The organism is Halobacillus alkaliphilus (genome assembly GCF_900113125.1).
Classification (GTDB): Bacteria; Bacillota; Bacilli; order Bacillales; family Halobacillaceae; genus Halobacillus; species Halobacillus alkaliphilus.
Genome location: NZ_FOOG01000009.1, coordinates 1 through 57,671, shown reverse-complemented (window position 1 = coordinate 57,671; position 57,671 = coordinate 1). Strand labels below are relative to the sequence as shown.

The following is a 57,671-nucleotide window of genomic DNA, read 5'->3' as shown; positions in this document are numbered from 1 at the left end:
GAGTTAGGTTTAACAATCGTGGATTATTATGCTGAAATGTGGGATCGGGAATTGATTCAAGGTATTTTCCAATCATCTTTTTCTGCAGAAAAGAAAATGGAAAATATGTTGGAATGGGCGGTGAATTATCATGTGGGCACTCAAGGATTGAGTGGCTGTCCCTTTGGAAACCTTGCTATTGAAATGAGTGAACATGATGAAGAATTCCGTCTTAAAATCAATCATCTGATCGATCAATGGATTTATCATCTTGCTCACGTAATGGAAGATTTACGCGGGAAAGATCAAGCTTTACAGCAGGCCCGTGTTATTGTAGCTCAGATTGAAGGTGGAATCCTGTTAATGAAGAGTTATCAGGACATTTCAATTCTTAAAGATGTTATAGAGGCAATTCGATTAAATTATTTAAATGAAGGAGAATGATTGAAATGGCTAAAGTGAACCAAAAAATTTCTGCAGTATCTAAAGGAATGAAAACAGATAGTACAGCTCGTAAGCACCAGGTTGTTATTGATGAACCGGCAAATATGGGCGGAACTGACGAAGGTGCCAACCCTCTGGAAACCTTACTTGCTTCACTAGCGGGTTGTGAAAATGCCGTAGCCAACTTTGTGGCTAAAGAAATGGATTTCGATCTTCAAGGCATCGATTTTGAAATCAATGGTGAAATGGATTCCAGAGGGATGATGGGAGAAGAAGGTGTACGTCCTTACTTCCAGAAAGTTACGGTTAACGCTACAGTGCACACTAGTGAATCCGAAGAGCGCGTAAAAGAGTTACAGGAAACAGTAGATTCCCGCTGCCCGGTATATACGACACTTGAAGCGGCAGATGTTGAGCTTACACCGAATTGGGTTAAAGCATAATTGCAGTTAAATAAAGCTGGAGCAGAAAGAAATACCTTTCTGCTCCAGCTTTTTTAGTGTATCTAAGTTTTTTGACTTGCCAGAGTCCCACTCTGTTTCAAGTCGCATCGATTTGGTAGTCAATGGCTCCACTTATACAGCACAGCGGTTTGGACCAACTTCCATCTCGCGTTTTTCGTCTTGGTCTGGATCTTTTTTGCCCATATTAATTTGACGGATTTCTTCGTGACTATTGGGCTGTGGAGGAAGTCCATCCGTGACGAGATGCTTGAATTCCTCCTCGTCTTCTACGTTTAAACGGTCATTGTGCTCATACAGCTCGGCAAGCTTCGCCTGAACGGTACCGTTTTGATTAATTTCCTTCATAGCACCGAAGTGAGCTGGAAGCACCGTTAAGTCCTGAGAAAGAAGCTGATAGCGCTCATATAGTGTTTTGTGCAGATCATCTACCCAGTCATCTGCTTTTCCGGCCAGATCCGGACGGCCGATAGAGTCTAAGAACAGAATATCGCCTGTGAGCAAGTACTGATTATCTACAATAAAGCTTGTACTTCCGATGGTATGACCAGGTGAATAAAAGGCAGATATTTTAGCGGTATTGCCCACTGAGATCTCGGTTCCGTCCTCAAGCTTATTATATTTGAAAGTTAAACCTTCATCATCTTTAGGCGGGAAGTAATAATCGGCTTCTGTTTGATCAGCTAATGTTTTTCCGCCTGAAATATGGTCGGCATGAAGGTGAGTATCCAGTACATATTGAATCGATACACCTTTTTCATCCGCAAAATTCTTATAAGTGTCTGTCATACGGACGGCATCCACTACGGCAGCTTCACCATTGGAAATAACCATGTAGGATAGGCATCCTTTACCGAGACGAAGGAATTGATAAAGTTCTCCTCCTCCAGAAAGATCACCAATTTTCATAGGTTCTAAATGTTCGCTCCAAGACGTCATACCGCCTTCCACGTAGGTGACGTCCTTGACGCCAGCCTCTTCCAGCATTTCTACGCCTTTTTGAGAGGAAATTCCTTTTGCGCAAACTACGTAAATGGTCTGGTCTTCAGGAAGCTGCTCTTTTACAGACGATGGATCATTTTCCAGTTGTTTATAAGGAACATTGAGACTGCGTACATTATCTCCTTCAATGGACCAATCGTTAAAGTCTTCTTCTTTCCGAATATCAAGAATGAATACTTCTTTGTTTGAGAGAATTTTTTCAGCCAGTTGTTTAGTTGTTAACGGTTGTAATGCCATAGTTACCCCTCCAATTTAAAATCGTTAGAATAAAATATCTGACCATACTTTAATAGCTGTTCCTGCAATTAACGCTGCTAAGATCCATTGTAAAACTTTCGTGTTCGCGCGTTGTCCTGCCTTAGCTCCAAGCTGGGAAGTGAGGATACTTGCCACGGCAATGACTGCGGCAGGCAAGAATGGAACGTCTCCAGAAAAAAGCTTGCCTGTTACCGATCCTACTGAGGAGATGAACGTTATTGCCAAGGAAGAAGCAATCGTGATTCTTGTCGGTATTCGAAGCATAACGAGCATGATAGGGACAAGTAAGAATGCTCCGCCTGCTCCCACAATACCGGCGCCTATTCCGACAATAAAAGCTGAACCAGAGGCAATCCATTTATTGAATGAGATATTTTCCGGCTGCTCATTGCTGGCTTTGGCAGGGATGAACATCATAACGACAGCTATCAAAGCTAATATAGCATAGATCAAATTTATGATGTGTTCGGATAGATACTGTGCTCCAAAACCGCCGATCAGACTGCCGATCAAAACAGCAATTCCCATATATAAAATCAGCGGTTTATAGAGTTGGCCTCCTTTTCGATACCCGAGCGCTCCTCCAAAAGAAGCGGCTAATACTTGCACAGCTACGACTCCCGCCGCTGTATGGGGACCGAATCCGCTAAACCCAAGTAAGGGCGGGATATAGAGAAGCATCGGATAATTGACAATAGCGCCTCCTATACCAACAAGTCCAGATAGGAAGGATCCTGCCAAACCAATAATAAATACTGTGATTAAAAAAGCCGCACTCATAACCATCATCACCTCACCCAGCATAACTTACATTTGTTAATTTACTTATCCCCTCACATAATATGGGTACCACCGCAGGTATTTAGTTAAACGGAAAATTTAATGTAAAAACAGCAGGTCTTTAAACACTCCCTTTATTTTCCACCTCAGGTCATCCATTAAAAGGGATTTTTTGAAATGTACAATCTGGTAGTTATATTTATTCTTCACAGGTATCCTGTGAAGTAACCAAACTAACTATAGGGATGTTAAATAGTTAAAGGAGCAATTCTGCTTAGTCGAAAAATTGACTGTTATCTGTGCATGCCAATTGAACTAGAAGTATTCTATGGAAATAATGTAAAAACCGGTAAATCGATAATTTACAACTAATCTTCAACATCCTGGCTATTTAATAATCGCAATTCATTATTTAGCCCTTACTACTCGCCGAACACTGACCTGCCTTCTGAATAACATAAAGATGAACGTCTTTGCGCGTTTTTTTGAAAATTTATAAAAGGTGGGAAGATCCCTTGAAAAGAGATGCCTTTCACACAGCTCGAGCCTTTATTGATTCTTATTTTCCGGATTGCCAGAGCGCTGTACTTTCAGGAAGCGTGGTTCGCGGTGAGGAGACTCCTTCATCAGATCTTGATATCGTGGTTATTGATCGGGAACCTTTCCGACAATCGTATTATTATTGCAAATGGCCGGTAGAAGTGTTTGTGCATAATAAAGATTCCCTGGAAGATGCGCTTTTTATTGAAACCCAGCATGGGATTCCTTTGATGACCCGCTTGTGTGCAGAAGGGATGGTCATCAAAGGAGGCAGGGAAGCAGAAAAGATGATAGAAGAAGCTAAGAAAAGCTTAATAGAAGGTCCATGCGCTTTACCTCTGAATAAGCTGAATGAATTACGGTACGCGATTTCCGACAATCTGGATGATTTGGAAGGATCGGAAAGGCCGGAAGAAGATATCTATTCGGTAAGTTCGCTGACCGAAAGTCTTCACCAGTTTATTCTAAGATCCAATCAAAAGTGGGCAGGTGAGGGTAAATGGATGTACCGCTCATTGAGAGACTATGATGAAGCTTTGGCTGTCCGGTTAACAGAATGTCTGCAATCCTTTTATACACGGCAGGAAAAAGGCGAGTTAATCAGGTTTGTGGATGAAATTCTGGCGCCTCATGGGGGCAGGCTTTTTCATGATTATTATGCCAGGTTTTAAAACAAGTACGAATGGTGTAATTTTATAAGGCTTAGACAGCATAATTCTCTTCGCTGTTTAAGCTTTTTTAAACGGAAAATATTAATTTTACTTAAATAAAGATTGTGAGAAGGATTTACTGAAAATTTGGCAGTGGTGATCTTTTTACTCGCTTACTCTTTAAAAATAAATACTTTTAATTCGAAATAAGTTTGAAGTTGTATATGAATGGGGAAGTGTTTTGGAATTGGAAAATTTTCCAAGGGTTTATCTGTGAAATTGCCTGCCTGCTTTTGTACATAAAGGAGGGGTATTCCCTAAGTTAACTTATTAGCCATCCATAAGCTTGAGGTTCATTTTTGACTAAAAATGAAAGCGCTTTACGAAGGTTTTAAATATTAGAGGAGGCTGTAATAATGGGAACTAACAATCGTGCGGTAGCTTACGCAGGTAATGGTGGAGTAACGGTAAAGGATATCGATTTTCCGGAATTAGTTTTGAGGGACGGGCCGGGAGTTAACCCGCGAAATGTGGGAAGAAAGTGTGAACATGGGGTAATTTTGAAAATAGTATCTACTAATATATGTGGAAGTGATCAGCACATGGTGCGTGGAAGAACAACAGCGCCTGAAGGACTGGTCCTTGGGCATGAGATAACTGGGGAAGTTATTGAGACAGGGCGTGATGTGGAATTTGTAAATAAAGGCGACCTTGTTTCAGTTCCATTCAACATAGCTTGCGGACGTTGCAGAAATTGTATCGAAGGAGCTACTCATATATGTTTAAACGTAAACCCGGACCGTCCCGGTTCAGCATATGGATACGTGGATATGGGAGGATGGGTCGGCGGTCAGGCCGAATATGTGATGGTTCCGTACGCAGACTTCCAAGTTTTAAAATTTCCTGATAAGGATCAGGCCATGGAAAAGATGCTTGATTTAACTATGCTTTCAGATATTTTTCCTACTGGTTTTCACGGAGCATATACAGCAGGAGTAAAAATAGGGTCAACGGTCTATATCGCTGGTGCTGGTCCTGTCGGGCTTGCGGCGGCACACTCCGCCCAGCTACTTGGAGCTTCAGTAGTTATTGTTGGGGATCTTATCGAGGAAAGGTTAAAGCAGGCGGAAAGCTTTGGTTGTGAAACGATCAATATCAGTAAGCATGACAATATATCTGAGCAAATTGAACAGATTCTCGGTGTGCCTGAGGTTGACGCCGCAGTGGACTGCGTTGGTTTTGAAGCACATGGCCACAACCATCAGGAGGCCCCGGCCACAGTGCTCAATTCTATCATGGAGGCGACACGTGCTGGAGGGGGGTTAGGCATACCTGGTCTCTATGTAACAGAAGATCCAGGCGCTTCGGATGAAGATGCCAGACGAGGCGCCTTGAAGCTCGATTTCGGCTTGGGCTGGGCAAAAGCTCAAACCTTTGTAACAGGGCAGACACCTGTTATGCGTTACCATCGAGGTCTGATGCACTCGATATTAAAAGAAAAAGCTGATATAGCTAAAGCTGTAAATGCCACCGTGATTGGACTTGAGGATGCGCCGCGGGGATACGATGAATTTGACAGCGGAGTAGCTAAGAAGTTTGTGCTGGATCCTCATGGATTGTTGAAAACGTAAAGGAATAAGAAAACGCAGCCTGCTGGCTGCGTTTTTAATTTTTTTGAAAGTGTACATATCAGATTCTTTTCAATTTTAAAATTGTGCGGTAAGATTCACTATAAAATCTTTAGTAGTGTGATAGAATGATACTGCATCGAGTGAAAGTGGTAAAGTGAAAAAATGACTTATTTGGAGAGGAGTGGTGATATGAGCAGTGGAATGGGTTCTGGTTTATGGAAAGACTGGAGGCTTCATGCTCTCGTATTGATAACCGTATTAGCAACAGAAGCAATTGGCACTTACAGCTTTACTATTGGTCCGGGTGTTGTGTTGTTGCTGCCAATGCTGTATGCATTAATTATTGGTCTGATTTTATATTTTACTCCTATTGTTAAAGAAAGGCAGTCAAAAAACGCTGAACCGATTATTGTTCTCGGGGTAGCCCTTCTTCTGGCTAAGATTGGCGTTATCATTGGTCCATCTCTGCCTCAGCTGATTGAAGCGGGGCCTGCATTATTACTGCAGGAGTTAGGGAATCTGGGCACGATTCTTCTCGCTTTGCCGGTAGCTGTATGGCTCGGGTTAAAACGTGAAACGATTGGTATGACGCACTCGGTAGCCAGGGAACCAAACGTAGGACTGATCATGGACAAGTACGGGATCAGTTCAGCGGAAGGTCAGGGCGTGATGGCGGTTTACATTTTTGGAACCGTTTTTGGAGCCGTATTTATGGGGCTTATTTCTGGTTTTCTGGCTACAGTGACCCCTCTACATCCGCTTTCTTTTGCAATGGCATCTGGAATAGGGAGCGGCAGTATGATGGCAGCGGCAAGCGGCTCGCTGATTGAAGCTTTTCCTGACTTAGAAAACCAGATTGTAGCGTTCGCTGGTGCAAGTAATCTATTGTCTCTTTCAACAGGCCTTTACATTAGTATTTTTATAGGGCTGCCTTTAACAGAGAAGCTTTATGGCGTCATGACTCGAAACAAGAAAGGGTAAAGGAGGAAGAGGTTGCCATGTTAAAAAATATTCAGGAATGGTTATTATTATTAATTATCTTTGGCGTTACTTCACTGCTTGGCAATTGGATTGGATACGATATTATGCCATTGGCTGCGGCACCTGGAATGCTTGTTCTAGTGCTTGTCTGTCTAGCGGGATTTATCCTGCACCGGCTAATCCCTATTGAATTCCCCAGTGTCGCCTACATAGCGATTATTGGTGTTCTTATTTCCATGCCATGGATGCCTGGATCGGATTATATTGTAGCCTGGACCAACGAAGTTCAACTGCTGGCTCTGACCACTCCAATTCTAGCCTATGCCGGAATTGCGATCGGCCGTTCATGGACCGATTTTGTGCGACTGGGCTGGAGAACGATCGTAGTCGCCAGTCTTGTACTAATTGGGACTTTTCTTGGATCTGCATTGATTTCTGAGTTGATCTTAAGTCTTCAAGGTATTATTTAATAGGGAATAGTTAACTACCTTGGAGAACTGCATGATTCTAATCCCGACATTTCGCATATTAGAGAATAAAGATAGAATTGTAATGGTTATGAAAGAAGGTAAACTATATACAAATACAATGGAAAGCGAGGGATCATGTGAGTTCACAATGGGATTTACATCAAGAGCTGATCAAGGATTACGATAACCGTTATGATTATAATGGTGTAAACGGAGACCGCCTGGCCAGGCGGCTGCATCTTCTGTCTGAGATTGGATTAACAGAAGATAAAGGAAGCATGCGCATTGGCTTTTCTCAAGAAGAAAAGCAGGCTAAAGAGTTGGCCATCGAGTGGATGAAGGAAGCGGGGCTTTCGATATCTAAGGATGGGGCTGGGAATGTATTCGGTCGTTTAGAAGGTAAAGATCCTTCGAAACCCGCGGTTTTAAGTGGCTCTCACCTGGATAGTGTACCTAACGGCGGTCACTTTGATGGACCTCTCGGAGTTCTTTCAGCACTTGAGGTGGTAGAGGCGTGGAAAGCAAATGGTTATCAGCCTGATGTGCCATACGAAGTGGTTATCTTTTCCGATGAAGAAGGATCCCGCTTCAACAGTGGTCTTACAGGGAGCCGTGCTATGACAGGAACAGCTGATATTGAGCTTCAGGGAGAACTCACAGATCAGGAAGGGAAAAGCTTTGAGGAAGTCATGAATGGCATTGGGCTTTCTACTGAAACCTTTGCTGGTGCTGTGCGGAATTTGGATGAGATCGAGACGTTTGTGGAAGTTCACATTGAACAAGGAAAGAGACTGGAACAGAATAATCTGCCAGTTGGTATTGTCGAAGGAATTGCTGGACCGAGCTGGCTGGAATTTGATTTCATTGGAGCAGCTGGTCATGCCGGGAACACGCCTATGACGGAGCGTCAAGATGCGTTAGTGGCGGCTGGAGAGTTCATTCGAAATATTTATGATCTTCCAAAGGGATATAGTGAATCAGCCGTAGCAACCGTAGGAAAGCTGAATGTATATCCGAATGGAATTAACGTTATTCCTGGAAAAGTTGCTTTAAATGTCGATGTTCGTGATATCTTCGAAGAAACGAGAAATCAATTGATTGAACGGATTGAGAAAGAAGCGGCACGGATTTCTAAAGAGTTTGGGGTTAAATACCGCTTTCGTCAGACCTTGAAAGTAGATCCTGTACTGATTCCTGATGACTTAAAGGAAAAGCTGGGTCAGGCTTTAGAGCAGCACGGTATTGAGCCTATGGAATTACCAAGCGGAGCCGGGCACGATGCTTTGATTGTTGGTCATTATTTGCCTGTCGCTATGCTGTTTGTTAATAGTAAAGACGGGGTCAGTCATAATCCGGACGAATGGTCTTCGCTGAATGATTGTGTTCAGGGAGTACACGTATTGAAATCGTATATTGAATCATTAACTTAACCAATTACGGAAGTTCCCTTGAGGGGGACTTCTTTTTTTATAATCATGCCTAAATAAACTAAGGTCTCCGTTGGTTCCATCATGCACATTTATTTTTTAACAATCGGTAAATAAATATCAAAGTGCGGGTCATCCGGGTCATGATCAACGGGATAATGCTCATGTTTGATTGGCATATAAGGATCATAATAATTTACACCGTCTTCTCTAAGTGCGGTGAATTCACTATTAACCAGCCAACGTTGTAATTCCGTGTATGTCTTTTGTACATCTGTTCCTTTGTGATGGGTAGTGTTTACATACGTCCATTCAGGAACCCGTATTTCAATCATCCCATCAGGAATCTCCTGCTCCTCACTCACTTCGTATACAGCGTAATGGACAAACCCATTTTCGACTACATGATAAGATAGCCCTAACTGAACCATGGGGTTCTTCTTATACTCTAATTCATCTGCTCGCTCTTCACTTTGTTTAATGACGTTTTTTAAGTTTGGTATGATTTCAGAAAAAGTTCCCTCCCATTTTAATCCTACTGCCCTATAGGCTGGTAACGTTAAGATTTCATAACTCATCTTCTTCCCTCCCTAATCTATAAAATTTCATAGAGTACATAATTATAATTTTCGCTAACTATGGATGTTACTCCTTCTTTAAATATCTTTCTCTCATAGTGTTATCGTGACTTCATTTCTAAAATGATGATGTTCTCTGATAATTAAAACAAGAGAAATATTATTCTGTGTTTAACACGCTTGCGAGCTCAGCTGTTACAAGCAACGGGGAGATTTAACAGAAACAATAGTCAAAATATAATATCCATTCGAATCGAAAATAGGACAAAAATTCCAATTAGTAGGTTGTGATTCCTACGTTATCGTTAGAATTTTGATATAATATCTACTATTAAGATGGAATTTGTCCTATTTTGTCTAGAAGGAGGCGTCTATCGATGAAGTGGCTAAAGGTGATGATCTTTTCCCTTGCGTTCATAGGTCTGGCGGGCTGTTCTGAACAGCCGAGTCCGGAAGAAACATTCAAGGCCTATATGGCAGCGTGGGAAGATCAAGATTATGAAACAATGTACGGACTGCTGGGAGAGGATTCTAAAGCAAATACTAGCGAAGCAGAGTTTACAGAGAGGTACAATAAAATTTACAAAGATATTAATGTAAGTGACTTAGAAGTTACATATAGCCTGCCTGAAGAAGATCAGGAGTATGATCAGGAGGAAACTCAAACGTTTGCCTATGAAGCAAGCATGGATTCAATGGCCGGAGCGATTAATTTTTCGCATGAAGCTGAACTTGTATTTGAAGAAGATGATGATAATGTGCCGTGGGCAGTAAAATGGAATCCTTCCATGATCTTTGCAGGAATGGAAAAGGGAGATACCATTTATCCGGAAACCGTCTCTCCTGAACGTGGAGAGATCTTCGATCAGGATGGAGAAGGACTTGCTGTAAATGGTACTATTCAAGAAGTTGGACTTGTACCGTCTAGAATGGAAGGTAAGGAAGAGGAAGCGAAAGAAGGGCTGTCAGAGATTTTGAACATCTCTGTGGAAAGCATCGAACAAAAGCTAAACCAGTCCTGGGTGAAGGCTGATTCTTATGTACCTATAGGGTCGGTGGCTAATGATGATAAAGAGAGAATTGATGCCATTAAAGAATTAGCTGGGACCCAATTTAATGAGATTGATAATGCACGTGTTTATCCACTGGGCAAAGCCGCCGCTCATCTGACCGGTTATGTGGACGATATTACAGCTGAACAACTGAAGGAGCGGGAAGGTGAAGGCTATACTTCCAATGATCAGGTTGGACAGACTGGCCTTGAAAGAGTAATGGAGCAACAACTGAGAGGTACACCAGGTGGAAAGGTTTCGATCTTAGATGAAAATAACGAGGTGAAAGAGGTACTTGCCGAAAAACCTGCTTCAGATGGAAAGGATCTTACCCTTACGATCCAAAAGGATGTACAGAAAGCGGTGTATGACGAATTAAAAGGAGACTCCGGTTCTGCTACTGCCATCAACCCTTCTACTGGAGAGGTGAGTGCTCTAGTGAGCGCTCCGTCCTATAACCCTAACCAATTCGTTTTAGGGAAGAGTCAGGAACGAAAAAAAGAGCTGACAGAAAACCCTGATCGGCCGCTTGTGAATAAATTTACTAAAACCTATTCTCCCGGCTCGACCTTCAAACCGATTACAGCATCGATCGGTCTTGAGTCCGGAACAATCAATCCAGTAACAGAGATGTCGATCCCTGAGCGAACTTACAGCGAAGAAGGATGGGGCGGATATTCGGTGACGCGGGTTCCAGGAGCCAATGAAGAGAAACAGGTGAATCTGCGTGATGCGCTCATACGCTCAGATAATATTTATTTTGCGCGTTCCATTTTAGATATCGGCGGAGAAACCTTTTTAGAGCAGGCGAAGGATTTTGGTTTTGGAGAAGACATTCCGCTAGCCTATCCAATAAGTTCTTCACAGATTCTGAATGGAGATTCGTTTGGAAGCAACGAACCGCTGCTTGCCGATACAGGTTATGGTCAGGGAGAAGTCCAAATGAGTACATTGCACTTGGCCATGACTTATACCCCTTTTATTAATGAAGGTACGATGCTGAAGCCCGTACTAATGAAAAATGAAGAAAATGGGCAGGCCTGGCACGAAAATATCATGAGTCCGGAAACAGCTTCTACCGTACGCGAATCACTGCAAGCGGTAGTGGAAAATGAAAATGGCACTGGGTACGAGCCGCAGGTGGAAGGGCTTGAACTTGCCGGAAAAACCGGAACGGCCGAGTTAAAACAATCTCTTGATCAAGAAAATGCGCAGGAGAACGGATGGTTTATTGCGTGGGATACGGAAAATCCTGATTTGATGGTTTCTATGATGATCGAGGATGTTGAGGGCGGCAGTCACTACGTCGTTCCTAAAGTGAAAAATGTATTTAAGGAAATGCGCTGATTTTAGCTGTTTCTTACGTAAGATTCCCTCGTGCTGCATGGCGAGGGAATCTTTTTACTTTTGCTGCGGTCATCGATTAGTCATCGCCTCTACCAGAATTTCGGTCAATATCTATTTCCCCATCCATGTCGAATGATTCATCACTATCAGAAGACGGGTATTTAGCACTCGGTTATCCTAGAATCTGGTTTTAGCGGTGAATTATTAAACAATTTACGTTCATTTGCTAAAGTGAAGAGAAAAATATGGTAAATTTATAGTATAGATAGAAAAAGACACTACAGGTCTTTTTACCTTTTTATGAAATGATAAGGCCTTGAAGTGTACTTCACAATGGAGGGCTGGATATGTGGTTATCCAATACGGATAAAGAATTGCTTGAGGAAGAATGGAATACCACTCTTATGGAATTGGAAAATGACCAGTTTGTAGGCCGAGGTAGAGAACTGCAGTATTTTCGCGACTTTATTGAAAGTAGTAAGGACACCAAACGCATTTTACACGTTTATGGCATGGGAGGGATTGGTAAAACTTTCTTGATTCATGCGTTTCAACGCCTGGTAGAACGTCTGGATGGAATGGTTTTCCTAGGGTTGGATAGTGAAGATTTTGCACAGTCCCCTTCTATGTTTGCCGAGCAGTTATTATTTCAATTAGATTCCAAGTTGTCCCTGAAACTCTCCAAATCTCATGAAACCCCTCTTAATCAGTGCCTGGATGTGTTAAAAGAATCTTCTAAAAACCACCGAATTATTATAGCTGTAGATACTTATGAAAAGATAGGTTCAATGGACCGATGGTTCCGTGAAGTCTTTCTCAGATCCCTCCCTGAATCGATATCGATCATACTTGCCGGCCGCCACCCTCTGACAGCTGGCTGGATGGAGTCGCCAGCTTGGCGGTCCATCGTAACGCAAGTGAAATTAACAGCCTTTACCTATGACCAGACGCGATTGTATTTGAGTAAGGCAGGCGTAACGAAACATTCGGATATCCAGGACTATTGGCGCTTTACGAATGGGCATCCACTTACCTTGTCCCTATCGGCAATGGCTTACGGCAGTAAAGAAAATACAGATCATCACCCTCACGAAAAGCACGAGATTCTCACCTATCTCACCTCAAAGTGGCTGAGTGAAGTAAACGACCCGGAGCTTCAACGACTGTTAGAAGCTGCTGCAGTGCTGCGTCACTTTGACCAAGCTACCCTTAATTTCATTTTAGATGAAAGAACGACCACCACCGCTTTTACTAGACTCACCTCTCTTTCCTTTGTGAACCGCACCAATCATGGATGGGGCATCCATGAAATTATCAGATCAGCCATTGTATTAAATATACAGGAGCGTACACCTGAACACTATCAGTCTTTAAAGAGGCGGAGTGCTTCCTATTACCTTCAGCAAATTAATCGAAATCAGAGTTCTACCTGGGAGATTGCCGAATATTTTTACCACCTTGGTGAAGAAGTGATCCGATCTGCATTTTTTCAGGATAAAGACCAACAGAAAAAATATATTGAACCTGTCGGGGCTCATAACTTCAAAGAAGTAGAAGAATACTTTGAGAAAAGGAATCGCTATGATCAAGACAGTGTAGCTCATTACTATAACCGAGAGACAGACACAACTTACCGCTATTATGTATCCGCAGAACATAACCAAAAGGAAAATGACCTTATAGGAGCTGAGTATGTAAGAAAAATGGGATACAACGTGGGTAGGATTGTAAAAGATGAGGAAGGAGAAATGATTGGACTTTCCCTTATAGTGCCGATTAATAGGCAAACCATTGAACAATTAAAAAAAGAGCCGGTTTCCCGGGCTTACTTCAGGCAGTTATCCAGGGAAGAGGAAGAAGAATACCGTGTAGGTGAAGATTCTTATTCAGGGTGGTTTATTCGCATGCTGGATTGTTTAAATCCGGAAGATAGTCATACACGGTCTTTTCTCTTGTACAGTTTATTTCCACTTTTATTGTCCGGGGGCAGAATCATTACTTCTACCCCCATTCCTTTCTTTCAGCAATTAACTCAGGCTTTTGGATTCGAAAAGGTTCCGAATGCTACTCATTATGATTTTGGCCCAGATCAGCCTTCTCCAACATTTCTACTGGATGTGAGAGGGCCGCGTTTAATTCAGTATTTAAAACAATTTTCACAGACTGTTTCTCTTGAGAAAGATCATGTGCTTCATGTCGCAGAGCGTCATCAATTAACAAAACGCGAAAAAGAAATCCTGCTGAGTATTCACGGGGAACTTTCCAATAAAGCCATAGCTGAGCAACTGCATATTACTGAAATTACCGTAAAAAAACATGTGGGCAGCATTCTGAAAAAGTTTCAGGTCAAAAACCGAACCCAGCTTATGAAAAGAATTATGGAAATGTCCCCTTATCTTTAAAGATTCTCAAAGACCTTAATTAATGAGATTCCGGAGGCTTAATAATCGTATATTTTCCTATGATAGGTAGGGATTTCTCTTCCCCTTTGGAGGCATTGATAATTCCCATGATCAATAGAACTAAAATTAAAAGGTTTCCAATAGGAAGAATGATCAGCCAGCCGAGGATTGGGACCACGGTTCCCACTGTATTAACCGCTAAAAGCAATAGAAACAAAAGAAACCCCTGGTTTCCATGATACATGGCAAATCTTGAGTTTTTAGCGGCCAAGAGAGGGAGAAAAAATACAAGATAAGCTAAGATGGCAATGACCTTATTGTCTTCAATATCCTTTGCAACTCCGCTGTTATTTTTAACATTTTGTGAATCCATCATTTCGCCCGCCTTTCTGTTTAATGTAAATACTGTACTTTAAAAGTAATACGGATGTTTACCAAAAGAAATTATACCTAGGTATAATTTTTTCGGTGGATCCATAAAAACTATACTGGGGTATAATTTTTCTTCTCTTATGTGCTTGGTAAGCTTAATGAGAAAGAGACGGACTGGTAAAGGCAATTAAAAAGGAGGGCGTCTTAATGAGGCTGTCGATATTCATTCGTTTTATCTCAATCACCATGATGTTTATGTGGGTACTTTCTGGATGCGGTGGATCGGACAGTACGGATGAAAAGGAAAACAATGATCAAGCCGTAGAAGAAGCCAGTGGAGAGGAAATGGATGAAGAAAACAGTACGGAGGAAGTAAGTGAAGTGACAAATACTAATGCAAACAGCAGTGAGGGGGAAGGGAGCGAAAGTAAGGAAACCGAAGCGGAGTGGGATGTGAGTAAACTCCAGCAAATCAAAGGGTTTACGGATATTATGGATAAGTTCTCGCTTATCTCCTATTCTTTTAATTCCCCTGGAAGCAGTTTAAAGATTACGATGCAAAGAGTGGGCGAAGAAGAAGTGAATGGAGAGTTAACCAACCATATTAAAGTTAATATGGAAGAAGACGGAGGGTCAGGAGAGGCTATAGAGCTATGGGTAACCAGTGAAGGTGAAACGAAACGTATGGTTGCCGGAGGAGAGCGAATGGAAGGCGAAATGCTGCAAATGGCAGGACAGTCATATGTGATGATGCTCTTAATGCCTTTTAACATGACAGATCGCACGGAAGTGACGAATATTCTTAAAAACCAGACCGAATATCCGGGTGTGAAGGTATCAAAACTCAGTAAGGATCAGAAGACAATTGGAGACGTGAAAATGGATACTTACACATATGAAGTGACAAGTGAAGGAGAAAAATCAACCTGGGAAGTCGGGGATTTAGGAGACTATCAAGTTATGACCAGCTGGAAGGTACAACAGGAAGAGGGAGATGCCAGCTTTCAGATTTCAGATTTAGAACTTCGAAGGTAACGATAAAGGTTAAAGGTAGAGCCCATCTATAATAAAGCATGCTTCTATAGGATTTTACGGTGTGGTATTCAACGTTGTCTACGCTCAGTGAAGTAAATAGAAAATCTAATGGTATCGAAAAGAGACTTCCTTAATAAAACAGGAAGTCTCTTTTTTGTGAGAGCACAAAGACTTACAATCGTAAAGCTTTAGAAAATCCTATCCCACATGTTCACATTTCATATAGGAACACGGTAAAAAACGTCCCCGCACCTGTTTAAGGCCTTTTTATCAAATTTACCTAAAATAGTTCAAATGACCTAGAGACCATGCGTGCCAAGGGTTTTCCGAAGTGTTTTTTTAAAAAACAGAGGATAAGGACTTATGAGGCGCTTTGCTAAAGCAATAACACTAAAAATTACCATTAAGTACGTGTCATCGCCTCATTGTCCAACAAAACGCTATTGAGCGGCTTTGACTTATTTGTGCTCCTTTATTAGTGTCTAATTGTGCAGTTGCCAGAACTTTCAGAAAAAATAAGTTTTTGAGGTGATTTCAATTCCAACAACTACAAAGGAAGTAAAAAAATATCAATTTTGTGAACCAGAGAAATCAGATGGAGCAGAAGTGTATGAAATGATTGAAAATATCCCCATTCTTGACTTGAATTCCTCTTACAGCTACCTGCTGTGGTGTGAATTTTTCAGCGATACCTCGGTAGTCGTAAAGGATGAGGGGAACACGGTTGGGTTTATTTCAGGATTTATTCATCCGTCTTCACCAGATACCTTATTCATCTGGCAGGTGGCGGTAGCTGAAACGGAGCGAGGCCAAGGGCTTGCCACAAGGATGATTGATCATGTTGTGGAGCGTCATGAAGGTGTGGACTATATAGAAGCGACAGTATCCCCTTCAAACAAACCTTCTCAACAATTATTCAAGGGTTTTGCCAAGAAAAAAGAAGTGCCTTGTGATATCAGTGTGTGTTTTGAGGAAGACGATTTCCCTGGGGAGGACCACGAGCAAGAGAATACGTTCAAAATCGGACCACTAAAAAACTAGGAGGACCTACTTTTAATGACTAATTCTAACCAAAATACGGACATGAGTGTTTTTGAAAATCTTGAATCAGAAGTTCGAAGTTACAGCCGCAGTTTTCCGACTACGTTTGAAAAGGCCAAAGGCTATCAAATGTGGGACGGGAATGGAAAATCCTACATTGACTTTTTTGCGGGCGCAGGAGCTCTGAACTATGGACATAACGACGATGCAATGCAGCAAAAGCTGATTGACTATATACAAAGTGATGGATTGCTTCACAGTCTGGATATGGCAACAAATGCCCGGGCTGAATTTTTGAAAAAGTTTAATGAGGTCATTCTTGAGCCTAGAAATATGAGCTATAAAATTATGTTTCCTGGTCCTACAGGAACCAATACCGTCGAGAGTGCGCTTAAAATTGCCAGAAAAATAACTGGACGTGAAAAGGTGGTTACCTTTACGAATGCCTTCCACGGCATGACAATCGGTGCGCTTTCCGTTACAGGTAACTCCTTTAAACGTCACGGAGCTGGAATTCCGTTAACCTACAGCATGGCGATGCCATACGACGATTACATGGATGGCTATGATTCCTTGGATTACCTTGAAAGAATGATTCAGGACGGCGGAAGTGGTATTGATCTTCCAGCAGCGATTATTCTGGAAACCGTTCAGGGAGAAGGCGGAATTAATGCAGCAAGCTTCGAATGGCTGAAAAAAGTGGAAGATTTATGCCGTCGTCTGGATATCATGCTGATTGTAGATGATGTGCAGGCAGGATGCGGGCGTACAGGGACATTCTTCAGTTTTGAAAAAGCAGGAATTTCCCCTGATGTGGTCTGCCTGTCCAAGTCAATCAGCGGAAGCGGACTACCCATGGCCATTACCTTGATCAAGCCGGAGTATGACCAGTGGGGCCCAGGTGAACACAATGGTACATTCCGTGGGAACAACCTGGCCTTCGTTACAGCAGCAGAGGCATTAAATTATTGGAAAACGAATGAATTCAGCGAATCAATCGAAGAGAAGAGTGAACTTTTCCTAAAACGCCTATACCAGTTTGTAAAAGATTATCCGGAACTGGAAGGTGAGGTTCGCGGGCGTGGGTTGATGCTCGGGATCGCCAGTAAGAAAGAAGGACTGGCAGGGCAAATTGCCGCTGAAGCCTTCAAGAAGGGTCTGATTATTGAAACATCCGGACCAGACGATGAAGTCCTTAAGATGCTGCCTCCGTTAATAATTAACGAAGAAGGTATCTCTAAAGGTTTAGATATGATTGAAGAGAGCATTAAAGCCGTGCTCAGCAAGGAGGAAGCAAAAGTATGAACGTAGTAAAACTCGAAGATTTAATTGGAACAGAACGCGAAGTAAAAGACGACAATTGGAAAAGCAGAAGATTCCTTCTAAAGGATGATAATGTGGGTTTCAGCCTTCATGATACGGTGCTTTATGCGGGTACAGAAACGTATATTTGGTATAAGAATCACATTGAAGCGGTGTACTGCATTGAAGGGGAAGCCGAGATTGAAACGTTGAAAGACGGGAAGAAATATCAGATCAAACCAGGTACGATGTATTGCCTCGATGGACATGAAAAGCATTATTTACGTGCGAAAACGGATTTCCGTGTTGTTTGTGTATTCAATCCCGCGCTTGTAGGAAATGAAGTACATGATGAAGAAGGCGTCTATCGTCTGCCGGATGAAAGTAAATCATAAAAAAAAGAGCGCTTGGAAGTAATTTCACTTTCAAGCGCTCTTTTATATGATTTTAGGTCTATACTTTTTTCATTAAGAACAAACGGGTGAACCAATTTTATCCTTAAGCAGATCGTATTCATTTTCCAAGTTTTGCAAAGGCATATTTAATAGATTGTCTCGCTTATATTTGTAATTACGAGTTTGACTTAATTGGCAGATTAGATAGTTCCTGCGCTGAATCACGGCATCTCGAAGTCTGGACACAGGCGAATCCTCCTTTTAACATAAATTAAATTTAAAATTACCTGGATCTATAAACGATTAAAATATATCAACAAAATAAAACCTCTTCAGGTCAGAAGAGGTTGGGCGTTCGTCGTCCTCTCCTTATCTTTCAGAGCATTGTCTGCTGGAATGAGCACCTTCTATGACTTGATAGAGGTTGCTGCGGGATCTAAAGACCAGTTTCCTCCCCCGGCTCGTTATAAGGAATTGGGTTGTAAAGTACATATTTATCTGTACCACGTATCAGAAACTATTAATCATATTTTGGGTGATCCATAAAACCATGAGGCGAAAAATGACGAATTTGAATAAAAAACTTCGAAATAGCACAACGCTCGCAATCCTTTCGGAAAACATATCCAGAATTTATGCTATAGGTGTTGTATTTTCCGAAAATTTAAAATAATATAAAACTAAACATACTAACCAGTAGGTATGTTGATTATCCATCTTTTTAAAATAACAAAGATTGGGGATAGGGATATGCATTTACGATTAACAGAAGAACAGGAAATGGTTAAAAAGACCATTCGTAAATTTGTAGAAAAGGAATTAATTCCTTTAGAAAATGAAGTGCTTCGCAACGAGCGGGAAGGAAAGCCAAGCCTGCCTGAAGGCAAGATGAAGGAGCTCCAGATGAAGGCGAAGGAAGCCGGCTTCTGGGGGATTAATACTCCGGAAGAATACGGAGGGGCAGATCTTGGCCAGATGATGATGGCGATTGTATTAATGGAAGTTTCACGAACTTTCGTCCCCTTCCAGTTCGGTGGTTCAGCTGACAACATTCTATATTACGGAAATGAGGAGCAGAAACAGAAATACCTGATCCCTACGATCAACGGCGAGTTAAAATCCTGCTTTGCGATGACAGAGCCAGGCGCAGGTTCTGATACACGTAATATCCGGATGACTGCGGTTAAAGACGGAAATGAATGGATTTTAAACGGTGAAAAAACATTCATCACCGGTGGAAACGAAGCGGACTTTGTAATGGTCATTGCAGTTACCAACAAAGAACTTCATCAATCCTCAGGTGGGAGAGAAGGAGTTACCTGCTTTATTGCTGACCGTTCGATGGGATGGAAGTCAGAATATATCCACACCATGGGCGAGTGGGGCCCGGCAGCGCTTGTTTTCGATAATGTAAGGGTTCCTGAAGAAAATATTTTAGGGGAGATTGATCGAGGATACGAACTCGGACTTGAATGGATTGGCTTTGCCCGGTGGGTTGTCGGGGCAAGGGCTGTGGGAGCAGCAGAACGATTGCTAAATATGGCGATCGATTATGCCAACGAGCGTGAGACGTTCGGAAAGCCGATTGGAACCAGACAGGCTATACAGTGGCAGATTGCCGACTCAGCGGTAGAGATCGAAGCAGCCAAATGGCTCGTCCTGAATGCAGCATTTACGCTCGACAACGGAGAGGATAACCGACACTATGCTTCAATGGCAAAACTTTACGGAGCAACCATGGGGAACAACGTGGTAGACCGCGTGCTTCAAATTCACGGAGGTATGGGGTACACAAGAGAGCTTCCGATCGAACGCTGGTACCGCGAGGCAAGACTATGGAGAATCTATGACGGTACAGACGAAATTCAGCGATTAATCATTTCCAGGAATCTATTAAAAGGACATGTGAAAATCGGCTAGATACTAAGGGAGGAAAATGGACATGGGAACTCAGTTTGAAGGTAGAACCGCATTTGTAACCGGAGGAAGCCGTGGGATCGGGAAAGGAATTGCCCGCCGTTTCGCGGAAGAAGGAGCTAATATAGCAGTTATTGATGTAAATGAAGAGGCTTTGCAGGAAGTAGAGAGTGAATTTAAGGAAGCTGGTTTTGATATTTATTGCAAGACAGCCAATGTCGTAGACTTCAGTCAAGTGGAAGCGGCGGTCCAGGAGGTACATGAGAAATTCGGATCGGTAGATATTTTGGTTAATAATGCCGGGGTAATTCGTGACAATATGCTTTTTAAAATGACGGATTCCGATTGGGATACGGTGATGGATGTCCACTTGAAGGGGTCGTTTAACGCGGCACGGGCCGTTCAAAAATATATGGTTGAAAATAAGTATGGCCGGATTATTAATATTTCTTCAACATCGGCACTCGGAAATCGCGGGCAGGCAAACTATGCAACAGCAAAAGCCGGTCTGCAGGGCTTCACCAAAACCCTTGCGATTGAGTTGGGTAAGTTCGGGATTACAGCAAACGCTGTAGCACCAGGGTTTATTGAAACCGAAATGACAAAGGAAACAGCTGCCCGGATCGGTATTTCGTTCGAGGACCTGGTACAGGCAAGCGTGGAGAAAATTCCGGCAGGACGGAGCGGGAAACCAGAGGATATTGCGAACGCTGTTGCTTTTTATGCGGATGAGCGCTCATCGTTTGTAAACGGCCAGGTCATTTATGTTGCCGGCGGTCCTAAGGACTAATTGAGGAGGAGGAAGCTGACTATGTTTGAGCATACGATTGGCAAAAGGTCCGAAAAAGTAAAAAACAGAGTAGAGCGAGGAGCCGTGAAAAAATTCGCAGAAGCTATCGGAGATTTGCATCCTATTTATACGGATGAAGAAAATTATTCCCGGAATATAGCGCCGCCGACGTTTCCAAGAGTATTCGATTACGGATCCATCGAAGAGCTGAACCTGCCGAATAAAGGCTTGATTCACGGAGAACAAAACTATCATTATGAGCGGCCGCTTTTTGTAGAAGAAGAGATTATTTGCTACGCCGAAGTAGATGATTACTACGAACGCAGCGGCAAAAGCGGCAATATGGGATTTTTAAAAGTGAAAAGATATGGCGAAGACCCTGAAGGCAGACTTATTTTCTCAGAAGAGCAGGTGGTTATTATCACGGAAGCAGTGCGAAAGGGGATGACGGTATGACTGGATTGAAAGACTTGCAAGTGGGCGAGTCGCTGGAAGAGATTACGCTCCCTCCTGTATCCAGGCTTGATCTGATTAAGTACGCGGGCGCTTCAGGAGACTACAATCCGATTCACACGATTGATGAGGAAGCAGAAAAGGCTGGTCTCCCAGGAATTATAGCTCACGGGATGTGGACGATGGGAAACTTAGCGAAGCTGTTCACTCCTTATTATGAGGAAGGTTTTATCCAGGACTATTCGATCCGTTTTAAAGGAATGGTTTTCCTGAATGATGTGATTACGCTTCACGCGGTTCTTGATGAACAGGGTGAAGAAGAGCTGTCGTTCTCCGTCCGCGCATCCAATCAGGATGGAAGAGATGTCATCAAAGGAAATGTGGTATTTTGTAAGCGTTTGATCACAGCAGCTACATAAAACGGGATAACGGAGGGACAATTTCATGGATTTTGAGTACTCACATAAAGTGAAAGATCTTCAGAAAAAATTGAATGCCTTTATGAACGACTATATTTATCCCAATGAAACGGTTTATGAAGCCCAGTTGAATCAGCAGGACCGTTTCGCCGACGTGCCGCCTATTATGGAGGAGCTGAAAGAGAAGGCGAAAGCGGCCGGATTATGGAATTTATTTTTACCGGATAGTGAATGGGGAGCGGGTCTTTCCAACCTGGAGTACGCCCCTTTATGCGAAATTATGGGGCGCTCAAGCATTGCGCCGGAAGTCTTCAACTGTGCTGCTCCAGACACGGGTAATATGGAGGTTTTGGAGCGATATGGAACGGAGGAGCAGAAGGATCAGTGGCTGCGTCCTTTATTGAATGGGGCAATCCGCTCCTGCTTTTCCATGACGGAGCCGGACGCCGCCTCCTCTGATGCCACGAATATTCAAACGAGGATAGAACGAGTCGGGGACGAATACGTGATCAACGGAACGAAGTGGTGGTCATCCGGAGCGGGAGACCCTCGCTGCAAGATTAGTATTGTTATGGGAAAAAACGATCCGGATGCTCCTAAGTATGACCAGCAGTCGATGATTCTGGTTCCTCTTGATACCCGGGGAGTGACGATTAAACGGACACTTCCGGTTTTTGGTTACGATCATGCACCGCACGGGCACGCGGAGATTGAGTTTTCGGACGTTCGAGTTCCTGCTTCCAATTTGATTTGGGGAGAGGGGAAAGGTTTTGCTATTGCTCAAGGCAGACTGGGTCCGGGAAGAATTCATCACTGCATGAGAACGATTGGAGCGGCAGAACGAGCGCTTGAAGAAATGTGTAAACGGGTGCAGGAGCGTGAAACGTTTGGGAAAAAGCTTGCTGATCAGGGTGTAATTCGTGAATGGATTGCGGACTCAGGAATTGAAATTGAGCAGGCGAGGCTTCTTACGTTAAAAGCAGCTTATATGATGGATACGGTCGGAAACAAAGAAGCGAAGGCAGAGATTGCCATGATCAAAGTGGTGGCTCCGAATATGGCGCTGAAAGTCATTGACCGCGCGATTCAAGCGTTTGGCGCAGCGGGCGTCAGTCAGGATACGATTCTGGCATCGCAGTGGGCAAATATCCGGACGCTGCGGCTGGCGGATGGGCCAGATGAAGTCCACCGACGCGCGGTTGCTAAATATGAGCTTAAGAAAACGCAGGATCGGAGTGGCGCATATGCACGCTAAACAGCTTTTTGATCTTACGGATAAAGTGGCTATTGTGACCGGAGGGGGCCGGGGCCTTGGTAAACAAATCGCAGAAGGCTTTGCGGAATCAGGTGCCCACGTTGTGGTTTGCTCACGTAAGCTGGATGCGTGTGAGGAAGTAAGCAGCCAGTTAAAAGAACTTGGCGTAGACTCCCTTGCTTTTGAGTGCGATGTTACGAATCCCGATAGTATGCAAAAGGTCGTGGACGAAACCGTCAATCATTTTGGACGCATCGATATTTTAGTAAACAATAGCGGTGCGACCTGGGGAGCTCCTGCAGAGGAAATGCCGCTTGAAGCCTGGCAGAAAGTGTTTAACGTAAATGTAACGGGGACATTTCTCATGTCTCAAATCGCAGGAAAAGTTATGCTCGAGCAAGGGTCAGGCAAAATCATTAACATTTCATCTGTCGCTGGCTTAAAAGGATCGGATCCAAAATATATGGACACGATTGGTTATAACTCAAGTAAAGGAGCTGTTCTTACATTCACCAAGGATCTTGCGGTCAAGTGGGGCCCGAGGGGAATATGTGTGAATGCGATTGCTCCAGGGTTTTTCCCGACAAAGATGTCCAAAGTACTTATGGAAAGAGGCGGAGATACCTTTCTGGAAGGCACACCCTTACGGAAATTCGGAAGTGAAGATGATTTAAAAGGAGCGGCTATTTTCTTAAGCTCAGCGGCTTCTGACCATATTACAGGTGACGTCATCATCGTGGATGGCGGCACACATGCCATGTAAAAAAGCTCTGTTAAGCGCTGTTTTTGATTTCTCATGAAGATCATTATTAAGCAATAGGGCCGGTTACTGTAAGACTCAGTTTCGAGATAACTTGGGCCCGTGGCCTAAAATCGATGAGGGTGGCTACGGAAACAACTCGCTTTCCTACGGGGGAACTGGCAAGCCTCCTCGGTCGCTTCTGAGGAGGCTCCGCGCATTCCCACGGAAAGCGAAATCGACCCCCGCAGGACCATCCTCGTCAACCAATATCTCGAAACGGAGTCTTAAACAAACGGGAGCTTAACTAGGAAGATCAATACGGAATTTTAATAGAGACAATTAATAGAGGAGTGACATTATGAGAGAACGTGATGCGGTGATTGTATCAGCAGTACGAACAGCTATAGGCAAACAGGGAGGAACACTAGCCAAAGTGCCAGCCCATGTCCTTGGAGCAGAAGTTATTAAGGAAGCAGTCAAACGAGCTGGTGTCGATGTGGATATGATTGAAGATGTGATTATGGGAAACGTGTTAAGTGGTGGCGGCAATGTGGCTCGTCTATCGGCTTTACAGTCCGGTCTGTCTATTAATCTTCCCGGTTTAACAGTGGACAGGCAATGCGGCTCCGGTCTCAATGCGATTTATCTCGCTGCTCAAGCCATTCGGGCAGGCAGCGGCGATGTTTATGTAGCGGGCGGAACGGAGAGTATGAGTCAGGCCCCTTACTTGATGGAGCGCCCGGAAAGAGCTTTCAGCCCTGTCCCTCCTAAGTTTAAGAAATCACAGCTGGCACCAAAAGAGATTGGTGATCCTCCAATGGGAATTACGGCTGAAAATCTTGCGGAGAAATACAGCATTCCAAGAGAAGAACAGGATCAATTCGCTCAGCAAAGCCAAGAAAGAATGGGGATGGCGATAGAGGAAGGGCGGTTTGAAGAGCAGATCGTATCGCTTGAGATTCCTGTTCGAAAAGGAGCACCGATTGAGTTTAAGGTAGATGAACATCCGAGACCCGGTTCAACTGTCGAAGGCATGGCTAAATTACGTCCGGCTTTTCTGGAAGAAGGAACGGTAACTGCTGGAAACAGCTCTGGTTTAAATGATGCTGCTTCTGCTCTGATGGTTATGTCGAGAGAAAAAGCCGAGCAATCAGGCCTGACTCCATTAGCCACCGTGAAGGCTTGTGCTGTAGCCGGGGTAGATCCAAATATTATGGGCATTGGTCCTGTGCCTGCCACTCAGAAAGTATTGGAGCAGACAGGTCTTGGCTTAGAGGATATGGACATTATTGAAATTAATGAAGCGTTTGCTGCGCAGGTGCTGGCTTGTAATAAAGAAATGAAGATGGATCTTGAGAAAGTGAATGTTAATGGAGGAGCGATTGCTCACGGGCACCCTCTTGGCGCGACAGGAGCCATTCTTGCGACAAAAGCCATTTATGAACTGAAACGAAGAGGCGGTCAACATGCTTTAGTTACAGCTTGCATCGGGGGCGGCCAAGGAATTGCCATGATTCTTGAACGTGGATGAAATCCGTCGTTTTCGTGAGATTTAGGAATGTTATAATAACGTATCATCCCTAAACGAGAGGACAATGCAGTGATGAAACAGAAAATGATTGATGTCAGCATTCATCTATTTGACAAAAAAGGCTTCACGGAAACGTCAATTCAGGAAATCGTGGACGAACTGGGAGTCACCAAAGGTACCTTCTATTATTATTTCACTAATAAACAGGAATTGTTAACGACGATTCACTTAAACTTCATTGAATTTCTCCTTAAAAAACAGGAGGAAATCCTTCAGGATGAAGCCAAGGATTCAAGAGAAAAGCTGCGTGCGATGATTTATATGGTTCTGCAAAGTATTAATGAGCGGAAAAAAAGCGCGAGGATCTTTTTCCGTGAAATGCGTAATTTGGGACCCAAGTACCTGGAACAGAACGTTGAAAAAAGAGATCAGTTCCGTAAAAATCTACAGCAACTTGTGGAAGAAGGTATTCATAAAGGAGAGTTTCAGGAAGACCTACATGCCGACATGGTTACGCGCGGAATACTAGGAATGACAAACTGGAGTTATTACTGGTATAACCCTGAGGGAGATGTATCGGCTGAAGAACTCACAGACATTTACGTAGAGATCCTGTTAAATGGAATTAATAAAAGCGACTAACGTGATCGCTTCCCTTATTAAAAGGGTTTTTTTAAAGGATACTAACCGGTTAGAAGGGAGGGTGACACTTGAATCATCAAATACGAGTGAGAGTCCGTTTCTGTGAAACGGATATGGCGGGACACGTAAATAATACGAGTTATTTCATTTATCTAGAGGAAGCCAGGGGGAAATTCTTTCAAGAAGTGATTCCAGAGGAGCTGAACTCAGCTGGGCAATTCATTTTGGCATCCACGAAGTGCGATTTCGTCAGTCAGGCTTATTTTGGGCAGGAATTGATCGTGTCTTCCTGGGTATCACACATTGGAAACAGCAGCTTCTACTTTACTCACAGCATAGAAGCAGCCGACACAGGAGAACGGATTGCAGATTCGGAAGCCGTAGTCGTTCATTTTAATTATGAAGCGCAGAAAAGTGAAACTATCCCTCAACATTTACGTGACGCGCTTGAAAGTCATCTTGTACAGAATTAATTAGAAGAAAGGAGAGGGTAATCATTTCTAGATTTAAAGGTGCGATAGCTGTGGTAACGGGCGCTGGCAGCGGAATCGGCGAACAGACGGCTGCTCGGCTTGCCTCCGAAGGGGCTCACGTTATTCTGGTGGGACGGACTGTATCCAAGCTTGAGCGAGCAGCTCAGCAGATTAATGAAGGTCTGAGTGAACCCGCAGCGGATATTTTTCAAGCGGATGTGACGAAAGAAGAGGAAGTACAGGAGCTGGCTGATTTTATTGAGCAGAAGGCAGGAGACCTTCACATTCTTGTAAACAATGCGGGAACCTCAGGGAATTCTACCATACTTAATATGGAAGAATCGGAGTGGGACAGAATTCAGAACACGAATTTAAAAAGCGTTTATCTAGTCTCGAAAGCACTTGGACGTATCATAATCAAAGGTAAGGAGAAGGAAGAAACAGATGTCAATCGGTCAATCGTAAACGTGGCTTCCTTATCTGGACATAAAGCAGGAGCTAAGATTCCTCATTACAGTTCCTCCAAAGCTGCGGTCATTAATTTTACCAAGTCACTGGCACTGGAGCTTGCGTCATATGGAATCCGGGTGAATTCAGTTTCCCCTGGCTTTGCGGAAACTCCGCTGACAGAAGAAGGACTGAAGAATAAACGATTTGAAGAAGCCATTCAGCGCAATACGGCGCTCAGTCGAGTGGGGCGTCCTGAAGAAATTGCTAAAGTGATTACTTTTGCTGCCTCAGACGAAGCCTCCTATATGACGGGATCAGATTTATTAGTTGATGGCGGATGGATGATTACTTAAGTGCTCTTTGACTTAATAAGAAAACGCTTACAATAAGCATTTGGATCTGAATTGAAAAAGGAGAGATCTTCATGAAAACGAAGCACTATGATTTCTGGCCAAAATTAACGAAAACGATTACCGTGCCGGAAACGTCTATTTACGACAATCTTAAAGTATCGGCAGCGCGTTACCCCGATCACGAAGCGATTTATTATTATGGTGCAACAATGACATACCAGGAACTTCTGGCAGAGGTCGATAACCTGGCTGGTTATCTGCAGCAATACTTAGAAGTCACCAAAGGGGAGAAAATTCTATTATTCATGCAAAATTCTCCCCAATTCATTATTGGCTACTATGCCATCTTAAGAGCAGGAGCTGTTGTTGTACCGATTAATCCGATGCTGAAAACAAACGAACTCGAGTTTTACATTAAGGATGGTTCCATGAGAAATGCCTTAATTGGACAGGAATTCATGGAAGTAGTCGAGCCGTTAGTAGAAAGTACATCGCTTGAAAACCTGATTGTGGCTGCTTATTCCGATTATAAAGGAAATGAACTTGGAGATTATCTTCCCGCGGAAGTTTCTGCGGAACGAGCTTCCTTAACAGGAGAGCATCTGCATATATGGGGGGAGGCTCTTAAACACAGAGCAGAACCGCAGGATCAATTGATTGCAGCCGACGACTTAGCTGTACTTCCTTATACATCTGGAACGACCGGCCTGCCGAAAGGGTGTATGCATACGAATCGTACCGTACAGGCGAATACCGTGGGGGCTTATCACTGGTCTCGTGCTACTACTGATTCAAGTACATTAGCGACCTTGCCATTATTTCACGTGACCGGCATGATTCACAGCATGCTGATGCCGATTTTCAGCGGGAATAAAATTGTCGTTATGACCAGATGGAACCGCGAAGCTGCACGCCAGCTGATTCGCGATCAGCAGTGCACACACTGGGTGACGATCAGTACCATGTTGGTTGATTTCCTTGCTAACCCTGCTGTTAAGTCGGATGATCTGAGCTCGCTTTATGCCATATCCGGCGGAGGAGCATCTTTTCCAAAAGCTCTTGGCGAAAAGCTCTATAATCTGACAGAGCTTGAATTTGTGGAAGGATACGGGCTGTCTGAGACCATTGCTCAAACCCATTTCAATCCACCTGATCGGCCGAAACTTCAATGCCTTGGCATCCCTTCATTTAATGTGGATTCGCGGATTATTGATCCGGCCACTAATGAAGAAGTTCAGACTGGTGAGATTGGAGAAATTGTTGTAAACGGACCTCAAGTCATGCTCGGCTATTACAATCGTGAAGATGAAAATGAAAGCGCTTTTATAGATATTGATGGCAAGTCTTTTTTCCGGACGGGAGATATTGGACGCTGTGATGAGGAGGGCTACTTCTTTATTGTCGATCGAGTGAAGCGGATGATCAATGCCTCTGGATTTAATGTCTGGCCGACCGAAGTAGAATCAGCTCTGTATGATCACCCCGCCATTCAGCAAGCTTGTGTAGTTGGCGTTCCAGATCCTAGGAAAGGTGAGAATATTAAAGCGTTTGTCATTTTAAATGATGGATACGAAGGAGAAGTGACAGAAGAAGAAATTATTACCTGGTCCAAAGAAAAAATGGCTGCTTATAAGTATCCAAGAATGGTGGAGTTCAGAGAAGAATTTCCTACAACCAATAGTGGAAAGATCTTGTGGCGGAAACTGCAGGAACAGGAGAGGGAGAAGGTGCAAGGTAGTTAACAATTGATTGAATTGGTCTGGGACCCCGGGTGTTTTTGTACCGTTATTCTCGGGTCCTCCCGGGCTTTAAAATCTGGTTAAAGGGGAAGTTCAATGGATATTTTAACGCAGCAGCTATTCAATGGGCTAACAATTGGCAGTGTGTATAGTCTGGTTGCTTTGGGACTGACACTCGTTTACGGCATCCTACACATTCCTAACTTTGCCCACGGTGCTCTTTACATGCTTGGTGCCTATATCACTCTGACCTTGATGCTGTTATGGGGGATTCATTATTGGATAGCAATGGCCGTTTCTGTTCTTGTAGTAGGACTTCTCGGAGTTCTTATGGACCGTCTGGTTTTCCACCCGCTTCGAAATGCTCCTCCGATCCACGATAAAATAGCGGCGATCGGTATGCTGTTGTTTCTCGAAGCATTTGCTCAATTGATTTGGGGAGCCGACTACCGCACTATGACCACACCTTACGGACAAGTCATTAACCTTTTTGGAACGACCGCCACAATGCAGCGGGTGCTCATTAATATTGGAGCCATAGCGGTCATGATTCTACTCTACCTGTTTTTGAAAAAGACGTATATTGGCGCCACCATTATTGCCATGGCGCAAAACCGTGAAGGAGCCCATTTAGTAGGCATCAATACAAATAAAGTCGCGATGCTTACGTTTATGATTTCAGGTGGATTGGCTGCCATTGCCGCCTCTTTATCGGCACCGATCAATCTTGTCTTTCCGGGAATGGGGCACCTCGTTATTCTAAAAGCCTTCGTCATTATCATTCTTGGCGGAATGGGCAGTATTCCTGGAGCTATTCTCGGCGGTTATATTCTCGGCTTTACGGAAAGTCTTGGCGCCACCTATATTTCTAACGATTATAAAGACCTCATTGCTTTTTTACTTCTCGTGATTATTCTATCTATTCGTCCTAAAGGTCTTTTTTCCAGGGAGGGTTTCTAAATGGGAGCTTATCTTAAGAAAAGAGGCTGGATGATCGGTTTCATTTTACTGGCCGTTGTGTTTCCTTTTCTCTCGCAAAATGACTACTTTCTGCATGTGTTAACTCTTGCCTTCATCTGGATGATTGCGGTTTATGGGCTGAATCTTCTGGCAGGTTACACCGGATATTTGTCCCTTGCGCACGCTGGTTTTTTCGCCATTGGAGCTTACGCTTTAGGATTGCTGACGGTTAAAGCAGGGCTGAACTACTGGATTGCTCTCGTACTTGCTTGTGTGATAACAAGTGCCATTGGTTTTGTCGTAGGGCTGGTTGCGTTGAGGACCCGGGAACACTTTTTTGCCATCTACACACTGTGTGTCGGGTATATCATCTATTTGGTGATAGATAAATGGGACAGCCTCACCGGCGGTGTGCGGGGATTAATTGGAATTCCGGCTCCAACAGCAATTGGTCCCATATCGTTCGAAACGCCTCTCTCTCAATATTACCTGATTCTCTTTTTCTTGCTGGCTACCATTCTCATTATGTATCGGATTATCCATTCTCTCACAGGCCGTACCTTTATAGCGATTCGAAACAGTGAAGACCTGGCTCAGACGATTGGGATATCTACGATGAAAAACAAGCTGCTCGTCTTTGTTCTTTCTACGTTTTTTGCGGGTCTGGCGGGAGCCTTGTATGCTTCATTTATCAGGTTCATTGGGCCTGACATTGGATACATTACAATTATTTTTGATTTTCTTACCTACTTGTTAGTTGGTGGTCTGGGAACTCTCGCTGGCCCGATTGTAGGCACCTTTCTTATTGTCAGCGTCTCTCAATCTCTTCAATTTTTGCAAGACTATCGGATGCTTATTTTCGGTCCGCTCTTAACTATACTGATCATTTTCTATCCGAGGGGCATTGCAGGAGCGTATCTTGATTTTCGTATGAAGAGACAAGCGAGAAAAAAGAAATCCGTTCCGTCAAAGCAGACTTCTTATGTTCAGCAGTCGCAGGAAGATGAGGAGAAAAGAGTGAAGGAGGGATAAAACATGTTTATTGAAACCAGACAGCTTACGAAGAAGTTTGGGGGACTAGTCGCCGTTAACGAAGTAGATTTTACAATTGAAAAGGGTAAGATCAATGCGATTATCGGTCCGAATGGAGCCGGGAAATCCACGTTCTTTAACCTGGTAAGCGGATCGTACACACCAAGTTCAGGGCAGGTGTTTTATAAGGGGAAGGACATTACGAAGCTGCCCCCGAATAAGATCGCTACTCTTGGGGTAGCCCGTACGTTCCAGACCACAAACCTTTTCGAACAGTCCACGGTTCTTGACAACGTGATCGTTGGACACCGGCTCAGGACACGGTCCAACCTGCTCGATGCAGTACTCAGAACCAAACGTTATAAACTAGAAGAGAAAAAGTGCCGCGACAAAGCGATGGAGGTTCTTGATTTCGTTGAATTGACGCATGTAAGGGGCGAGCTTGCGGTTAATATCTCCCAGGAAGAGAAGAAGAGGGTTGCTTTCGCACTTGCGCTCGCTACGGATCCGGAGGTAGTTTTTCTGGATGAACCGACTGCGGGGATCAATCCAGGAGAAACAGAAGGCCTGGCAGCATTGATGGAAAAAATGGTCAAGCGGGGCATTACCGTATGCTTAATTGAACACAAAATGAAAATGATTATGAAGCTTGCCGACAAGATCATGGTCTTAAATTATGGGGAGAAAATAGCAGAGGGAACTTCTGAGGAAATCATGAACAATCAGGCGGTTATTGAAGCATATTTAGGTGGTGACGCGAGTGCTTGAGTTATCGAATGTATCTGTGAAATATGGAAGCTTTGCGGCAGTCAAAGATATTGATATTGAGGTGGAAAAGGGAGAGCTGGTCGTTTTACTTGGCTCAAATGGAGCGGGAAAAAGTACAACCTTTAACGCTATCAGCGGACTTCAAAAACCGAGCGCCGGGGATATCTTTTTTGAAGGGAAATCCATCACAGGGTTATCACCAGATAAGATTGTACAAGCTGGAATCGTGCAATGTGCAGAGGACCGCAAGCTGTTTCCTCAAATGTCTGTTCATCAAAATTTGATTATGGGAGCCTATGTTCACCGAAAAAAGCGGAAACAAGTAAAAGAGTCCATTTCCGAGGTATATGAGCTTTTTCCAATCCTGCGCGAGAAAAAAGAGAACGCGGCTGGCTCGTTGAGTGGAGGGCAGCAGCAGATGCTCGCAATTGGCAGGGCGTTAATGTCCCGACCGAAAATGATGCTTCTTGATGAGCCATCCATTGGACTTGCTCCTCTCATTGTAGAGCAGATGTTTGAGGTCATTCAGAAAATCAATAAGGATGGTACAACAGTTTTACTGGCCGAACAGAATGCCTTTGCTGCATTAAAAATTGCGGATCGGGGCTATGTCTTTGAAAGTGGATCCATGGTGGTGAAGGGATCATCGGAAGAGTTGTTAGCAAATGATACGGTTCGCAGGGCTTATATTGGTGCCTGATGATAAGTGAGTGGAAGACGTTGGAGCAGCGTTCGGTCAAATAGAAAACACCTATCCTTAAGGAGGAGATCTAATGAAGGTTTTCAGATTATCTGCTTTTCTGGTGATGCTTTCGTTTCTGTTTATTTTAGGGGGATGTATTGATAATCCGTCCAATTCAGCGTCTGGTGATGGGGGCGGAGAAAGTCAAACGGAAGAAACGAAAGCAGAAGAGGGGGAAAAACTGGTCAGCATCGGTTATACGGGACCTTTAAGCGGACCGGCAGCCTATTATGGAGAACGATCGTTGAATGGTCTTAAGATGGCTGTCGAAGAAATCAATAATAATGGCGGATTTGAGATTGATGGACAAACGTATAAATATAATCTCGTGTCGCTCGATGATAAATACCTCCCTAATGAGACCGCAGCTAATGCCAAACGTTTGCTTCAGGAAAATAATACACCGATTATTTTCACTCCTCACAGCGGAGGCGTAAAGGCTATGCAAGTATTCAATGAAAAGGAAAACTTCCTCATTGGAGCTTATACGAGTGAACCGGCAGTGACAGCAGAAGGTAACGAGCTGACGGTTCGAATTCCACCGAGCTATGATGGCTACATCGAACCATTCACTAATTATGCAATGGACAACTTCGGTAAGAAAATTGCAGCTCTTCCGACGTCTTCGCAGTACGGAAAAGACTGGACAGAAGCCCTGCTGCCGCATTGGAAAGAGCAAGGCGGAGAAGTAGTCTATAACTCTTCTATCGATTTCTCGAAGGATACGGATTTCTTCACATTAGTTACTAATGCCTTAGAAGGGGATCCAGATGTATTATTTATTGGCGGTCCATCAGAGCCAACGGCTAAGGTAGCCAAACAGGCTAGGGAATTAGGTTTTGAAGGCGGGTTTATTGTCATGGATCAGGCCAAGCTGAATGAAATGAAAACCGTCACAGGTTCTTTTGAGATGCTGAATGGTGCGGTCGGTGTGACACCGCTTGTAAATTCAGATTATCCAGGAACTGCTGAATTTATTGAAAAATATAAAGAGAAATATGGGGAAGAACCGGGATCTGAAGCTGGTTATCATTACGTAGGGATGTATGCCTTTATGGAATCTATGAAAGCCGCGGGAACGGTTGATGATCCAGAAGCTATCCGTTCTCATATGCAAGAGGGATTGGAGGCGATCCCTGAAGAGAAAGAAGTTTACACGATTAAGAGAATTGAAGAGGATGGAGGCTTCACGACTGGTTTACGGATTGCAGCAGTCGAAAACGGTGAAATAGTCACGATTAACGTGAACGAGTAAGTGGATTAAGCCAGTTGTATGAAGAGACTACACCATATAACTGGCTTTTTTATACATAGACATCCCTGAAAGGAAGGATGAAGTAAACGTTGCGGTTCATTAGCAGGTTATTACATTAAAGGGGCGGATAGTTGAAGATTCAGTTTCGAGATATTGGTTCACAGTGAAGGTCCTGCGGGGGATGATTCGCTTTCCGCGGGCATGTGCTGAGCCTCCTCGAGCTAAAGCTCTCCGGGGTCTCACCGATCATGTTTATCCCGCAGGAGTCTTCATCATCCCCCTCCGGACCTAGCCAAATCAGATGCTCGAAACCACTTCAGACATCACATGCGTAATAAGACATTAGACCATGTGATTGTGCAGCTATTTTCAGGATGTAACGACCCGCAATAGCCTGACATAAAAGCATTTAATCCAGATTAAGGAGGAGGATCTTTCTCTTCTAGAAGGGACCGTTTTCCATAATCATGTTGGGATGGTGGGGAAATGGCGAGACTCCCTGGCTAAAAGCGGAAGCACCTTGGTCAGCGGCGTATGGACTGGACGTTCAAATGTGGAGGTGCCTTGCTCAGCCTCGACAAGCTTAAGAACGACCATGAAAGGAAGTGCCCTCCTTCCTATCATGGTTGGACTTAAGACCTCGAGAGGCTAGGCACCGAAACTAGCCTGGAGCTGGCGGAGATAAAGGAAACACGAAGAGCGGAGCGATTCGATGTTGACTTATCGTACAGAAGTGAGGGAAGTCTCACTAGCGGCTAGGTGCTGGAGCTGGATAGCACTCATCGTCGTTTATGTCCTGATTTACGCTTATGACTTATGAGCGTGTAAGAGCGGGAGAAGGGACTAGGTGAGATCCCGCAGGGAGTGAAACGAGCGAGGAAGCTCACCGTTCCCCCATAGGAAAGTGTTCAAATGTGGAATCACCCCGAAAGACACGACCAGCATAAGCCGAGCATCAAAAGGAGGGTGGTTTTTCCGTCCGTTGATGAACGGCTTATGTCTCGAGTGTCTGGGTGATGGAACAAGACGAGTTATTTCCCCACCAGCCCTTACCCACCTAACGTAACGGCCCCATTTATTTCGAAACTGTGTCTTCAACAAACGGGAGCTTTTCTTTAAGAATGAACACGGAGATTAAATGGTAATGTGCCTGTTGAATTAGAGGTTTATATGAATAAATTAAGGAGGAGATTTGAATGATGAATTTTGAATTAACGGAAGAGCAGGAAATGGTTAGAAAAGTGGTTCGTAAATTCGTAGATCAGGAAATCAATCCTTACATTCAGGAATGGGATGAAAAGGGTCACTTTGAATCCTCAATTATGAACCGTCTCGCAGACCTGGATTTGATGGGAGTTTGTATCCCTGAGCAATACGGGGGCAGTGGAATGGATTACAATACACTCGCGATTGTCTGCGAAGAATTAGAGCGGGGAGATACAGCCTTCCGTACAGCTGTCTCCGTTCATACAGGTCTTAATAGTATGACACTGCTCCAATGGGGCAATGAAGCCCAGAAGCAGAAATACCTTATTCCGCAGGCAAAAGGAGAAAAAGTAGGGGCGTTCGGATTAACGGAGCCGAATGCAGGTTCCGATGTCGCCTCCTTGCAAACAACAGCAACAGAAGAAGGAGACTTCTACATCTTAAACGGTCAGAAAACGTGGATTTCCTTATGCGATCATGCCGATCATTTTCTCGTTTTTGCTTATACAGACAAAAGTCAGAAGCATAAAGGCATATCAGCTTTTATCGTAGAAAGGACCATGGAGGGGTTCTCTTCCCAGGCTATCAAAGGCAAGCTTGGTATTCGGGCAGGGAACACGGGAGAACTATTTTTTGATCATGTAAAGGTACCGAAAGAAAATCTGCTTGGAGAAGAAGGAGAAGGATTTAAGATTGCTATGGCCGCTCTCGATAATGGGCGCTTTACGGTGGCTGCCGGCGCATGCGGTCAGATTCTTGCGTGCCTTGAGGAAAGTGTGAAGTATTGCCACGAAAGAAAAACGTTTGGGAAAGAAATCGGCAAGCATCAGCTGGTCCAGCAGATGCTCGCTAAAATGGAAGCGGGCTATCAAATGTCCCGTCTCCTTGTTTTCCGCGCGGGGGAATTAAAAAATCAGGGCAGACGGAACACACGGGAAACGTCACTTGCGAAATGGCAGGCCTGTGATTATGCGAATGAAGCAGCGAATGATGCTGTTCAAATTCACGGAGCTTATGGATATTCACATGAATACCCGGTAGAACGATTTTTAAGGAACTCGAAAGCTCCTGTCATTTATGAAGGAACACGTGAAATTCATACGGTCATGCAGGCGGAGTACGTACTTGGCTATCGGTCAGATAAGACTTTATCACGTTCACTCCCGGCATGGCCTTATGATGAGGTGAAGGAAGAAGTGTAAAGAAGGAGGACTTCATGTGACGGACTTAAAAAATCGGCCGTGGTATTCATCGTATTCTCCAGAAATGAAGACAGAAATAAACCTTCCAGAAAGGTCTCTCTATACATTGCTTCAAGAATCGGCTCATGAATTCGGGGAGAGAATGGCCATCCTGTATGAGGATTGCCGGATAACCTATCGGCAATTGAAAGACAATGTAGATCGGTTGGCGGGAGCCTGGAATGAACAGGGCTTAAAGAAAGGCGAACGAATCGGACTGATGATTTCCAATCATCCGGACTATGTCATCGCTTATTATGCTGCTCAAAAGCTCGGTCTGATCGTGGTTCAAATTAATCCGCGTTATACAGCAAGAGAACTGTTTCACATCATCGAAGACTCCGGAATGAACTATCTGGTAGCTGAAGAGAGCAATCGATTACTCATTGAGCAGGTAAAGGAAGAGAGTGGCATTTCTCTTGTCTTTTTCTCAAAAGAAGATCGGGATCTTCCTGAATCGCTGGAAAACCTTATCAATAATGCGTATCCACTGAAAAAGGATATTCCTATCACTGCTAAAGAGGATGTAGCTGTGATTCAATACACAGGCGGAACGACCGGTAAAATTAAAGGGGCCATGCTCACACATTACAACTTAGTGGCGAACGTTATGCAGAGCCACGCGATGTATGGAGAGCTAATGGTGAAAGGAAAGGAGACCGTCCTTGCCGCTACTCCGCTTTATCACGTGTATGCCATGACAAGTGCCATGAATCTCGGAATCTATCTTGGGGCTTCCATTCTCTTAATTCCAGAGTTCAAGGTGGCTGAGGTAGCGGAAAAAATTAAAAAGTATCAGCCCACCTTTTTTCCGGGCGTGCCAAAGATGTATAGCGCTTTTGTCCAGTACCCCAATATAGAATCCTATCGCCTCGATTCTCTTAAGTTTTGTTCAAGTGGATCCGCTCCACTACCTGTAGAGATTATTAGACGGTTTGAACGTTTGACGGGGGCCGTAATTGGTGAGGGGTTTGGTCTATCAGAAGCATCCCCTTCCACCCATCGGAACCCTGCTGGCGGAATAAGAAAAATAGGGAGTATCGGTTTGCCTTTTCCTGGGACGGACTGCCGGATTGTAGATGATCTTGATGAGACTCTTCCGGTCAATAGTGTAGGAGAGCTCATCATTAAAGGCCCCCAGGTTATGAAAGGTTATTGGGATCAGCCAGAAGAGACCAGTCACACGTTAAGAGATGGATGGTTATACACGGGGGACCTCGCCATGTGTGATGAGGATGGATACTTTTATATAGTTGGAAGAAAAAAAGAAATGATTATCAATGGCGGATTTAATATTTATCCGCAGGAAATTGAAAGCGTTTTATATGAAAATCCCGCTGTGAAGGATGCAGCGGTGGTAGGAATTCCAGACAGGGATAAGGGGGAAATCGTAAAAGCCTATGTAGTTTTGAAAAAAGAGCCCAGCGTGGACATAGATGATTTAAAAGAATACTGTTCCACCCGTTTAACCCAGTATAAAGTGCCCAGGCAATATGAAATTCGTGAAGAACTTCCGAGAAATACAGTGGGAAAATTATTAAAGCGAAAACTGATCGAGGAAGAGAAAGCGAAAACCAGCCAATAAATATAACCTATTGCCTTAAATATAGATTCATCTGGGGATGTAGAATTCTTAAAAATTTGTATCCAGGGAGTGGTGAAAATGGATTTTAATTTTGACGAAGATATTCAAATGTTGAAGAACAGCGTGCACGATTTTATTCAAACGGAAGTAGAAGCGGTAGCCATGGAGATTGAGAGAGAGAATAGAATTCCTGAACATATCATTGAGATGTCTAAAGAAATGGGATTGTTTGGTCTAAGTATTCCAGAAGAATATGGAGGTCTTGGAATAGGGATGGTGGGAAAGTGTGCTTTATATGAAGAAATTGGAGCTACACATAATGGCTACACCACACTGGTTGGCGGTCACACAGGAATTGGCACAGTCGGTATTGTAGAAATGGGCAATGAAGCTCAGAAACAAAAATATCTGCCGAAGCTCGCGCGCGGAGAGTCGATCGGAGCTTTCGCCCTTACTGAACCAAGTGCTGGTTCGAATGCTACCAACCTAAAGACCACCGCGGTTAAACAAGATGATAAATACATCCTTAACGGGACGAAGCACTATATTACGAATGCCACAGAAGCCGATATCTTTACGGTAATGGCCGTGACAGATGCGAGTAAAGGGGCGAAAGGAATCACTTCATTTATTGTGGAAAAAGATTTTCCAGGTTTCCAGGTCGGAGCTGTGGAACCTAAAATGGGGCTCCACGGTTCTCATTCAGCCGAAATCATCTTAGAAGACTGTGAAGTTCCTCTCGAGAATGTACTCGGTCAAGAAGGGGAGGGCTATGTGAATGCTCTGAAAATCCTTGCGAACGGACGGGCCGGCTTGGCTGCAAGAAATTTAGGGTCCTGCCAGAAGCTGCTGGATTTATCGATGCAGTTTACACAGGAACGAGAACAGTTTGGTGTGCCGATTATCGAACACCAGGCGGTTGCCCATATGGTTTCTGAAATGGCGGTAGAAATCGAAGCGCTTCGATCCTTTACGTACCGGATTGCCTGGATGGTGGATCAAGGTCAGAAAGTAATTAAAGAAGCGGCCATGCTTAAATTATATGGATCAGAAGTGTATAACCGAGTAGCCGATAAAGCTGTTCAAGTTCACGGAGGTATTGGTTACATAGCCGACTACCCGATTGAACGATTCTTCCGTGATGCACGAATTACGCGAATTTATGAAGGAACATCTGAAATTCAGAAAAACATTATTTCCAGCCAATTGAAAAAGGAATACAGCTTGTGAACGGGAGAGGGTGTTATTGATGAAGGAAGCGGTTGTCATTGTCAGTGCTGTCCGAACGCCAATAGGCCGATATGGTGGCTCCTTTAAAAAGCTGTCCTCGGCTGATTTAGCTTCCATCGCTATAAAAGAAGCAATTTCAAGAGCAGGTCTTTCCCCGGAGCAAGTGGATGAAGCGATTATGGGAGAAGTCCGGCAGACCACTCAGTCATCTAATGTTGCTCGAGTCGCAGCATTACGGGCTGGCATTCCTGAAAGTTCTCCCGCTTTTACGATTAACCGTCTATGTGCGTCAGGCCTGCAGGCCGTTGCTTCAGGCGTTCAGCAAATTGCTTTTGAACAAGCAGAGGTCATTGTGGCTGGGGGCACTGAAAGTATGAGTCAATCTCCTATCTATCTAAGAAACTCGAGATTTGGAGGGGGTCAGCCTGTTTTAATCGATTCGAATAAGGAAGCTGGTCAGCAGCCGAAGGAAATCTATGGAGATGATCTTGGAATGGGGATAACGGCTGAAAACGTTGCCGAACACTATTCTATTTCAAGGGAAGATCAGGATGCTTTTGCTCTTGAAAGCCAAAGACGGGCATTAAGGGCAATGGAGGCAGCAGTGTTCAAAGATGAAATCGTACCGATCGAAGTAAGGGAGCGTAAAGAATCTTTCATTGTAGATCGTGACGAGCACCCCAGGCCCCAAACGACGTTAGATAAGCTCGCGAGCTTGCGTCCCGCTTTCAAGGAAAGCGGGACGGTAACGGCGGGGAATGCGTGCGGTCGGAATGATGGTGCAGCTGCCCTTATGCTCATGAAGGAGTCTAAAGCAAAGTCATTTGGGCTGACGCCTATGGTCCGGATTACAGATTGGGCTGTGTCAGGAGTTTCCCCTGAAGTGATGGGGATTGGACCAATTCCTGCTGTGAAGAAACTACTTGAAAAGACGTCTACCACTATCAAGGATGTGGGACTTGTAGAACTGAATGAAGCCTTTGCTTCTCAATCCCTTGCGGTTATTCGGGAGCTGGGTCTGGAGCATGACCGAGTAAATATTCATGGTGGAGCGATTGCTCTTGGGCATCCTGTTGGAGCAAGTGGGGCAAGAATTTTGACCACACTTTTACATGCGTTAAAAAGAAGTGATTCACAAAGAGGAATTGCTACCTTATGCGCTGGCGGCGGCCAGGGAATGGCCCTGATGGTTGAAAAAATATAGGGAGGGGATTTGAGAGTGAGAGGTCAATCTTCTTTTTTTGAACACATAGGCTGTACTAAACATAGGGGAAGAGAAGGGGAAATCCTTCTCACTCTTCAAGTTCAGCCAGAAATTCTAACGGTCGAAGGAACTATTCCTCCTGGTATATTCTCAAGCATGCTTGATATTGTTATTGGTTCAACCATAGCAGAATTAGTCCAGCAGCCAACCACCACAGTAAATTTGAATATCAATTATTTTGACTTCACGAATTGTGGACCATTTACTGCAGTCGGAACGATTATCTGGAGGAATGAAAAACTGATTGCAGGAGAAGGGAGTGTACTGGATCGTGATGGAAACCTGACAGCCAAAGCGGCCGGGACTTTTAAAGTAATGGGCCGGTCTATTGAATAGGGAGTGAAAGGCATGAAAAAGACGATTGAAGAAGTACGTGACAGTTTTGAAGCCAGTCCGTTTTTTTCCCATATTGGCTTTGAGATCATCCATTTCGAAGAGGGGAATGTTCTACTGAATCTCCCCATCCAAGAAAAGTTATTTAATGTGAACGGCACTCTTCACGGAGGTGTTCATGCTACCATGCTTGACTTGATTATTGGAATGGCCATTCGCTCCACGACTAAAACAAGGTGTACAACTATGAATTTAAATATTAACTATTTGGCACCTTCAGCAGGTGGCAGTGTAACGGCAAAGGGGAGGATTTTGCAGCAAGGGTATAGGATTGTGACTGCAGAAGGAGAGTTATATGATGGGGAAGGGACGATGCTGGCGAAAGGAATAGGTACCTATAAATTAATAAGGGATGAATAACGCTCAGTCTGCGACTGAGCGTTATTCATTCTCTATGATTTCCTTTAGCACGACCGCATGATTATTTTGTAAATCTTTAGCTCCAAAAAGAAGGATAAGACGTTTATCCTTTGCAATTTCTTTCAATTCTTTAATTTTGGATTGTGCTTCAGAGTTATTCTCAATTTCTTTCCGATAAGCTTCCTTAAAAGCATCAAATTTAGCAGGATCATGGTTAAACCATTTTCTAAGTTCCGGGCTTGGCGCAATATTCTTAAGCCATTCATCAACATCTGCATCTTCTTTAGAAATTCCTCTTGGCCAGATACGATCAGTCAGTACCCTGTGACCGCCTAAAGCCTTGTTTTCATCGTAAATTCTCCTTAATAAAATAGACAAAATATAACCTCCCCATGTCGAATCTGCAGGTTTACTTTCTCAATTTTCTTCTAACCAGTTCCACGCTTCTTCCAACTGGTTCGGTTTATAATCTTCGGCCTTTAATCCTGGTAAATAATCTGCGGCCTGTGTGGTTAGCTCTATAAAGGCTCTCTCAGTAACAATCGCGAATTTTGAAAACTGTCTCCAACGTTTTAAATTAACCTTTGTACCTTCCCAGAAGCCTTCAAGCGTAGACCCATTTAGTTCATGGACAAAGGCTAATACGTTAAAACTTTGATCATCATCAAAAAAGCCTTGTATGTAATCATCAAGCATTCTCGCATCATGACCGGTTAACTTCTCCCTGATGTCTATGACGATGGTAGATGGATCTCGACTTGAAAGAATCGTAAACATAAGCCACCTGCTTTCTATAGATTAATGCACGTGTTTACCTGTTCCCAATGAGCCATTGGATAAACATGGTGCTATCGATAAAATGAATTTTTTGATGGGTCTATTTAATCTCCAAGTTGATTCTTAAAGATAAGCTCCCGTTGTTTAAGACGCAGTTAGCGAAAGGTCCTTCGGGGGACGATTTCGCTTTCCGACCCTGCGTCATGTAGGGCCGCAGGAAAGCGAGTTGTTTCCGTAGCCAGCCCCTCTCTATATGGGCAACGGATCCAAGATATCTCGAAATCGAGTCTTCCACTATCCAGCCCTTTTGCTGAATAATTGGTAAGGCGGCAGAGTTAAGTTAAACAACAAAAAAGAAAGCCTGCCTTTTAAAAGGCAGGCTTTCAATCGATCCTATTATTGATTAATATACATATCCACACCAGGACCGAACGGAATGCCAAGCAGTGCAAAGGCAATCAATAGTACGACCCAGATCAAGAAGAAGATAATGCTGTAAGGCAGCATGAGGGAAATCAATGTCCCTAATCCAGCTTTCTTATTGTACTCACGCATAAAGGCAAGAACAACAATAATATAGGGGTTCATCGGTGTAATAATGTTTGTTGAGGAGTCGGCAATACGATAAGCTGCTTGAATGAATGCCGGGTGATAGTCCAATAGATAGAACATTTGTAGAAAGATCGGTGCTTCAAGCGCCCATTGGGCCGATCCACTGAAGATTAATAGGTTCATAAGTGCAGTGAGCATGGAGAATCCGACAACTACCGGTAAGCCTGTCATATTCATCGCTTCCAGCGCATTCGCACCGCTTACAGCTACCCATGTACCGATGTTAGTCCAGTCAAAGTAAGCAATAAACTGTGCAGCTGCGAAAATCAAGACGATAAATCCGGACATGTCTTTCATCGCTTCACTCATAAATCCAGAAATGTCACGAGTAGATTCGATCTTTTTAACCGTCACTCCATAGGTGATACCAATGGTAATAAAGAAGAATAGAATAATAGGAACAATTCCATCTAAGAATGTAGACGGGATGATGCCGCCCTCTTCATTCCTTAAAGCGGAACCAGGCCATGCAAGAGCAATAATAAGGATAACAATAAAGACTAAGCCTGATATAACTGCGTTTTTGAATCCTTTTTTCTCAAGAGTCGTGCTTGCTTCCAATTCATTTTCAGAACCTTTACCTTCATATTTTCCTAAGCGGGGTTCAATAATTTTTTCAGTTACCAGGGCCCCTGTGATAGAAAGAATAACAACAGATACAATCATGAAGTACCAGTTATCTACAGGAGTTACCACGATGTCAGATCCAATACTTTCCATAACCTCTGTTGAAATTCCGGAAAGCAGGGCGTCTGTACCAGCGATAATGATGTTAGCTGTAAAACCGGAACCTACGCCTGCGAAACCGGCAGCTAAACCAGCCAGCGGGTGACGTCCGATTGTGTAGAAAACCATAGCAGCAAGTGGCGGAACAATAACGAAAGCGGCATCGGAAGCCAGGTTTCCTAATATTCCGACAAATATAACCGCATAAGTGATCAAAGACTTAGGTGCTTTTAGTATCGTACTTTTAATAGCTGTTTCTAGTAAACCAACTTTATCCGCAAGACCAATTCCTAACATCATTGCCAATACCAGACCAAGTGGGGCGAATCCGGTAAAATTATCAAGCATGGAGGTTAGAATGTATTCTAGTCCCTCTCCTGATACCAGACTCTGAATGGCAACTTCTTCTCCGGTACCAGGTTCTTCTACCGTTACACCAAATAGTGAAACCACCCAGGAGAATAGAATTGTAAACCCGGCCAGATACACAAATAACATAAACGGCTCCGGAAGCTTGTTTCCTGCTCGTTCAATAAAGTTTAAAAACCTAGCCATACCTTTACTCGATTGTTCATTGTTGTTACTCATGTGCTTCACCCTTCCAATTAATTTGGGAAATTTTCCTTAATACTTCCGTTTTTAGCCAAAAACTGTGTAAACGTCATGAGTCTGAGGGGTAGGAGGCCCCCCCTTAAAAAGGGAGGAATTGAAAAACCTTCCTTGGCCGGCCGCGCTCACCGGATTGTGTTTCACCGGCTTGCTCTACAATACCGACACGTTCCATTTCGGATAAGATCCGTCTTCCGTTCCGTTCTGTACTTTTCAGCCATCTGGAGAGATCCTGCGATGAAAATTGTTCTCGCCCGTAATGTTTCACATAGGAGAGAATCTTGGAGACAACACCTGGGCTGAGGTTTGCATCTTTCAGTTTCTCTTTCCAGGCTTGTCCTACATCGGTAGTCTGATAATCAATCTGTTCTTTCTGCTGTTTCAGCGAAATCGATTGGTCGTCATCGACCACCAGGATCACCGGTTCTTCGTACTCTTTAACATGACGGAATCCAATTCTTACGTGCTGTTCTGCCTGAAGGACCGTTTCCCCAAACCCAATTGATACTTTAGCTCGAAGGTTTGTCTGAAGACGGATATCCTGAATCAGGGTAAATAAATCGGCTTCTGATTCATGGCTTAGTTCTCCACGTGTTGTGAAAATGAAGAATAACCCATCACCCATCTGCATAACGGATCCATTGGTTTTCTCGGCAATGGAGTAAAGCTCGCGTCGAACCTCAAGTTCCTGATACTTCGTTTTGAAGGAATAATATTGTTCTTCTAAATGATCAGGGTCCATATTAATTCGAAAGCCTATGACGGCTACCTGTGAATTACGGTAGAGGTTCGTCTGAGCACGTTCTTCAAGAAATTGGATGATCAGCTTGATGGATAAATAAGATGGAGTCACACGAAAAACCGGGATCCCTTTATCTTTTAGTTTCTGGTAAACATATTTAATAGAGGTAATAACGACTTCCGTTTTCCCTTCTTCAAATAATTGAGTGTGATAGTTGACGAGATCATCAGAGCTTTGGCCGCTTTTAAAAGGATGATTATAATAAGATAAATCCTCAAGGTTATAGTAAGAGAGAATCTTTTCAAACTCTTCACTTTCAATCGTATCGATACCGACTCTCCTGTACACATGGTTAGAGGCCAGTTGAGCCTCAAGGAGAATTCCGAAGAAGCTCGCTCCGTGAAGAGGGGGATAAGCTCCTTCATTTTCGGTAATCAATTCATTTTCGATGGCGTACGTATAATTCAATACACCGGAGAAAAACCATTGATCGACTTCATATCGGTGGTGAGTTAAAATATCGCTTACTTCCGGTAGCTGTTCGTAGGAATAAGGTACAAAAGTGATCGTCTCAAATTCCTTGGCTACATACATAATCTGTTGCAAGGAGTCATGGGGAGCAATGACTCCAATCGTTGTTTTCATGGCTTTTCACCTGTTTCAACTTTGAGATATTCCGCCATTACTCTGGCGCCTATGGCCAAATCTGCTTTGGGTGCGTATTCTTTCGGGTGATGGCTGATTCCTTCTTCGCATGGAATGAAGAGAAGACCGGATGGCCATTTTTCAGCCATATTCATGACATCGTGGCCGGCGCCGCTATCCATTTCCAGAGAGTTTAAGTGAAGCTGGTCTGCTACTTGCGCGAGCTTACCTTGAAGATTTGGGTCTAAAAATACCGAGTCATTGTTCACAAGTGTGTTTAAGTGAACCTGTATCTTTCGTTTATCTTCAATTTTCCTGCAAAAAGATTCAATTCGATCGGCCAGCTCTTTTTTCAAAGTGTCGTCCACGCTGCGAATATCAATTCCAAGCTCTACTTGACCTGGAATGACGTTCATCACATTCGGATGAAGCTGAACGGTGCTCACGGTCGCTACCAGAGGCACGTCTTGCTCTTCATTCATTTGGTTGGCTTGTTCTTCTACAAAAGTGATAAGCGGCGCGATGGCTGCAAAAGCATCGGATCGACGGTGCATCGGTGTCGTCCCTGTGTGGTTAGCCATTCCTTCAGCTGTGATCTGCAGACGAATCGGACAGGCCACCCCGCGAACGATTCCGATATCCGCTCCGTTATTTTCAATCTGAGTGCCTTGTTCAATATGAAGCTCTAAAAAGCTTTCTAATTCTTTCTCGCCTTTTTCTGCCTGATCGATTGTATCCCAGGATAATCCGAAAGACTCAACTGCTTCCTTAATGGTGACACCCTCTACGTCCTCAACATCAGCCAAATCATCTTTATCGAGCAATCCGCTGACAGCTTTACTGCCAATCGTGGATACGCCGAATCTGGCTGATTCCTCCGATGCAAAACAAATAACGCTTATATTTTTGTGGGGAGTATAATCTTCATCTTTCAGAAGTTTAATTGCGGCAAGGGCCGTCAATACCCCGGCAACGCCGTCATAACCTCCGCCGGAACTCACGGTATCTACATGAGACCCGAGAGCGACAACTGGAGCTTCAGTATCTGTTTTCCAGTCTGCCCAGACGTTGCCGGCCTGATCGGAGTGAACGTCCAGTCCAAGGTTTTCAGCAATTCGGCTGAAGGCCTGGTGGGCTTGCTTTTCTTCTTCCGTGTAGCTCAGCCGTGTAAATCCATTTTCATAGTCCATCTCGTCTGTGAGATTTAATTCAAGTAGATGTCGATTCAGCCATTCTTCTAAGTTAGTCAATCAAATGCCCCCCTTTTATGATGTGGATGTACATATCCAGCGCTGTGGTTAAGACCTCTTCTTCAAAATCGAAGGAAGGGGAATGGTGATTATCTGGTAAACGAGTGCCGAAGAGCATATAAGTTGCCTGTCCGCCTTGGGATTGGACTTCATTCATCATAAAACTTGCATCCTCTGATCCTGACACTCGAGCTACAGGGATAACTTCATGAATGTACTCACTAGACTCGCAGACTTTTGAGATGTAGGAAGCAAGGGAATCATCGCAAATCATCTGCTCCGTTTCACCTACGAAATCAATTTCGACATCCACCTGGTGCATGTCCGCTGCAGCCTGAATCATACGTCTGGCTTCCTTTTGCATATAAGCATTGATGGCTTTCGTTTCCCCGCGCGTTTCAATTTCCAGAAAGCCGCGGTCCGATATAATATTACGTCCGTTGCCGGCAATTAGTTTTCCTGCGTTCACCCGGCTGATGCCTTCACTGTGCCGGGGGATGGAATGCAACTGGGTCGCTGCCGTGGCTGCTGCGAGCAGGGCATTACGCCCTTCTTCGGGTTTCATGCCGGCATGGGAGGACTGGCCGTTAAAATAGGCGTCTAATTTCGCTGAGGCCAGAAATCCTTTTGTGGTGGCTGCCACCGTACCAACAGGCAGATCCTGAATGCCGATATGTCCGGAATAAAAGAAGTCCACGTCTTTGAGCCAGCCTTTGTCTGTCATCGCTCTAGCACCTCGTCCGCCCTCTTCGGCCGGCTGGAACAGGAGGGTGAACTTCCCGTTTAAGTCGGAACTATTCTCCGCGATGAAATGAGCAAGTCCAAGACCGATGGTGGTGTGCCCGTCATGGCCGCAAGCATGCATAACACCTGAATGCTTGGATACAAAAGAGTGTTTAAAAGGGAAGTGATGTTCATCTTCAGCTTCTGTAATCGGCAAAGCATCAATGTCAAAGCGGAAGGCAAGATGGTCGCCGTTTTTTTCTGTATCCCATACCGCGACGAGTCCGGTATGACCGCCTTTCATATTTGCAAGAAAGCGGTCATCTACCGACGCGGATGCTACCATTTCCTTTTCCTGAAGCGTTTCTTTATCAGGAACACCGTATCTGGAATCACTTTGTAGAGCATCTTTTCCTACGTATAGAGTAAAGCCTAATTTTTCTAATTCCTGCCCGATCGTATAGGTGGTGCAATATTCCATAAATCCAAGTTCAGGATACTTATGAAAGTGACGGCGCCATTCGATTAATTTAGGCTGTATAGACTGAATGAATGAGTCGTTATGAGGCACTTCGATCACCTTCTTTACCTTCAGCCAGGCTTTGCAGTGTATCCAGCGCCACCTGGACTAAATAACGACTTCCGATGGGCAAGGCCTTTTCATTCAATTGAAAACCAGAATCGTGCAGTGGTTTCTGATTGTCGGCATCTTCAATTTGAGTGCCGAGCCAGATAAAGGCACCCGGATAGTGAAGCAGGAATCTAGAGAAATCTTCTCCGGCTAAAGCTGGATCTAGAGCAGGTGCTGCATCTTCACCTAAAAGTCGCTGGGCTGATTTGCGGGCTGTCTGAGCCCATTCTGGTGTATTGATGGTCGCGGGATAGCCGTCATAATAAGTTACTTCTGCCTCTCCCTCGAATGCTTCGGCCGTCTGCTGAATGACTCTATGGAAACGTTGTTTTACTTTTTCCTTCACTTCCGGTTTAAAAGTACGTACGGTACCTTCGAAAACTACCTGTTCGGGAATAACATTGTACCCATAGCCGCCTTCAATCCGACCAACTGTTACAACTGCTGAATCAAGAGGGTTTACGTTCCGACTGATAATCGTCTGAAGACTTGAGATAATTTGATTTGTAATAATTAGGGCATCATTGCCGTCATGAGGCATGCTCGCGTGTCCGCCTTTTCCTTTAACCGTCACTTTAAATCGGTCGGAAGCTCCCATCATTTCTTTATCCCGAATACCTACTTGACCAACAGGGAGGCTTGGCCATACATGCTGTCCGTAAATGACGTCCGGGGTGTATTGGTCAAAAACTCCATCTTCAAGCATAGGCTGGGAACCGCCGTAAGGAGACGTCTCTTCCGCAGGCTGGAAGACGAGTAAAACCGTGCCATGAAGGTCGTCTTTTTTCTGTTGAAGAGCGTAACCGGCGCCGAGCAGCATAGCAGTATGGGCATCATGTCCGCATGCGTGCATCTTTCCGTCGTTTTCAGATGCGAATTCATGCTGGTTGGCTTCCTGTATCGGAAGGGCATCCATATCGGCTCTGAGCGCTACTGTCCCTCCTGGATGTCTTCCCTGAATAATTCCAAGAACACCGGTATTAGCAAAGCCGGTTTGGAATTCAATACCATATTCCGTAAGTTTCTTTTTTACTAAAGCAGATGTCTGATATTCTTGGTTGCTTAGCTCTGGATGCTGATGCAGCGTCCGGCGAATATTCAGAATATCGCTTTCAATGGATGTGATTAGTTCATGTATATTCTTCAAAATGTTCCTCCTCATATTTAAGGACATTTTCCTTTAATATTCCGTTAATAAGTAGTATAACAAAATAAAATTAGATTGCACCCTTTTTCGACAAAAAATTTAGAAAATTTAAACGAGGCGTATGTAAAATGGTGATTTAAAGGCAGAAATTCTGCATTTAACCACTAGTCTCTTCAGAGTTGGAGAGGGGCAGGTAACCGTTTTTCCTCCACATCTATAAATTGTAGATCACTATGATGTACATCAACTGTTCGACCATTTGTGATGAAAGCGGATACACCTGGATATCTGCCGTTGCTATAATTGTTTTTGAAGGAGGGCTTAGGGTTGTCTCTTGATGAAAGAAGTAAGAATATTCTGGATGAGTTAATTAGTAATCCAAGTATCACCAGCACCACCCTTGAGAATAAATATTCTATTAGCCGCAGGCAGCTTGGTTACAGTTTTAATAAAATAAACGATTGGTTGACATCGATGAATCTTCCTGTAATTGAGCGGACGAGAAAAGGCTGTTTTATCATTGACCAGTCGGTGTTTACCAATTTGCATAAGGAAGAAGATCAGGCATTTGTGGAAATGGCGGTCCTCACCGAAAATGAAAGAGTTTATCTGATTTTGATGATGCTTGTCAGCAGTAAGGAAGAGCTGTCACTTAATCATTTCACGGCTGAACTGGAAGTGAGTAAAAATACGGTCTTGAATGATTTAAAGCAAGCCCAGAGCTATTTAAATGAGTATGATTTGACCATTCGCTATTCCAGGAAGGCCGGCTATGTTTTAGAAGGCAAGGAATTTCAGATTCGGAAATTACTCATCAATGTAACATACCAGCTCCTTCATATGAATGTAACAGAGCATAAGCTTATGGAAGTATCAAGTATTAAGACAGACGAGAGGGAAGAGTTCAGCCAACGGATTTTTAATCTTGAGAATAAGCTTAATATCAAGATTACCGATGAAAAGATGGCGACGATGCCGTATATTCTCATTCTGATTTTGAGGAGGATTCAGCAGGGCCATGAACTCCAGCTTTTTTCTATTAAATATGAAGAGTTGTCCCATACCAAGGAGTACCAGGCTACGGAAGCTATCTTTCAGGATCAGACCGAGATTCCTGTCCAGGAGCGCTTATTCTTTACCTTGCACTTACTGACTACAAATGTGTATTGGTCAGAGTATTTAACCGAAGACCATACGACACAGCAATTGATTCCGGTGATCAATAATATGCTGCGTTTATTTGAGAAAAGCGCCTGTGTTTATCTGCAGGACCGTGAACAACTTGTAAGTAAGCTTCTTCAGCACATTAAGCCAGCTTTTTATCGGATCAAATACCAGCTGACAGAGACGATTGATATTCAGGGAGCTATGAACAAAGAACTAAAAGAACTCCAGCATTTGGTGAAGCGGTCCATCAGCCCGCTGAAAGATTTCATAGGCAAAGCTATACCAGAAAGTGAGATTAGCTTCATTACGATGCTGGTTGGCGGGTGGATGAGACGCCAAGGCGAAAGCCTTGAAAAGAAAACAAAAGCCATTGTGGTCTGTCCACAGGGAGTATCGGTTTCAAGACTTATGTTCAGTGAGTTAAGCGAATTATTCCCCGGATTTGTTTTCCTCGACTCTTTATCCGTCCGGGAGTTTTTAAATTATGAATTGGAGTATGACCTTGTGTTTTCTCCGACCTATTTAGAAACAGACAAGAAATTATTTATCTCCAAACCTTTCTTAAGTGAAGAGGAGAAGTACCGCTTACGCAAGCAGGTGATGCTCGAAATACATGGGTATATTCCCAACCACCTGAATGCTCAGCATCTCATTGATATCGTTAAAAATCATGCTGAGATCAAAAATGAGAAAGCTTTAACGGAGGCATTGCAGAGTTACATTGAGCGGGATGAAGAGAGTTCTGTAAGTAAGCCCGTCAAAAGCAAGGATATCAATCTAGATCAATTAATCCCCCATGGCAATATTAAGCTGCGGGACTCAGTTTCCTCATGGGAAGAAGCGGTTCGATTGAGTTCCAGACCGCTTCTTGAACAAGGCAAAATCGAACGCGAATATGTGGAATCTATGATTCAGCGTTCAAATGAAGACCCTTACATTGTGATTGGGTCTGGAATAGCCATTCCACATGCCGCTCCGGATGAAGGGGTTAATGAAGTGAGTATGAGTATGCTGCGGCTGAAGAGAGGCGTGAATTTTACAGCAGATTACCATATTAATTTGGTGATCGTCATAGCCGCGGTGGATAAACAGCAGCACATTCATGCGTTGATGCAATTGATGAAGCTTGCCGGCTCTGAAAAAGATAAACAGCGGATGATCAACGCTGCAACAGTTGAAGAAATCTATGAAATTTTAAAACTCTATTCCAATGAAAAAGAATTGGAGAATACCCAGTAGATCGTGAGGTTTAGTACATGAGTGATATTTATTTCAATGAATCTATTATCCTCCTGGATGTAGAAGCAGAAACCAGAGAGGAAGTTCTTACCACTATAGGAGATAACCTAGTAAATAAACACTTAGTTCAACCAAGTTTTGTACCAGCCATTATCGAAAGAGAAAAGGAATTTCCCACCGGGCTGCCTACGGCTGGAGTCTCAGTAGCCATTCCTCACACAGATGTGGAGCATGTCATCCAAAAAAACATTAGTGTAGCCATTCTAAAAAATGAAGTGGATTTTGGCGTCATGGGAGATGATAGCGAGCAAGTGCCAGTGAAGATCATATTCATGCTGGCGATGGACGAAGCACATTCTCAGTTGTCTCTTCTGCAAAAACTAATGCAGATCTTCCAGGATGAAAATGAACTGAGAAACTTAGTCAACCAGACGGATAAGAAAGCAATTAAGAGAATTTTAGAAGAAAAGTTAAACTTTCAAGAACTTGAAGGAGGAAATAAATAATGAAGAAAAAACAAGTGCTAGTCGCATGTGGAGCAGGAATCGCGACTTCAACGGTAGTCAACGGGGCAATCGAGGACATGATTAAAGAACACAATTTAAACGCGGATTTAGTACAGATTAAGATTTCTGAAGTGGGCAGCTATGAAGACACAGCTGATCTTCTTGTAACCACAGCCATGACGAAAAAAGAGTTCCCTTTTCCAGTTGTTAATGCACGCTCATTTTTAACAGGGATCGGTACAGAACACACTAAACAGGAAATTCTGGAAGAACTCAAAAAATAAATCAATTCTGAAGAATAGGAGTTGCTCTACCATGAAAAAGAAACAAGTACTGGTCGCATGCGGAGCAGGAATCGCGACTTCAACCGTAGTTAACGGGGCGATTGAAGACATGATCAAAGAGAATGATATTAAAGCCGATTTAGTTCAGATTAAAATCTCTGAAGTAGGCAGTTACGAAGATACGGCCGATATGCTGGTTACCACAGCTATGACGAAAAAAGAATACCCATTTCCCGTTATTAATGCTCGTTCCTTCTTAACAGGGATTGGTACCGATGCCACGAAACAGGAAATCCTAGAGGAGTTGAAAAAGTAAGTATAGCCGGTTTCCCTAGTAAGGGAAACCACGGCTGTAGTTAAAACGGTAGGGGAGGACAAATAGTATGCAAGGTTTTGTAGATGTGATTCAAGGATTTTTAGATTTAGGTGCAACCGTTATTTTACCAGTTGCTATCTTTTTATTAGGGTTGTTATTCGGTCAGAAACCAGGCAAGGCTTTCCGTTCAGGTCTGACCATTGGTGTAGCTTTCGTTGGGATATTTTTAGTCGTTGACTTGCTGGTAAATAACTTAGGTCCTGCCGCTCAAGGCATGGTCGATCGTCTGGGTGTTGAATTAAATGTCATTGATGTAGGCTGGCCAGCTTCTTCCTCAATTGCATGGGCCTCTGTAGTTGCCGCATTTATTATTCCTCTCGGTCTAGTTGTCAACATTATTATGCTTGTTACTAAAACTACCAAGACAATGAACGTTGATATTTGGAACTTCTGGCATTATACGTTTATGGCTGCCATGATTTATGCGATTTCAGGCAGTATCGTTCAAGGGTTAATTGGAGCCGTTATTTTCCAAATCATTTGTCTTAAAGTAGCTGACTGGACGGCTCCCATGGTTAGTGAGTTTTATGAACTTCCAGGAGTTTCGATCGCTACAGGCAGTACCATTTCTTATGCTCCAGGGATATTCCTCGTCCAGGGGCTGCAAAAAATTCCCGGAGTAAGAAATTGGAATGCAGATCCAGATACGATCCAGAAACGATTTGGTGTGTTCGGAGAATCGATCTTCATCGGTTTGTTCCTGGGGGCTGCTATCGGTGTGCTGGCCGGTTATGGAGTTGGAGAAGTGATCGATATCGGGATGTCAATGGCAGCAGTTATGGTACTGATGCCACGCATGGTGAAGATTCTTATGGAAGGGCTTATGCCAGTTTCTGAGTCCGCTCGTGAATGGTTATCCAAGCGATTTGGCGACAGAGAGATTCATATTGGCCTGGATGCTGCCGTGCTGTTAGGTCACCCCTCCGTTATTTCTACAGCACTCATCCTGGTTCCTATAACTGTAGTACTGGCTGTTATTCTGCCTGGTAATGCCCTGCTTCCATTTGGAGACTTGGCCACCATTCCATTTGTCGTTGCTTTCATTGTAGGAGCGGCACGTGGAAATATCGTCCATTCCGTTATTGTAGGAACCATTATGATCGCGATGTCTCTCTATTTCGCAACAGATGTCGCTCCCATATTCACGACAATGGCTGAGAATGCAGACTTTAACATGCCAGAAGGATCAGCTCAAATCTCAAGTATTGACCAGGGTGGTAATTTAATTAACTGGATAATTTACAGAATATTCAACTTATTTAATTAAAGAAGTTATAGGAGGAGCCTAAATGAAAGCTTTAGTAAAACAAGAACTTGGATTCGGACATCTCGAACTCCAGGACAAAGACATCCCTGAAGTTGGAGAGAATGAAGTTAAGATTGAAGTGAAATATGCAGGGGTCTGCGGCTCAGACATCCATACTTATGAAGGGCATTATAAGGTAGCTGCTCCCGTTACCCTTGGCCATGAATTTTCAGGGGTAGTGGTGGAAGTCGGGGAGGGAGTGACCGAATTTCAACCAGGCAACCGGGTGACTTCTGAAACTACCTTCTATATATGTGGAGAATGCGAATATTGTCAAAACGGAGACTATAATCTCTGTAACTACCGAAAAGGACTGGGCACTCAGCAGGATGGTGGTTTTGCTAAATATCTTGTAGCAAGGAAAGGAAGTGTGCATCATCTTCCTGAACACGTAGATTATAAATCTGCGGCGATGACCGAGCCTTTAGCATGCACGTATCATGCTGTAGAAAAAACGGAAATACATGAGGGCGATGTGGTTGTAGTGATTGGTCCAGGTCCGATAGGTCTTTTTGCAGCTCAAGTAGCGAAAAGCCGCGGAGCGACTGTGATTATTACCGGACTGAGCAATGACCAAACCCGGTTGTATAAAGCCCGGGAGCTAGGAATAGATTATGCCGTCGACACACAAAAAGAAGACATTAAGGAACTGGTGAAAGGTCTGAGTGAAGGGTATGGAGCCGATATCGTGTTTGAGTGTTCAGGAGCACCTCCCGCCACGAAGCAGGGACTCGATCTGCTCCGCAAAAAAGGACAATATGGCCAAGTCGGAATTTTTGCAAAGCCGGAAGTGGAGTTTGATTTGGAGAAAGTCATCCAGAAAGAGATCAGGGTAATCGGAAGTCGAAGCCAGAGACCTGCTGATTGGGGACCTTCTCTTGAACTTATGAACAATGGAAGTGTAGATGCCAAAGCAATGATCACCCATGAGTTTACAATTGCTCAGTGGGATGAAGCCTATGATGCTATTAAAAAAGGGGAAGCTATTAAAGTTTTACTTACCCCTCTTGATGAATAGGTCATCCTGGTATAGAGCTGGCTTTAACCGTTTTCCGGGTTCATTTTCCATTCTGACTGCAGGGTCCTAGAGACTCTCTAAGTAATAAAGGATTTTTGTGGAACTCGAAAACAAAATAGGTTGATCCGCAGCAGGGAGGATCGGAAACTAGCCGACTTTCTTGGCCGCTATCCCTTCTTGTGGGGTCTTGCCTTCTCCCATGGGGGAGGCAAGACCCCACAAGAAGGAAGTAACCTATTACATGATTGCCATCAAAACTTATAAAGGGGTTGAGAAGTTATGGTAGAAGTGTTGTTAGAATTTATGCTCGGTCCCATCCGAGGGATCGGTGATTTCTACTTCGAACATCAAATGTTATTTAATCCAATCGTTATCCTGGCCGCTCTTGGGAAAATATGGCTTATCCGTAAAAACAACCAACCGACAGAGACCAGTTAGAAAGGAGGGGCAATATGAAGTCCTTAAACTTATATAAGGAAAGGGACATTCGTTTTGAAGAAGCGGCTGACCCAGTAATCGAACATTTCGATCAGGTTATTATTAAGGTGAAAGCTGTAGGGATCTGCGGATCAGACATTTCCCGATATCAGAAGTTAGGACCCTACGAAGAGGGGATGACGTTTGGGCATGAATTCGCTGGTGAAGTTACAGAAGTGGGTTCGAAAGTTTCCTGCGTCAAGGTTGGTGACCGTGTGGCTGGCTGTCCCACGTTTCACTGCGGGGAATGCGTCCCTTGCCAAAAAGGAGAGCTGTCCCGCTGTGAACGACTTACGGTTATTGGAGCGAGACAGCCTGGAGCGTATGCTGAATATGTCAAATTACCGGCCGATAATGTATTACTCTTGCCAGACAACGTTGATTATACCACAGCTGCCCTGGTTGAACCTTCCTCTGTAGTAGCTCATGGGTTCTACAGAACAAGCATTCAACCAGGATCTGAGGTGGCGATTGTGGGGTGTGGAAGCATTGGCTTGCTTGCTGTCCAATGGGCGCGAATTTTTGGAGCGAAGCGAGTGTTTGCCATCGATATCGATTCTTCTAAGCTTGAAGTAGCTAGAGAAGTCGGGGCAGACGTAACCATTAATGCGCTTGAGAACCCGGCGCATGAACAATTGAGCGAATGGACAAACGGTCATGGCGTAGATCTGGCCGTGGAAGCAGCCGGGTCACCTATTACCTCTGCTCAAGTATTAGCCTTGCCGGGAAAAGGCGGCGAAGTTGTTTATATGGGGATTCCCTATGCCGATATCCAGATAGAGCGGTATTATTTTGAAAGAATCGTACGAAATGAATTGAGAATTTTAGGGTCGTGGAATGCGATCTCTCCACCGTTTCCAGGGGAGGAATGGCATTCATCCCTCCACTATATGAGTCGAGGGGACATCAATGTTCATCCGATGATTTCTCATCAACTCGGGCTTGAAGAAGGCCCGGGGGCATTTGAGAACCTTATTCAGCAGCGAGGAGACTATGTTAAAGTGATTTTCAATCCTGAAAATGAATGAAACTGCAGAAAGCCTGGATCCTTGAAATAAATTTACGGATTCAGGCTTTCTGTGCCTATTCCGTTACGTTTCCTAATGGTAAGATGTAAGAACAAAAGGGTTATTGGAGTGGAGCGGGTGGACCAACGCAAAGTTTTCGTTTCCTTATTCCTGTTGCAGATGCTTGTTCTTTTCGGAATTATTGGATATATGCTTACGGAACAGCTTTCGTTTTTTGACGCTTTATGGCTGGCGATTGTGTCCGTGTTAACCATCGGGTATGGGGATATTTCTCCAGAAACAACGGCGGGCAAGCTTTTAACTCTTATTCTTATTCCACTTGCCATAGGGTTAACAACATATATACTGGCTCAAGCGGCTGGAGCTATTATCAGCGGTGAATTTTCCCGTGAAATGAGGAAGAGGAAGATGAATCAAAAGATTAAAGACTTAAAGAATCACATCATTATCTGTGGATTTGGCAGAGTAGGGCAGCAGGTCCTTCATCAATTACATAAAGAGAATCACTCGCTTGTAGTCATTGAATCAGATGAAGACGTGATTGCACGTCTGCCGGAGGGAACGTTATTTATAAGAGGAAACGCTACTGAGGATGAAATCCTGCTGCAGGCAGGTCTGGAGAGGGCGAGAGGGGTTGTGGTGACGCTCCCTGATGATGCGGATAATATATTTATCACCGTTACGGTAAAAGGGATTAAGCCTGACATCTACACGGTAGTAAGAGCTGAACGGAACTTTTCAGAAGAGAAACTGTACCGGGCGGGTGCGGATAAAGTGATTAACACCTCAAATATAGGTGGAAAGAGAATGGCGACTGCCATTACAAAACCGATCAGCGTCGAATACGTGGAGACCGTGCTTCACGATCAGAGCAATGACTACAATATTGAAGAAATTCTAATCCAATCCACTTCTTTACTTATCGGTCAAACTTTAAAGGAAGCCAGGATTAGAGAAGAATATGGAGTGAACATTGTAGCTATTAAACGTGGGCCTGAGATTATTAACAACCCTAGTGCTGCTAATACGATAATGGAAGACGACCTTGTTATCGTGTTTGGAACTTCGGAACAATTGAAGCGGTTTGAAGGGGCATCCATGTGACCTTTTACAAAAAAAGTTTGGGGCAAGGTTGACGGGGGTGTATTACAGGTGCTATAATAGAAATTAATTATTCTTGTTCGTTTATGAATGAAAGAAAAAGTAACCTAGTAAGTCACTTTCGTCTAGAGTGAATATGCAGAGCAATAATAGTAATACAATGTGGAGAAATTCCACGCAGGAGGCAACAATTATGTTACAAGGTAATGTTAAATGGTTCAACGCAGAAAAAGGTTTCGGTTTTATTGAAGTAGAAGGTCAAGACGATGTATTCGTTCATTTCTCTGCTATTCAAGGCGAAGGTTTCAAAACACTAGAAGAAAACGAAACAGTTTCTTTCGAAATCGTTGAAGGAAACCG

The 57,671-nt window shown here is 43.8% G+C and carries 57 protein-coding genes and 1 riboswitch (1 of these 58 running past the window's edge); of the genes, 45 read left to right on the top strand and 12 right to left on the bottom strand.

Annotated elements, in window-relative coordinates; all coding sequences use genetic code 11:
* Nucleotides 1–423: the 3' portion of a TetR/AcrR family transcriptional regulator gene (locus BMZ06_RS07420; protein ID WP_245755969.1), read on the top strand. Its footprint begins 156 nt before the window's first position; 423 of the gene's 579 nt are visible here — the last part of the coding sequence; its start codon lies beyond the left edge, outside the window; its stop codon occupies nt 421–423.
* A 5-nt stretch (nt 424–428) separates the two neighbouring features.
* Nucleotides 429–866 (top strand): OsmC family protein, encoded by a 438-nt coding sequence (locus BMZ06_RS07415; RefSeq protein ID WP_089751421.1) that lies wholly within the window; start codon nt 429–431, stop codon nt 864–866.
* 132 nt (nt 867–998) lie between these two features.
* Here BMZ06_RS07415 and BMZ06_RS07410 read toward each other — a convergent pair whose 3' ends face one another.
* Nucleotides 999–2,123, bottom strand: a complete 1,125-nt coding sequence (locus tag BMZ06_RS07410) for an MBL fold metallo-hydrolase (RefSeq protein ID WP_089751420.1) — start codon at nt 2,121–2,123, stop codon at nt 999–1,001.
* Between the two features lie 24 nt (nt 2,124–2,147).
* Nucleotides 2,148–2,924, bottom strand: a complete 777-nt coding sequence (locus BMZ06_RS07405) for a sulfite exporter TauE/SafE family protein (RefSeq protein ID WP_089751419.1) — start codon at nt 2,922–2,924, stop codon at nt 2,148–2,150.
* Between the two features lie 515 nt (nt 2,925–3,439).
* Between BMZ06_RS07405 and BMZ06_RS07400 the strand changes: the two genes are divergently transcribed.
* From BMZ06_RS07400 to BMZ06_RS07380, 5 genes are all read left to right on the top strand, one after another.
* Entirely contained in the window at nt 3,440–4,135 is a 696-nt protein-coding gene (locus BMZ06_RS07400) for a nucleotidyltransferase domain-containing protein (RefSeq protein WP_175477822.1), read from the top strand.
* A gap of 395 nt (nt 4,136–4,530) precedes the next feature.
* Nucleotides 4,531–5,745, top strand: a complete 1,215-nt coding sequence (gene fdhA, locus BMZ06_RS07395; protein ID WP_089751417.1) for a formaldehyde dehydrogenase, glutathione-independent — start codon at nt 4,531–4,533, stop codon at nt 5,743–5,745.
* Between the two features lie 189 nt (nt 5,746–5,934).
* Nucleotides 5,935–6,726 (top strand): DUF3100 domain-containing protein, encoded by a 792-nt coding sequence (locus BMZ06_RS07390; RefSeq protein WP_089751416.1) that lies wholly within the window; start codon nt 5,935–5,937, stop codon nt 6,724–6,726.
* Between the two features lie 17 nt (nt 6,727–6,743).
* Nucleotides 6,744–7,196 (top strand): hypothetical protein, encoded by a 453-nt coding sequence (locus BMZ06_RS07385; RefSeq protein WP_089751415.1) that lies wholly within the window; start codon nt 6,744–6,746, stop codon nt 7,194–7,196.
* Between the two features lie 137 nt (nt 7,197–7,333).
* Complete coding sequence (locus BMZ06_RS07380) at nt 7,334–8,626, top strand: M20 family metallo-hydrolase (RefSeq protein ID WP_089751414.1); 1,293 nt, start codon at nt 7,334–7,336, stop codon at nt 8,624–8,626.
* Nucleotides 8,627–8,715: 89 nt separating this feature from the next.
* On the opposite strand, the gene BMZ06_RS07375 is transcribed toward BMZ06_RS07380, so the two are convergent.
* Nucleotides 8,716–9,201, bottom strand: a complete 486-nt coding sequence (locus BMZ06_RS07375; protein ID WP_089751413.1) for a GyrI-like domain-containing protein — start codon at nt 9,199–9,201, stop codon at nt 8,716–8,718.
* A 377-nt stretch (nt 9,202–9,578) separates the two neighbouring features.
* Here BMZ06_RS07375 and BMZ06_RS07370 point away from each other — a divergent pair, with 377 nt between their 5' ends.
* Together BMZ06_RS07370 and BMZ06_RS07365 are read left to right on the top strand one after the other, a co-directional pair.
* Nucleotides 9,579–11,600 (top strand): penicillin-binding transpeptidase domain-containing protein, encoded by a 2,022-nt coding sequence (locus BMZ06_RS07370; RefSeq protein ID WP_089751412.1) that lies wholly within the window; start codon nt 9,579–9,581, stop codon nt 11,598–11,600.
* Nucleotides 11,601–11,947: 347 nt separating this feature from the next.
* Complete coding sequence (locus BMZ06_RS07365) at nt 11,948–14,002, top strand: LuxR C-terminal-related transcriptional regulator (RefSeq protein WP_089751411.1); 2,055 nt, start codon at nt 11,948–11,950, stop codon at nt 14,000–14,002.
* Nucleotides 14,003–14,021: 19 nt separating this feature from the next.
* Here the strand turns inward: BMZ06_RS07365 and BMZ06_RS07360 are convergent, their stop codons facing one another.
* Complete coding sequence (locus BMZ06_RS07360) at nt 14,022–14,375, bottom strand: DUF4870 domain-containing protein (protein WP_342708629.1); 354 nt, start codon at nt 14,373–14,375, stop codon at nt 14,022–14,024.
* Nucleotides 14,376–14,581: 206 nt separating this feature from the next.
* Here BMZ06_RS07360 and BMZ06_RS07355 point away from each other — a divergent pair, with 206 nt between their 5' ends.
* The 4 genes from BMZ06_RS07355 to BMZ06_RS07340 all read left to right on the top strand — a co-directional run bounded on the left by BMZ06_RS07355 (nt 14,582) and on the right by BMZ06_RS07340 (nt 18,147).
* The gene (locus BMZ06_RS07355) at nt 14,582–15,409 is read left to right on the top strand and encodes a hypothetical protein (RefSeq protein ID WP_089751409.1); all 828 of its coding nucleotides are present in this window, start codon (nt 14,582–14,584) and stop codon (nt 15,407–15,409) included.
* Between the two features lie 528 nt (nt 15,410–15,937).
* Nucleotides 15,938–16,450, top strand: a complete 513-nt coding sequence (ectA, locus tag BMZ06_RS07350; RefSeq protein WP_089751408.1) for a diaminobutyrate acetyltransferase — start codon at nt 15,938–15,940, stop codon at nt 16,448–16,450.
* Between the two features lie 15 nt (nt 16,451–16,465).
* On the top strand, nt 16,466–17,755 hold the full coding sequence (ectB, locus tag BMZ06_RS07345; protein WP_089751407.1) for a diaminobutyrate--2-oxoglutarate transaminase: 1,290 nt from the start codon (nt 16,466–16,468) through the stop codon (nt 17,753–17,755).
* Nucleotides 17,752–18,147: an ectoine synthase gene (locus tag BMZ06_RS07340; protein WP_089751406.1), complete on the top strand. Its 396-nt coding sequence runs from the start codon at nt 17,752–17,754 to the stop codon at nt 18,145–18,147. Before ectB ends, BMZ06_RS07340 begins: the two co-directional genes overlap by 4 nt.
* A 72-nt stretch (nt 18,148–18,219) precedes the next feature.
* On the opposite strand, the gene BMZ06_RS20620 is transcribed toward BMZ06_RS07340, so the two are convergent.
* Complete coding sequence (locus BMZ06_RS20620) at nt 18,220–18,393, bottom strand: hypothetical protein (protein ID WP_175477821.1); 174 nt, start codon at nt 18,391–18,393, stop codon at nt 18,220–18,222.
* 120 nt (nt 18,394–18,513) lie between these two features.
* Nucleotides 18,514–18,620, bottom strand: a riboswitch (SAM riboswitch).
* A gap of 277 nt (nt 18,621–18,897) precedes the next feature.
* Here BMZ06_RS20620 and BMZ06_RS07335 point away from each other — a divergent pair.
* The 22 genes from BMZ06_RS07335 to BMZ06_RS07230 all read left to right on the top strand — a co-directional run bounded on the left by BMZ06_RS07335 (nt 18,898) and on the right by BMZ06_RS07230 (nt 40,947).
* Entirely contained in the window at nt 18,898–20,067 is a 1,170-nt protein-coding gene (locus BMZ06_RS07335; RefSeq protein WP_089751405.1) for an acyl-CoA dehydrogenase family protein, read from the top strand.
* A 22-nt stretch (nt 20,068–20,089) separates the two neighbouring features.
* On the top strand, nt 20,090–20,854 hold the full coding sequence (locus tag BMZ06_RS07330) for a beta-ketoacyl-ACP reductase (protein ID WP_089751404.1): 765 nt from the start codon (nt 20,090–20,092) through the stop codon (nt 20,852–20,854).
* Between the two features lie 21 nt (nt 20,855–20,875).
* Nucleotides 20,876–21,310, top strand: a complete 435-nt coding sequence (locus BMZ06_RS07325; protein WP_089751403.1) for a MaoC family dehydratase N-terminal domain-containing protein — start codon at nt 20,876–20,878, stop codon at nt 21,308–21,310.
* Nucleotides 21,307–21,726, top strand: a complete 420-nt coding sequence (locus BMZ06_RS07320; protein WP_089751402.1) for a MaoC/PaaZ C-terminal domain-containing protein — start codon at nt 21,307–21,309, stop codon at nt 21,724–21,726. Before BMZ06_RS07325 ends, BMZ06_RS07320 begins: the two co-directional genes overlap by 4 nt.
* A gap of 25 nt (nt 21,727–21,751) precedes the next feature.
* Nucleotides 21,752–22,981: an acyl-CoA dehydrogenase family protein gene (locus BMZ06_RS07315; RefSeq protein ID WP_089751401.1), complete on the top strand. Its 1,230-nt coding sequence runs from the start codon at nt 21,752–21,754 to the stop codon at nt 22,979–22,981.
* Nucleotides 22,971–23,744 (top strand): SDR family oxidoreductase, encoded by a 774-nt coding sequence (locus tag BMZ06_RS07310; protein ID WP_089751400.1) that lies wholly within the window; start codon nt 22,971–22,973, stop codon nt 23,742–23,744. The genes BMZ06_RS07315 and BMZ06_RS07310 overlap by 11 nt, the downstream gene beginning before the upstream one ends.
* A gap of 337 nt (nt 23,745–24,081) precedes the next feature.
* On the top strand, nt 24,082–25,254 hold the full coding sequence (locus BMZ06_RS07305) for a thiolase family protein (RefSeq protein WP_089751399.1): 1,173 nt from the start codon (nt 24,082–24,084) through the stop codon (nt 25,252–25,254).
* A 72-nt stretch (nt 25,255–25,326) separates the two neighbouring features.
* Nucleotides 25,327–25,896 carry a TetR/AcrR family transcriptional regulator gene (locus tag BMZ06_RS07300; protein WP_089751479.1) on the top strand — a complete coding sequence of 190 codons (570 nt, stop codon included), beginning with the start codon at nt 25,327–25,329 and terminating at the stop codon, nt 25,894–25,896.
* A 68-nt stretch (nt 25,897–25,964) separates the two neighbouring features.
* A complete protein-coding gene (locus BMZ06_RS07295; protein WP_089751398.1) occupies nt 25,965–26,369 on the top strand; it encodes an acyl-CoA thioesterase in 405 nt (134 codons plus the stop codon).
* A 23-nt stretch (nt 26,370–26,392) separates the two neighbouring features.
* On the top strand, nt 26,393–27,172 hold the full coding sequence (locus BMZ06_RS07290; protein ID WP_089751397.1) for an SDR family NAD(P)-dependent oxidoreductase: 780 nt from the start codon (nt 26,393–26,395) through the stop codon (nt 27,170–27,172).
* A 71-nt stretch (nt 27,173–27,243) separates the two neighbouring features.
* The gene (locus BMZ06_RS07285; protein WP_089751396.1) at nt 27,244–28,914 is read left to right on the top strand and encodes a long-chain fatty acid--CoA ligase; all 1,671 of its coding nucleotides are present in this window, start codon (nt 27,244–27,246) and stop codon (nt 28,912–28,914) included.
* 93 nt (nt 28,915–29,007) lie between these two features.
* Nucleotides 29,008–29,871, top strand: coding sequence for a branched-chain amino acid ABC transporter permease (locus tag BMZ06_RS07280; RefSeq protein WP_089751395.1), 864 nt, complete (start codon nt 29,008–29,010; stop codon nt 29,869–29,871).
* Nucleotides 29,872–30,903 (top strand): branched-chain amino acid ABC transporter permease, encoded by a 1,032-nt coding sequence (locus BMZ06_RS07275; protein WP_089751394.1) that lies wholly within the window; start codon nt 29,872–29,874, stop codon nt 30,901–30,903. It abuts the gene before it with no gap.
* 3 nt (nt 30,904–30,906) lie between these two features.
* Nucleotides 30,907–31,671, top strand: coding sequence for an ABC transporter ATP-binding protein (locus BMZ06_RS07270; RefSeq protein ID WP_089751393.1), 765 nt, complete (start codon nt 30,907–30,909; stop codon nt 31,669–31,671).
* A complete protein-coding gene (locus tag BMZ06_RS07265) occupies nt 31,664–32,371 on the top strand; it encodes an ABC transporter ATP-binding protein (RefSeq protein ID WP_089751392.1) in 708 nt (235 codons plus the stop codon). Before BMZ06_RS07270 ends, BMZ06_RS07265 begins: the two co-directional genes overlap by 8 nt.
* Before the next feature lie 73 nt (nt 32,372–32,444).
* Nucleotides 32,445–33,668 carry an ABC transporter substrate-binding protein gene (locus BMZ06_RS07260; RefSeq protein WP_089751391.1) on the top strand — a complete coding sequence of 408 codons (1,224 nt, stop codon included), beginning with the start codon at nt 32,445–32,447 and terminating at the stop codon, nt 33,666–33,668.
* Between the two features lie 1,199 nt (nt 33,669–34,867).
* The gene (locus BMZ06_RS07255) at nt 34,868–36,076 is read left to right on the top strand and encodes an acyl-CoA dehydrogenase family protein (protein WP_089751478.1); all 1,209 of its coding nucleotides are present in this window, start codon (nt 34,868–34,870) and stop codon (nt 36,074–36,076) included.
* A 16-nt stretch (nt 36,077–36,092) separates the two neighbouring features.
* On the top strand, nt 36,093–37,700 hold the full coding sequence (locus tag BMZ06_RS07250; protein WP_089751390.1) for a long-chain-fatty-acid--CoA ligase: 1,608 nt from the start codon (nt 36,093–36,095) through the stop codon (nt 37,698–37,700).
* Nucleotides 37,701–37,778: 78 nt separating this feature from the next.
* Nucleotides 37,779–38,930 (top strand): acyl-CoA dehydrogenase family protein, encoded by a 1,152-nt coding sequence (locus tag BMZ06_RS07245; protein ID WP_089751389.1) that lies wholly within the window; start codon nt 37,779–37,781, stop codon nt 38,928–38,930.
* A gap of 19 nt (nt 38,931–38,949) precedes the next feature.
* Nucleotides 38,950–40,134, top strand: a complete 1,185-nt coding sequence (locus BMZ06_RS07240) for a thiolase family protein (protein ID WP_089751477.1) — start codon at nt 38,950–38,952, stop codon at nt 40,132–40,134.
* Between the two features lie 15 nt (nt 40,135–40,149).
* Nucleotides 40,150–40,530 (top strand): PaaI family thioesterase, encoded by a 381-nt coding sequence (locus BMZ06_RS07235; RefSeq protein WP_089751388.1) that lies wholly within the window; start codon nt 40,150–40,152, stop codon nt 40,528–40,530.
* 12 nt (nt 40,531–40,542) lie between these two features.
* Entirely contained in the window at nt 40,543–40,947 is a 405-nt protein-coding gene (locus tag BMZ06_RS07230) for a PaaI family thioesterase (RefSeq protein ID WP_089751387.1), read from the top strand.
* A gap of 21 nt (nt 40,948–40,968) precedes the next feature.
* Here the strand turns inward: BMZ06_RS07230 and BMZ06_RS07225 are convergent, their stop codons facing one another.
* The 7 genes from BMZ06_RS07225 to BMZ06_RS07195 form a co-directional block, all read right to left on the bottom strand.
* Nucleotides 40,969–41,325, bottom strand: coding sequence for a DUF488 domain-containing protein (locus BMZ06_RS07225; RefSeq protein ID WP_089751386.1), 357 nt, complete (start codon nt 41,323–41,325; stop codon nt 40,969–40,971).
* A 39-nt stretch (nt 41,326–41,364) separates the two neighbouring features.
* Nucleotides 41,365–41,724 carry a SpoIIAA family protein gene (locus BMZ06_RS07220; protein ID WP_089751385.1) on the bottom strand — a complete coding sequence of 120 codons (360 nt, stop codon included), beginning with the start codon at nt 41,722–41,724 and terminating at the stop codon, nt 41,365–41,367.
* Between the two features lie 396 nt (nt 41,725–42,120).
* Nucleotides 42,121–43,650 carry an AbgT family transporter gene (locus BMZ06_RS07215; RefSeq protein WP_089751384.1) on the bottom strand — a complete coding sequence of 510 codons (1,530 nt, stop codon included), beginning with the start codon at nt 43,648–43,650 and terminating at the stop codon, nt 42,121–42,123.
* Between the two features lie 103 nt (nt 43,651–43,753).
* On the bottom strand, nt 43,754–45,058 hold the full coding sequence (locus BMZ06_RS07210; RefSeq protein WP_089751383.1) for a hypothetical protein: 1,305 nt from the start codon (nt 45,056–45,058) through the stop codon (nt 43,754–43,756).
* Nucleotides 45,055–46,308, bottom strand: coding sequence for a M20 family metallo-hydrolase (locus BMZ06_RS07205; protein ID WP_089751382.1), 1,254 nt, complete (start codon nt 46,306–46,308; stop codon nt 45,055–45,057). The genes BMZ06_RS07210 and BMZ06_RS07205 overlap by 4 nt, the downstream gene beginning before the upstream one ends.
* Nucleotides 46,301–47,602: an amidohydrolase gene (locus BMZ06_RS07200; protein ID WP_089751381.1), complete on the bottom strand. Its 1,302-nt coding sequence runs from the start codon at nt 47,600–47,602 to the stop codon at nt 46,301–46,303. Before BMZ06_RS07200 ends, BMZ06_RS07205 begins: the two co-directional genes overlap by 8 nt.
* Nucleotides 47,592–48,809 carry a M20 metallopeptidase family protein gene (locus tag BMZ06_RS07195; protein WP_089751380.1) on the bottom strand — a complete coding sequence of 406 codons (1,218 nt, stop codon included), beginning with the start codon at nt 48,807–48,809 and terminating at the stop codon, nt 47,592–47,594. The genes BMZ06_RS07200 and BMZ06_RS07195 overlap by 11 nt, the downstream gene beginning before the upstream one ends.
* 327 nt (nt 48,810–49,136) lie before the next feature.
* Between BMZ06_RS07195 and BMZ06_RS07190 the strand changes: the two genes are divergently transcribed.
* The 10 genes from BMZ06_RS07190 to BMZ06_RS07150 all read left to right on the top strand — a co-directional run.
* Nucleotides 49,137–51,215, top strand: coding sequence for a BglG family transcription antiterminator (locus tag BMZ06_RS07190; protein WP_089751379.1), 2,079 nt, complete (start codon nt 49,137–49,139; stop codon nt 51,213–51,215).
* Between the two features lie 17 nt (nt 51,216–51,232).
* Nucleotides 51,233–51,721 (top strand): PTS sugar transporter subunit IIA, encoded by a 489-nt coding sequence (locus BMZ06_RS07185; RefSeq protein ID WP_089751378.1) that lies wholly within the window; start codon nt 51,233–51,235, stop codon nt 51,719–51,721.
* Nucleotides 51,721–52,005: a PTS sugar transporter subunit IIB gene (locus BMZ06_RS07180; RefSeq protein ID WP_089751377.1), complete on the top strand. Its 285-nt coding sequence runs from the start codon at nt 51,721–51,723 to the stop codon at nt 52,003–52,005. Before BMZ06_RS07185 ends, BMZ06_RS07180 begins: the two co-directional genes overlap by 1 nt.
* A gap of 31 nt (nt 52,006–52,036) precedes the next feature.
* On the top strand, nt 52,037–52,321 hold the full coding sequence (locus BMZ06_RS07175; RefSeq protein ID WP_089751376.1) for a PTS sugar transporter subunit IIB: 285 nt from the start codon (nt 52,037–52,039) through the stop codon (nt 52,319–52,321).
* 67 nt (nt 52,322–52,388) lie between these two features.
* Nucleotides 52,389–53,648 carry a galactitol-specific PTS transporter subunit IIC gene (locus tag BMZ06_RS07170; protein WP_089751375.1) on the top strand — a complete coding sequence of 420 codons (1,260 nt, stop codon included), beginning with the start codon at nt 52,389–52,391 and terminating at the stop codon, nt 53,646–53,648.
* A 22-nt stretch (nt 53,649–53,670) separates the two neighbouring features.
* Nucleotides 53,671–54,705, top strand: coding sequence for a zinc-binding dehydrogenase (locus tag BMZ06_RS07165; protein ID WP_089751374.1), 1,035 nt, complete (start codon nt 53,671–53,673; stop codon nt 54,703–54,705).
* A gap of 279 nt (nt 54,706–54,984) precedes the next feature.
* A complete protein-coding gene (locus BMZ06_RS20615; RefSeq protein WP_175477820.1) occupies nt 54,985–55,143 on the top strand; it encodes a hypothetical protein in 159 nt (52 codons plus the stop codon).
* A 14-nt stretch (nt 55,144–55,157) separates the two neighbouring features.
* A complete protein-coding gene (locus BMZ06_RS07160) occupies nt 55,158–56,210 on the top strand; it encodes a galactitol-1-phosphate 5-dehydrogenase (RefSeq protein WP_089751373.1) in 1,053 nt (350 codons plus the stop codon).
* Between the two features lie 117 nt (nt 56,211–56,327).
* Nucleotides 56,328–57,314, top strand: a complete 987-nt coding sequence (locus tag BMZ06_RS07155) for a potassium channel family protein (protein WP_089751372.1) — start codon at nt 56,328–56,330, stop codon at nt 57,312–57,314.
* Nucleotides 57,315–57,504: 190 nt separating this feature from the next.
* Nucleotides 57,505–57,671 (top strand): cold-shock protein (locus BMZ06_RS07150; protein WP_089751371.1); only part of this gene is annotated, 167 nt, incomplete at its 3' end.

Coding starts and splice junctions, on each gene's coding strand:
- BMZ06_RS07415 (WP_089751421.1), top strand. CDS start 429: ATGGCTAAAGTGAACCAAAAAATTTCTGCAGTATCTAAAGGAATGAAA.
- BMZ06_RS07410 (WP_089751420.1), bottom strand. CDS start 2,123: ATGGCATTACAACCGTTAACAACTAAACAACTGGCTGAAAAAATTCTC.
- BMZ06_RS07405 (WP_089751419.1), bottom strand. CDS start 2,924: ATGAGTGCGGCTTTTTTAATCACAGTATTTATTATTGGTTTGGCAGGA.
- fdhA (WP_089751417.1), top strand. CDS start 4,531: ATGGGAACTAACAATCGTGCGGTAGCTTACGCAGGTAATGGTGGAGTA.
- BMZ06_RS07390 (WP_089751416.1), top strand. CDS start 5,935: ATGAGCAGTGGAATGGGTTCTGGTTTATGGAAAGACTGGAGGCTTCAT.
- BMZ06_RS07385 (WP_089751415.1), top strand. CDS start 6,744: ATGTTAAAAAATATTCAGGAATGGTTATTATTATTAATTATCTTTGGC.
- BMZ06_RS07375 (WP_089751413.1), bottom strand. CDS start 9,201: ATGAGTTATGAAATCTTAACGTTACCAGCCTATAGGGCAGTAGGATTA.
- BMZ06_RS07370 (WP_089751412.1), top strand. CDS start 9,579: ATGAAGTGGCTAAAGGTGATGATCTTTTCCCTTGCGTTCATAGGTCTG.
- BMZ06_RS07365 (WP_089751411.1), top strand. CDS start 11,948: ATGTGGTTATCCAATACGGATAAAGAATTGCTTGAGGAAGAATGGAAT.
- BMZ06_RS07360 (WP_342708629.1), bottom strand. CDS start 14,375: ATGGATTCACAAAATGTTAAAAATAACAGCGGAGTTGCAAAGGATATT.
- BMZ06_RS07355 (WP_089751409.1), top strand. CDS start 14,582: ATGAGGCTGTCGATATTCATTCGTTTTATCTCAATCACCATGATGTTT.
- ectB (WP_089751407.1), top strand. CDS start 16,466: ATGACTAATTCTAACCAAAATACGGACATGAGTGTTTTTGAAAATCTT.
- BMZ06_RS07340 (WP_089751406.1), top strand. CDS start 17,752: ATGAACGTAGTAAAACTCGAAGATTTAATTGGAACAGAACGCGAAGTA.
- BMZ06_RS07335 (WP_089751405.1), top strand. CDS start 18,898: ATGCATTTACGATTAACAGAAGAACAGGAAATGGTTAAAAAGACCATT.
- BMZ06_RS07330 (WP_089751404.1), top strand. CDS start 20,090: ATGGGAACTCAGTTTGAAGGTAGAACCGCATTTGTAACCGGAGGAAGC.
- BMZ06_RS07325 (WP_089751403.1), top strand. CDS start 20,876: ATGTTTGAGCATACGATTGGCAAAAGGTCCGAAAAAGTAAAAAACAGA.
- BMZ06_RS07320 (WP_089751402.1), top strand. CDS start 21,307: ATGACTGGATTGAAAGACTTGCAAGTGGGCGAGTCGCTGGAAGAGATT.
- BMZ06_RS07315 (WP_089751401.1), top strand. CDS start 21,752: ATGGATTTTGAGTACTCACATAAAGTGAAAGATCTTCAGAAAAAATTG.
- BMZ06_RS07310 (WP_089751400.1), top strand. CDS start 22,971: ATGCACGCTAAACAGCTTTTTGATCTTACGGATAAAGTGGCTATTGTG.
- BMZ06_RS07305 (WP_089751399.1), top strand. CDS start 24,082: ATGAGAGAACGTGATGCGGTGATTGTATCAGCAGTACGAACAGCTATA.
- BMZ06_RS07300 (WP_089751479.1), top strand. CDS start 25,327: ATGAAACAGAAAATGATTGATGTCAGCATTCATCTATTTGACAAAAAA.
- BMZ06_RS07285 (WP_089751396.1), top strand. CDS start 27,244: ATGAAAACGAAGCACTATGATTTCTGGCCAAAATTAACGAAAACGATT.
- BMZ06_RS07280 (WP_089751395.1), top strand. CDS start 29,008: ATGGATATTTTAACGCAGCAGCTATTCAATGGGCTAACAATTGGCAGT.
- BMZ06_RS07275 (WP_089751394.1), top strand. CDS start 29,872: ATGGGAGCTTATCTTAAGAAAAGAGGCTGGATGATCGGTTTCATTTTA.
- BMZ06_RS07270 (WP_089751393.1), top strand. CDS start 30,907: ATGTTTATTGAAACCAGACAGCTTACGAAGAAGTTTGGGGGACTAGTC.
- BMZ06_RS07260 (WP_089751391.1), top strand. CDS start 32,445: ATGAAGGTTTTCAGATTATCTGCTTTTCTGGTGATGCTTTCGTTTCTG.
- BMZ06_RS07255 (WP_089751478.1), top strand. CDS start 34,868: ATGAATTTTGAATTAACGGAAGAGCAGGAAATGGTTAGAAAAGTGGTT.
- BMZ06_RS07245 (WP_089751389.1), top strand. CDS start 37,779: ATGGATTTTAATTTTGACGAAGATATTCAAATGTTGAAGAACAGCGTG.
- BMZ06_RS07240 (WP_089751477.1), top strand. CDS start 38,950: ATGAAGGAAGCGGTTGTCATTGTCAGTGCTGTCCGAACGCCAATAGGC.
- BMZ06_RS07230 (WP_089751387.1), top strand. CDS start 40,543: ATGAAAAAGACGATTGAAGAAGTACGTGACAGTTTTGAAGCCAGTCCG.
- BMZ06_RS07220 (WP_089751385.1), bottom strand. CDS start 41,724: ATGTTTACGATTCTTTCAAGTCGAGATCCATCTACCATCGTCATAGAC.
- BMZ06_RS07215 (WP_089751384.1), bottom strand. CDS start 43,650: ATGAGTAACAACAATGAACAATCGAGTAAAGGTATGGCTAGGTTTTTA.
- BMZ06_RS07210 (WP_089751383.1), bottom strand. CDS start 45,058: ATGAAAACAACGATTGGAGTCATTGCTCCCCATGACTCCTTGCAACAG.
- BMZ06_RS07185 (WP_089751378.1), top strand. CDS start 51,233: ATGAGTGATATTTATTTCAATGAATCTATTATCCTCCTGGATGTAGAA.
- BMZ06_RS07180 (WP_089751377.1), top strand. CDS start 51,721: ATGAAGAAAAAACAAGTGCTAGTCGCATGTGGAGCAGGAATCGCGACT.
- BMZ06_RS07175 (WP_089751376.1), top strand. CDS start 52,037: ATGAAAAAGAAACAAGTACTGGTCGCATGCGGAGCAGGAATCGCGACT.
- BMZ06_RS07170 (WP_089751375.1), top strand. CDS start 52,389: ATGCAAGGTTTTGTAGATGTGATTCAAGGATTTTTAGATTTAGGTGCA.
- BMZ06_RS07165 (WP_089751374.1), top strand. CDS start 53,671: ATGAAAGCTTTAGTAAAACAAGAACTTGGATTCGGACATCTCGAACTC.
- BMZ06_RS20615 (WP_175477820.1), top strand. CDS start 54,985: ATGGTAGAAGTGTTGTTAGAATTTATGCTCGGTCCCATCCGAGGGATC.
- BMZ06_RS07160 (WP_089751373.1), top strand. CDS start 55,158: ATGAAGTCCTTAAACTTATATAAGGAAAGGGACATTCGTTTTGAAGAA.